This window comes from Streptococcus sp. STC1396 (assembly GCF_058933875.1).
The window spans coordinates 1-43303 of record NZ_JBZYCU010000018.1 but is presented as its reverse complement, the minus strand read 5'-3'; the positions used below and the strand labels follow the sequence as shown (position 1 = coordinate 43303).

46 protein-coding genes are annotated in these 43303 nt (G+C 42.4%); 16 read left to right on the top strand and 30 right to left on the bottom strand.

Annotated elements, in window-relative coordinates; translation table 11 throughout:
- The coding region (locus AC5FEC_RS07505; RefSeq protein WP_154388400.1) for an IS3 family transposase at positions 1-95 on the top strand (95 nt) is incomplete at its 5' end.
- Positions 96-101: 6 nt separating this feature from the next.
- Complete coding sequence (locus tag AC5FEC_RS07500; protein WP_493661796.1) at positions 102-521, top strand: hypothetical protein; 420 nt, start codon at positions 102-104, stop codon at positions 519-521.
- 456 nt (positions 522-977) lie between these two features.
- On the opposite strand, the gene AC5FEC_RS07495 is transcribed toward AC5FEC_RS07500, so the two are convergent.
- From AC5FEC_RS07495 to AC5FEC_RS07470, 6 genes are all read right to left on the bottom strand, one after another.
- Positions 978-1595 (bottom strand): SAP domain-containing protein, encoded by a 618-nt coding sequence (locus tag AC5FEC_RS07495; RefSeq protein ID WP_493661795.1) that lies wholly within the window; start codon positions 1593-1595, stop codon positions 978-980.
- A 106-nt stretch (positions 1596-1701) separates the two neighbouring features.
- Positions 1702-2223, bottom strand: a complete 522-nt coding sequence (locus AC5FEC_RS07490) for an AAA family ATPase (RefSeq protein ID WP_493661794.1) — start codon at positions 2221-2223, stop codon at positions 1702-1704.
- Between the two features lie 309 nt (positions 2224-2532).
- Positions 2533-2724: a hypothetical protein gene (locus AC5FEC_RS07485; protein ID WP_037618175.1), complete on the bottom strand. Its 192-nt coding sequence runs from the start codon at positions 2722-2724 to the stop codon at positions 2533-2535.
- Positions 2721-2948 carry a helix-turn-helix transcriptional regulator gene (locus tag AC5FEC_RS07480; RefSeq protein ID WP_037618178.1) on the bottom strand — a complete coding sequence of 76 codons (228 nt, stop codon included), beginning with the start codon at positions 2946-2948 and terminating at the stop codon, positions 2721-2723. Before AC5FEC_RS07480 ends, AC5FEC_RS07485 begins: the two co-directional genes overlap by 4 nt.
- Before the next feature lie 2 nt (positions 2949-2950).
- Positions 2951-3538: a DUF3796 domain-containing protein gene (locus AC5FEC_RS07475; protein WP_493661793.1), complete on the bottom strand. Its 588-nt coding sequence runs from the start codon at positions 3536-3538 to the stop codon at positions 2951-2953.
- A 245-nt stretch (positions 3539-3783) separates the two neighbouring features.
- Positions 3784-4644, bottom strand: coding sequence for a cation diffusion facilitator family transporter (locus tag AC5FEC_RS07470; RefSeq protein WP_037618181.1), 861 nt, complete (start codon positions 4642-4644; stop codon positions 3784-3786).
- Between the two features lie 169 nt (positions 4645-4813).
- Here AC5FEC_RS07470 and AC5FEC_RS07465 point away from each other — a divergent pair, with 169 nt between their 5' ends.
- On the top strand, positions 4814-5335 hold the full coding sequence (locus AC5FEC_RS07465; RefSeq protein WP_062201548.1) for a TetR/AcrR family transcriptional regulator: 522 nt from the start codon (positions 4814-4816) through the stop codon (positions 5333-5335).
- Positions 5336-5411: 76 nt separating this feature from the next.
- A complete protein-coding gene (locus AC5FEC_RS07460) occupies positions 5412-6584 on the top strand; it encodes a CynX/NimT family MFS transporter (protein WP_493661792.1) in 1173 nt (390 codons plus the stop codon).
- Here AC5FEC_RS07460 and AC5FEC_RS07455 read toward each other — a convergent pair.
- Positions 6579-7184, bottom strand: coding sequence for a DNA-3-methyladenine glycosylase (locus AC5FEC_RS07455; RefSeq protein ID WP_234549530.1), 606 nt, complete (start codon positions 7182-7184; stop codon positions 6579-6581). The two genes, AC5FEC_RS07460 and AC5FEC_RS07455, sit on opposite strands and share 6 nt — an antisense overlap.
- A 162-nt stretch (positions 7185-7346) precedes the next feature.
- Between AC5FEC_RS07455 and AC5FEC_RS07450 the strand changes: the two genes are divergently transcribed.
- On the top strand, positions 7347-8093 hold the full coding sequence (locus tag AC5FEC_RS07450) for a DeoR/GlpR family DNA-binding transcription regulator (protein ID WP_493661791.1): 747 nt from the start codon (positions 7347-7349) through the stop codon (positions 8091-8093).
- A 41-nt stretch (positions 8094-8134) separates the two neighbouring features.
- Positions 8135-8962: a Cof-type HAD-IIB family hydrolase gene (locus AC5FEC_RS07445; RefSeq protein WP_493661790.1), complete on the top strand. Its 828-nt coding sequence runs from the start codon at positions 8135-8137 to the stop codon at positions 8960-8962.
- 29 nt (positions 8963-8991) lie between these two features.
- Here AC5FEC_RS07445 and AC5FEC_RS07440 read toward each other — a convergent pair whose 3' ends face one another.
- The 6 genes from AC5FEC_RS07440 to AC5FEC_RS07415 are packed head-to-tail and all read right to left on the bottom strand — an operon-like array spanning position 8992 to position 13965.
- On the bottom strand, positions 8992-9471 hold the full coding sequence (locus tag AC5FEC_RS07440) for a GNAT family N-acetyltransferase (protein WP_037614970.1): 480 nt from the start codon (positions 9469-9471) through the stop codon (positions 8992-8994).
- A gap of 26 nt (positions 9472-9497) precedes the next feature.
- Complete coding sequence (gene dltD, locus AC5FEC_RS07435; RefSeq protein WP_493661789.1) at positions 9498-10769, bottom strand: D-alanyl-lipoteichoic acid biosynthesis protein DltD; 1272 nt, start codon at positions 10767-10769, stop codon at positions 9498-9500.
- On the bottom strand, positions 10762-11001 hold the full coding sequence (dltC, locus tag AC5FEC_RS07430) for a D-alanine--poly(phosphoribitol) ligase subunit DltC (RefSeq protein WP_062201561.1): 240 nt from the start codon (positions 10999-11001) through the stop codon (positions 10762-10764). The genes dltD and dltC overlap by 8 nt, the downstream gene beginning before the upstream one ends.
- A 22-nt stretch (positions 11002-11023) precedes the next feature.
- Entirely contained in the window at positions 11024-12268 is a 1245-nt protein-coding gene (gene dltB / locus AC5FEC_RS07425; protein WP_217473227.1) for a D-alanyl-lipoteichoic acid biosynthesis protein DltB, read from the bottom strand.
- The gene (dltA, locus tag AC5FEC_RS07420) at positions 12265-13815 is read right to left on the bottom strand and encodes a D-alanine--poly(phosphoribitol) ligase subunit DltA (RefSeq protein ID WP_493661788.1); all 1551 of its coding nucleotides are present in this window, start codon (positions 13813-13815) and stop codon (positions 12265-12267) included. Before dltA ends, dltB begins: the two co-directional genes overlap by 4 nt.
- An 18-nt stretch (positions 13816-13833) precedes the next feature.
- A complete protein-coding gene (locus AC5FEC_RS07415) occupies positions 13834-13965 on the bottom strand; it encodes a teichoic acid D-Ala incorporation-associated protein DltX (protein WP_005591428.1) in 132 nt (43 codons plus the stop codon).
- A 266-nt stretch (positions 13966-14231) separates the two neighbouring features.
- Here AC5FEC_RS07415 and AC5FEC_RS07410 point away from each other — a divergent pair, with 266 nt between their 5' ends.
- The 5 genes from AC5FEC_RS07410 (at position 14232) to AC5FEC_RS07390 (ending at position 17744) form a co-directional block, all read left to right on the top strand.
- Positions 14232-14558: a PadR family transcriptional regulator gene (locus AC5FEC_RS07410; protein WP_493661787.1), complete on the top strand. Its 327-nt coding sequence runs from the start codon at positions 14232-14234 to the stop codon at positions 14556-14558.
- Entirely contained in the window at positions 14545-15144 is a 600-nt protein-coding gene (locus AC5FEC_RS07405; protein ID WP_037614982.1) for a DUF1700 domain-containing protein, read from the top strand. The genes AC5FEC_RS07410 and AC5FEC_RS07405 overlap by 14 nt, the downstream gene beginning before the upstream one ends.
- Positions 15137-16036: a DUF4097 family beta strand repeat-containing protein gene (locus AC5FEC_RS07400; RefSeq protein WP_493661786.1), complete on the top strand. Its 900-nt coding sequence runs from the start codon at positions 15137-15139 to the stop codon at positions 16034-16036. Before AC5FEC_RS07405 ends, AC5FEC_RS07400 begins: the two co-directional genes overlap by 8 nt.
- Positions 16037-16108: 72 nt before the next feature.
- Positions 16109-16723 carry an HAD family hydrolase gene (locus AC5FEC_RS07395; RefSeq protein WP_015606044.1) on the top strand — a complete coding sequence of 205 codons (615 nt, stop codon included), beginning with the start codon at positions 16109-16111 and terminating at the stop codon, positions 16721-16723.
- A 67-nt stretch (positions 16724-16790) separates the two neighbouring features.
- Complete coding sequence (locus tag AC5FEC_RS07390) at positions 16791-17744, top strand: S66 family peptidase (RefSeq protein WP_493661785.1); 954 nt, start codon at positions 16791-16793, stop codon at positions 17742-17744.
- Positions 17745-17820: 76 nt separating this feature from the next.
- Here AC5FEC_RS07390 and AC5FEC_RS07385 read toward each other — a convergent pair whose 3' ends face one another.
- From AC5FEC_RS07385 to AC5FEC_RS07370, 4 genes are all read right to left on the bottom strand, one after another.
- Positions 17821-19077, bottom strand: a complete 1257-nt coding sequence (locus tag AC5FEC_RS07385) for a carbohydrate-binding domain-containing protein (protein ID WP_493661784.1) — start codon at positions 19075-19077, stop codon at positions 17821-17823.
- Positions 19078-19094: 17 nt separating this feature from the next.
- Positions 19095-19775, bottom strand: coding sequence for a DUF4956 domain-containing protein (locus AC5FEC_RS07380; protein WP_217473232.1), 681 nt, complete (start codon positions 19773-19775; stop codon positions 19095-19097).
- Entirely contained in the window at positions 19768-20493 is a 726-nt protein-coding gene (locus tag AC5FEC_RS07375; protein ID WP_493661783.1) for a polyphosphate polymerase domain-containing protein, read from the bottom strand. Before AC5FEC_RS07375 ends, AC5FEC_RS07380 begins: the two co-directional genes overlap by 8 nt.
- 253 nt (positions 20494-20746) lie before the next feature.
- On the bottom strand, positions 20747-23146 hold the full coding sequence (locus AC5FEC_RS07370; protein WP_493661782.1) for a YhgE/Pip family protein: 2400 nt from the start codon (positions 23144-23146) through the stop codon (positions 20747-20749).
- Between the two features lie 143 nt (positions 23147-23289).
- Between AC5FEC_RS07370 and AC5FEC_RS07365 the strand changes: the two genes are divergently transcribed.
- Positions 23290-23820, top strand: coding sequence for a TetR/AcrR family transcriptional regulator (locus AC5FEC_RS07365; RefSeq protein WP_037614996.1), 531 nt, complete (start codon positions 23290-23292; stop codon positions 23818-23820).
- Between the two features lie 312 nt (positions 23821-24132).
- Here AC5FEC_RS07365 and rpsD read toward each other — a convergent pair whose 3' ends face one another.
- On the bottom strand, positions 24133-24744 hold the full coding sequence (gene rpsD, locus AC5FEC_RS07360; protein ID WP_037614998.1) for a 30S ribosomal protein S4: 612 nt from the start codon (positions 24742-24744) through the stop codon (positions 24133-24135).
- Between the two features lie 422 nt (positions 24745-25166).
- Here rpsD and comA point away from each other — a divergent pair, with 422 nt between their 5' ends.
- Positions 25167-27320 (top strand): peptide cleavage/export ABC transporter ComA, encoded by a 2154-nt coding sequence (comA, locus tag AC5FEC_RS07355; RefSeq protein WP_493661781.1) that lies wholly within the window; start codon positions 25167-25169, stop codon positions 27318-27320.
- 13 nt (positions 27321-27333) lie between these two features.
- The gene (locus AC5FEC_RS07350) at positions 27334-28689 is read left to right on the top strand and encodes a bacteriocin secretion accessory protein (protein ID WP_493661780.1); all 1356 of its coding nucleotides are present in this window, start codon (positions 27334-27336) and stop codon (positions 28687-28689) included.
- Between the two features lie 48 nt (positions 28690-28737).
- On the opposite strand, the gene AC5FEC_RS07345 is transcribed toward AC5FEC_RS07350, so the two are convergent.
- From AC5FEC_RS07345 to apf, 12 genes are all read right to left on the bottom strand, one after another.
- Positions 28738-29466 carry an ABC transporter ATP-binding protein gene (locus AC5FEC_RS07345; protein ID WP_493661779.1) on the bottom strand — a complete coding sequence of 243 codons (729 nt, stop codon included), beginning with the start codon at positions 29464-29466 and terminating at the stop codon, positions 28738-28740.
- Positions 29466-30464 (bottom strand): ABC transporter substrate-binding protein, encoded by a 999-nt coding sequence (locus tag AC5FEC_RS07340; protein ID WP_493661778.1) that lies wholly within the window; start codon positions 30462-30464, stop codon positions 29466-29468. Before AC5FEC_RS07340 ends, AC5FEC_RS07345 begins: the two co-directional genes overlap by 1 nt.
- A 43-nt stretch (positions 30465-30507) precedes the next feature.
- Positions 30508-31260, bottom strand: coding sequence for an ABC transporter permease (locus AC5FEC_RS07335; RefSeq protein WP_493661777.1), 753 nt, complete (start codon positions 31258-31260; stop codon positions 30508-30510).
- A complete protein-coding gene (locus AC5FEC_RS07330; RefSeq protein WP_493661776.1) occupies positions 31223-31513 on the bottom strand; it encodes a thiamine-binding protein in 291 nt (96 codons plus the stop codon). The genes AC5FEC_RS07335 and AC5FEC_RS07330 overlap by 38 nt, the downstream gene beginning before the upstream one ends.
- A gap of 256 nt (positions 31514-31769) precedes the next feature.
- Complete coding sequence (locus AC5FEC_RS07325) at positions 31770-32393, bottom strand: HAD family hydrolase (RefSeq protein WP_493661775.1); 624 nt, start codon at positions 32391-32393, stop codon at positions 31770-31772.
- A gap of 269 nt (positions 32394-32662) precedes the next feature.
- Positions 32663-32941, bottom strand: a complete 279-nt coding sequence (locus AC5FEC_RS07320; RefSeq protein WP_062201599.1) for a Veg family protein — start codon at positions 32939-32941, stop codon at positions 32663-32665.
- A gap of 1 nt (position 32942) precedes the next feature.
- Positions 32943-34298 (bottom strand): replicative DNA helicase, encoded by a 1356-nt coding sequence (gene dnaB / locus AC5FEC_RS07315; RefSeq protein ID WP_037615013.1) that lies wholly within the window; start codon positions 34296-34298, stop codon positions 32943-32945.
- A gap of 26 nt (positions 34299-34324) precedes the next feature.
- Complete coding sequence (rplI, locus tag AC5FEC_RS07310; protein WP_268735479.1) at positions 34325-34777, bottom strand: 50S ribosomal protein L9; 453 nt, start codon at positions 34775-34777, stop codon at positions 34325-34327.
- Position 34778: 1 nt separating this feature from the next.
- Positions 34779-36764, bottom strand: coding sequence for a GGDEF domain-containing protein (locus AC5FEC_RS07305; RefSeq protein WP_459350097.1), 1986 nt, complete (start codon positions 36762-36764; stop codon positions 34779-34781).
- A 472-nt stretch (positions 36765-37236) separates the two neighbouring features.
- Positions 37237-39156, bottom strand: coding sequence for a tRNA uridine-5-carboxymethylaminomethyl(34) synthesis enzyme MnmG (mnmG, locus tag AC5FEC_RS07300; protein WP_234549496.1), 1920 nt, complete (start codon positions 39154-39156; stop codon positions 37237-37239).
- A gap of 138 nt (positions 39157-39294) precedes the next feature.
- Positions 39295-40440 carry a tRNA 2-thiouridine(34) synthase MnmA gene (mnmA, locus tag AC5FEC_RS07295; protein WP_493661797.1) on the bottom strand — a complete coding sequence of 382 codons (1146 nt, stop codon included), beginning with the start codon at positions 40438-40440 and terminating at the stop codon, positions 39295-39297.
- Positions 40441-40693: 253 nt separating this feature from the next.
- A complete protein-coding gene (apf, locus tag AC5FEC_RS07290) occupies positions 40694-41206 on the bottom strand; it encodes an aggregation-promoting factor (protein WP_244880070.1) in 513 nt (170 codons plus the stop codon).
- A 352-nt stretch (positions 41207-41558) separates the two neighbouring features.
- Between apf and sdaAB the strand changes: the two genes are divergently transcribed.
- Complete coding sequence (sdaAB, locus tag AC5FEC_RS07285) at positions 41559-42230, top strand: L-serine ammonia-lyase, iron-sulfur-dependent subunit beta (RefSeq protein WP_493661774.1); 672 nt, start codon at positions 41559-41561, stop codon at positions 42228-42230.
- A gap of 8 nt (positions 42231-42238) precedes the next feature.
- A complete protein-coding gene (sdaAA, locus tag AC5FEC_RS07280; protein WP_037615027.1) occupies positions 42239-43111 on the top strand; it encodes an L-serine ammonia-lyase, iron-sulfur-dependent, subunit alpha in 873 nt (290 codons plus the stop codon).
- The last annotated feature ends 192 nt before the right edge of the window (positions 43112-43303 follow it).

Here is a 43303-nt window from a genome sequence, read left to right as displayed (position 1 = left end):
TCACGGATTATATTTTTTACTACAACAACAAGCGTATTAAAGCAAAGCTAAAAGGACTCAGCCCTGTTCAGTACAGAACCAAATCCTTTCACTAATATTTTTTGTCCAACTTTTTGGGGTCAGTACAACCTTCGGTGGATTTAACAGTCTATACAATCTCTTCGAATGATACCGAAAGATGGGATAAGGTAAGGCAAGTAGAAACAGGAGATGCTGTCTATCTAATATCTGTCAAAGAAGTAGCATCTTCAGAAGAAGTATTTTCAAATATTATTGCAGATGGCACTGCTATGGGATTTGGAGTTAGTGAAGAAGAAGTTAAACAATTTAACAATAATTTAGGAACTACTGTAGAAGATGCTAAAAATAATAAATTGATTGGTATAGAATTCTTCACTTTTTCTGATGATGGTAAGGGATTTTCAGTAGCGAATTTTGATTACGGCAAAAAAGAGTTTAATGATCAGAAAAAAGAAAAGAAAGAGTTCTATAAAAAACTATACGAAGCGTTTAAAAAATAATTTATGATGACACGACAAACGCATAAAGAGAAAAGTTCCAATAAATTTTTGAAATACAAAAGATTTGAAAGATTAATTCCATATTTTTTCTGAAAGACGCTTTAAGCTGATCCCTTGTTTCCTTAGTTCATAGATTTGAACTTTAGCTTTATAACGCAATTTCATTATAAAACACCCCAATGTTAGATTTTTTCTGTCCAACTTTTGGGGTTCAGTTCATTTCAAGCGTTTTTTATTTTTCTTGAATTCAGTACATCGCAATATAAATCAACCGAATCACTACCTTTTTTTGAAATAAGAATATGGATTCGGACAATAAAAAGTTAGAGGAGCATCATTACGAGGCTCCTCTTTTTTCTATGCTTGCTCCAACATCTATTTTATTATTACGCTATAATAAAATAGTATATAAATTAATGGACTCAGCTTTATTCAGCTCGACAAGCTGGAATCTGTTTACTTACGGTATTCCTCTACTTTAGATGCATACTTTTTTAAAAGTTCCTGTGAGTAAACTTTTTCATGTATCGAGTTTCTAACTTCTTTCCAGAGAATAGCTGCAACTTTTAACTTATTAGAATAACAATCGCTCAATTCATCTAAACAAAAGTCTTTTAGAAACTGATTCCATTGGCAAGCCGAACTATCATACTTGGCATAATCTGACTCGCCATAATATATTTTAATCATATCTTGAATAGTGAATTTTATATCTTTATCCCTTTTTACTTTTCGCCAAGCCGTTGCCATATCAGCACTAAATTTAAACGAACTAATGCCTGTTACAGCTGAAAAATAATCTCGAAATTTTTGGTTAAAAGAAAAACCACAGTTAAGTAACGGAGTCTCCAAGGTTATCACTTCGACTTGACTTTTGTTTCCTTTACTCAAAAATTTTTCTACTTTATTTCCCCTAAAATATTGTTCGATAATATAATTCAATTCTTGCTTCGTACATCTATACTCTAATCCAAGGGACTTACAAATTTGTGAAAGTTCTTCTCGATACCAATAGTATCTATTAAATTCTTCAAATGATTTTATATCTCCAAAATCAGGTCTTTTTTCTTTCATATGCACACCTTAATAAATTCAAATTTGTCATACAATCAATCTACTTGCCAGCTTGTAAACCCGTCTTATCTCTTTACTTTCTAATTCCCAGCTATCAAGCTCAATTTTAATCAACTAAAAATCTGTCCGAAGTTTTTATGATATGTGCTGTTTCTTTGATGTCCAAATCATCTGTATACAGCAAATGATTTTCCTCAATATTTTTAGCTAAGAACTCATTTCTTGACTGGATAGATAAATCGCCTGTTCTTTCAATTTCTTCTCTAGAAGAATCTCGGTCTCTAAGTGTTTCTTCTTCTGCTAACAAGACGCAGTATTTTAAGTTTATCTGTCTTGCCTTTAAGAACTCCGCGATTTTCTTCAGTTGTTCCTCAAAGATGACATATTCTATAACGACTGTGATGTCTCTGTCGATGAAATTATTAGTCAGACTGATGATATTATCCCAGAATAAATCCATATAATAGCCATCATCTTCCCAGGGTGCTACTAATCCGCCTTTAATCATCAAATAAATCATATCACCTTCTATTACCGCACTTTTGTCAAAAGAGTAAGCTAATTCTTTACTGACCGTGCTTTTTCCAACACCTGGAGGTCCAGAAACAATATAAACACAATTTTCCAATGGAACACCTCTATAAATTTTATTCTCCGTAAATAGTCGCTCATATTATACCATTTTTAAGATATTTTTCTACTTACTTCAAGTCTCTCATAGAAATAGATAGGAAAAAGTGAAATCATTGACATCAAGAAAGCCCTTGAAATCAACGTTTCAAAGGCTTTTTTGTTTTCGATGAAATAAACTGAATGTTAACTGATTAAAATGAGTCTGGTTTCGGTGCAAGGTTATTTCACCTTGCACAGGAGTAACCAAATTTCTAGCACTTCATTTATATTCAATGTTCATTTATTTCAAGTGCCTGATTTCTCTTTAAGACAATTTCTCTACATCTTTCACATAGCTTCGCACTACAGTACCGCAGTGTTTGCAAATGTCGTGATAAAGGGTTTGTCCATTAAAAGTAATCTTTTTATCTACAGAAGTGATACCAGCATAACCTTTAGGCTGTTGGCAAGTGATAAATTCCTCTGAACCACAGTGAGGACAAATAAGTTGTTTCATGATCTTTCTCCTTTTTCTTTTAGTTGGAAAAGTTCTTCCACCTGCAAATTAAAAACCTGAGCAATTTTGAGGGCCATCTCCAACGAGGGATTGTAACGGTTATTTTCCAGATGCAGAATCGTCTCACGTCGTATGCCAATGCGATCAGCCAACTCCTGCTGGGTCATACCAATGGATTCGCGGACAGATTTGAGATTGGTGATAATCTTACTCTCTTTGGCCATGTCTATCCTCTCCTTTCAAAGATAAAATAGACAACTGCAAAGATGCAAATCAAGGCTGCTATAGCAATAAATACTGGGCCCATGGAAAGAGTGAGAGAACCTATGTAGCCACTGATAACTGCCAGCATCATCAGTGCAACGAGAATCAAGACAAACATCAAGCTTGCTGCCTTGGCTAGATTAGCATAGAAGCGTTCGTCTGGAGTTTCCTTGATATTTTTCAAAGAGAAAAAACCAAATACAATCGCTTCAATAGCTAAGCCGATTCCTAAAATCCATTCTTTAATGCCGGATCCTTCGCTTGGAGTCGAAACCCAAATCCCTACTGTATAAAAAATGCTTGCTGCTAACACAAGCAGCGAATACAGTTTTGCAGATAAGTCAAAATTTCTCTTCTCTTTATCTTTCTTCTGCCATGGTTTCATGTGCAGCCAACCCCAAATGGCTACAATCTGAGCTGAAACTGAAATACCGAGAATAATCAACTTAGGCCCCCAATTAAGATTGGAACCAAAGAAAACATTGAAATCAATAAATAGAGCCGTAGCAATCATCGCAATGAGGCCACCGGTTTTTTGACTTTTTTTCATGACAAACTCCTTTCATCAGCTAGAAAGCTGTAAAAAATAGAAAAGTAATAAATTTTTTGAGAGATGATTTATCTTCTGACATCCTTTTTTAGTCATTTCACTATTTGAGTGTTAGAAATATCTCACATCCTTTATGTTATAAATATATCACATTTGATAACAAAAGGCAAGAATTTATGTGCTATTTTGGAAAATTTTTTTAATTTCCGCAAACAAAAACCCCAGAATTTCTCTGGGGAGCTGGCTTATTCTTTACCAATACAATATTCTTGGTGTTCCTGCAAGCTTTCATCGGTCTGAATAGTCACTTTAGCAATGCCGTAAGTGTGTAGCTTCTGGCGCAGGGTATCCTGTGTCTCAGCCAGCAAATTTGGATTTTCCAGACAGATATGGAGCATGGCAAATTTTTCTAAACCATCTGTCGTCCAAACATTGAGCTGGGTAATGGCTCGCACATTTTCCAATGCTGCTATTTCCTGATAAAGCTGACTGAGATCAACATCGTTAGGCACATGGTCTAGGAAAATCTGGATATTTTCCCAGAATTTTGGCAGGGCCTGACTGAGAATAAAGCCTGCGATGAAGAGAGAAAGCAGAGGATCTAGGAAATACCAGTCGGTGAAGCGCAAGATGAGGGAAACTACGATAACTGCTATCCAGCCCAAAATATCCTCAAGGAAATGCAGACTGAGAATGGATTCATTGTGACTGTGTCCATGGCTGACAACTCTGCTGGCTGCTGTATTGACGACAATGGCGACAATCCCCAAAACTAACATGCCATCATAATTCACCTTCTCCGGAGCAAATAATTTAGGAATATTTTCCACGATAACCAGGGTCGAACCAACCAGCAAAATCACTGAGGTCAACATGGCTCCCAGCAGGCTGTATCGCTTATAACCCAAGGTATACTCTCGATCTTCTTTTTTTGTGGAAATTTTTTCAAAAAGAGTCGATAGGCCAATAGCTAGAGCATCTCCGGTATCATGAACCGCATCGGCTAAGACAGCGCTGGAATTAAAGAGAAGGCCAAAGATAAATTCAATAATGGCAAAAGAAAAGTTTAACAGAAAGGCAATTGTCATATTTCTACTGGATTTCATGTGAACCTCCTTATTTATTTTCCCAAATGAATAATACTTATGGTATAATGTAATCAATACCGAACACTCTGTTCAATTATATTATCTACTATTATTAGGAAGGAAACAAGAGGCAGTTCATATCCTTTGTCTGTTAGCAGACAAAAAGCTCTTTTTGTACGGAATTTCCATGGATAGACGAGTAAAAAAATCACGCGCAGCCATTTACCAAGCCTTTATCAGCCTGCTCAATCAGAAAAGCTACGAAAGCATCACCGTTCAGGAAATCATTGACCTGGCAGATGTGGGGCGCTCTACCTTCTATAGTCACTTCGAGACCAAGGAAGCTCTGCTAGAGGAACTCTGCCAAGAGCTCTTTCAGCACACCTTTATCGAGCGCTCGGAGGGTCGGGATTTGTTTGAAGCGACAGCCCATATTTTCCATCACTTTCGGAAAAATCAGGATCGGATAGCCACCCTCCTCCTCGCTAAAAATACTTATTTCATTAACCGCCTGAAAATTGAGCTGGAACACTATCTCTTTCCCATGATTCAGCAGAAATTATTGCAGGAAAAGAGCCATCTGCCAGAGCATTTTCTAAAAAATTATGTGACGTCAACTTTTGTGGATACGGTCAGCTGGTGGCTACAGCAAAGAAAGCAGGTGGACGAAGACACGATTTCCCACTATTTTCTGGACTTGATGAGCTAATCTGCAATTTACCTATCATTTTCAGGGAAGATGTGGTATAATCGTTCCTTGACGCACGAAAGGAGGTTGATAACTTATGAAAAAAGAACACTCACCATTTTTAATTCCAGGTATTATCATGATCGGAGTTGCCTTGCGGGCACCTTTTGCTGTTTTGCCTGTCGTTTTGACGGACATTGCAGATGGACTTCAGGTTCCAGTCAGTTCCCTAGGTCTCTTGACTAGTCTGCCTTTGATTATGTTTGCCCTCTGCTCAGTCTTTGCTCCGCGCTTGGCGCAAAAGATGAGCTTGGAAAAGCTGTTTGCACTTGTGCTAGTCGTCCTAACTCTAGGCTCGCTGATTCGCGTGTTTAATCTTCCCTTACTCTATACGGGAACTATTATTTTAGGAGCGGCTATTGCTGTCTTAAATGTCCTTCTTCCGAGCTTGATTCAGGCCAATCAGCCACATCGAATTGGATTTTTAACAACCCTTTACATCACATCTATGGGGCTGTCGATTACGATTCTTTCTGCTCTGGCTGTTCCCATCGTTCAAATGAGTTCCTGGCAAGGTCTCATCTGGGTATCGACCCTAATCTGCCTCATAATCCTCTTGGTTTGGCTGCCCAATATCAAGTACAGCCATCACTTGGCTAGTAAACATCAGAAAAAGCAACACCTAGGCGCTCTTCTGAAAAATCCAAGAGTCTGGGCCTTGATTTTATTTGGTGGTTTACAGTCACTACTCTTTTATACAAGTATGACTTGGTTGCCGACTTTAGGACAACAAGCCGGCCTTTCTACTGATACGACAGGCTTACTGGCAGCCGTCTTTTCTCTAATTAGCCTGCCCTTTTCGATGACAATTCCTAGTTTGACAGCCCGCTTGAAAGCTCGTCAACGTCTGGTCATGATTAGCCTGGTTTCCGCAGCAGGCCTGATTGGTATTGCCATGCTCTTGATTCGGACAGACTCCTTTGCTTACTGGTTGGTTCTTAATCTCCTCATTGGCATGTCTGTCAGTGCTCTCTTTCCCTATCTCATGGTGACCTTCTCCCTCAAGACCTCTACGCCTGCGCAAACGGCCCAACTATCCGGACTGGCCCAAGCCGGTGGTTATATCTTAGCTTCTTTGGGACCTAGCCTCTTTGGCTACAGCTTTGATTTGTTCCAGTCTTGGACACCAGCCATCCTCATCCTCCTCGGTCTGACAGTCATCATGACCATGAGCCTCTTTTACATAGAAAAATTTGACAAGATTTTATAAAGCTTCTGATTCTCCATCAGGAGTTTTTTGCTGCCAAGTTTCTTGGTCGGCTATTAGATTTTTCTTGGCAATTTTAGAAACATGGCGATTGCCCGCAACATAAAAACCTAAAGGCTCTTGCCGCCATGCGTCTGTGCAGGTGACACCAATCCGCGACCGACTTTCAATTTGAACCGGTTTACAATCCTCGTCTAGCTGCAAACTTCCTCCTAAGCTCTGACCGTCAAAACGCTTGTCAATTCCTGCATACCTAGTCAGCTTCCCCGGACCATTGGCCAAAAGACGCCCATCTGGCAATTCCAAAGCCCGAATCAGAACAGCCTCGGCGATATTTTCACTCTTGGTCACCAGATTCAGCATCTGATGGCCGTGAATCTGATAGACATACCAATGGCCGGCAGTCAGATACATGGATTCATTTTTAGGAGAGCGGCGCCCACCAGCAGAATGACAGGCACTGTCCTGCTGTCCCAGATAAGCTTCCGTTTCAACAATTCGTCCCAAAACTTGGCCATCCAAAATTAACTGCATACCTAAAAGAGCCTTGGCAGTTGCTACCGTGTCTTCTTCCATTAATTTCCGAAATTCACTTGAAATCATCTTTCCTCATCTTATCCGCTTGATTTTCATTTGATTATAACATAATTTCAAAAGAACTTTTCTTATTTTTGACAAAAATACTTAAAAACCATTAAAAAACCTTTTAAAAACTTAAAACATGTGTTATGATCATCTTAGAAATATGAAGAAAGGATAAAGAAGATGTATCAGGAGCAGCGGCTTTCAAAAATGCTGGAACTTCTGGAGGACAAAGGACAGCTGGCAGCCAAGGACATGGTGGACTATTTTCAGGTTTCCAAGGATACCATTCGCCGCGATTTCTTGATTTTGAGCAAGCGAAAACTGGTTCAGCGCACCCATGGCGGGATTATTCCTTTAGAAAATAGTCGGCAAATCCCTTCTTTCAACGACCGCGTCGGCCAACTAAACCAAGAAAAAAAGGCTATCGCTCAGAAGGCTCTGGACTTTCTTAAACCCAATCAGGTCAATTTCTTTGATGTGTCAACGGTGGTTCTTAAGCTGGCTCAGCAAGTTCAGCAACCAATGACGATTTTTTCTCATTCTTTAGATAATGCCATCATGCTGAGTGATCAGGAGCAGGTTGATTTCCATCTTTTAGGTGGGAAGTTTTATCCGAGAAATCGCTTTTACTACGCCCTCAATGAAGCCGAGCTGCTCAGAAGTATTTCTTTCGATCTGGCCTTCATCGGAGCTGCAGGGCTAAAAAATGGCCAAGTCAGCTTTGAAGACCAAGAAGATGCCTATCTGAAGAAGCTCGCCCTCAAGCAAGCCAAGACAAAGATTCTGCTGGCCGAGCAGGCCAAAGTTCAGAAGGAATCAACCTATATTTTAGGAAACATCAGTGATTTTGACTACTGGATTACGGATCAAAAACCCAGCCCTGAGGTAGAAGCTCTTCTGGCTGGGAAAGTCACCATCATTTACTAGCTCTACAAGATTTCATTTTATAGCTTACGGAGGAAGCGACCATGACCAAGCAACATATTCGTTTGATTATCAGCGACATTGACGGCACAATTCTTGATGACCAGCACCAAGTAGATTCGCAACTGAGGGAACAGATTCCCTTGCTGAAAAAAGAAAACATTCCCTTTGTCCTAGCTTCTGCCCGCTCTCCTCTGGGAATGGAGCCAATTGCGCGTGAGCTGGGACTGGGTGATAATCCTCTAGCCTGCTACAACGGTGCCCTGATTATCAAAGGCGATTCAAATCAGTACGAAACGATTATCGAGCATCCATTGGATAAAAAAGAAATCCACACTTTTCTGGAACTTGTCAAGGCCGAGTTTCCTAGTGTTTCCATCAATCTCTACTCTGGTAAAGATTGGATTACTGAACGTTTGGACAAATGGGTTCAGATCGAAGCCGACATTACAGGTGAGCAACCTCTTATTCAAAATGTTCTGCTACCCGTTCTGGATGCTCTCATTCCAGCCCATAAACTGCTTTTAATTGATGAAGCAGCTGTTATCCAGCAACTGCATGCTTACTTGCAAACGCTGGATTTCCCCAATACAGCCTTCTACCTGTCCAAGGACAATTATCTGGAAGTCACGCATAAACACGTGTCAAAAGAGCACGCCCTTCTGGAAGTGGCTAACCACTATCAGATTCCGCTGGAGCAGGTCATGACGATCGGGGACAACTTCAACGATCTTCCGATGCTGCGAATGGCCGGTCTGGGAGTCGCCATGGGCAATGCCCCTCAGGAAGTAAAAGAGGACGCTCGGACAGAGACCTATAGCAACAACCAGCACGGTGTCGCAAAAGCTATTGAAAAGTATGTTTTAATCTAACGAAAAAATCTGCCAATGAGCAGATTTTTTCATTGATGATAATCATAGGCAAGCCGAGGGCTGCCATCTGGCAAATAAATCGTACCACACTGGCTAAAACCGTAGCGGCGAATGGCTGCCTGCATAGGATGGTTATCCGCATGCGTATCGATGCGGAGATAGGAAATCTGCTGCAAGCAAAAGTCAAAACACTGATGAGCCAGACCCTTGACTTGTCCATTTGAAGCGATACGGTGAATCGTACCATAAGGCTCTGTGAAGTGCCAAGCGCCTTCAATCTGCTGGTAGGTAGGATCTGGTCCAATGATAAGGGCAAAGGTCCCGACAATTTGTCCAGCTTCTTCGCAGAGATAGCAGTTGTCAGCCTGGATATCTCTCTCCACCAGCTGACGATTCGGATAGGAAGCTGGCCACTGAGTTGGATTCCCATTTGCCCGCATAAAATCTCTAGCCTGATCAAAAATTGCTAAAATTGCTGGGACATCCTGCATTTCCGCCAAACGAATCATGTTTTCTCCTCCCAGCTACGCTTTTCTTATTTGATAAATTCCTCGTAGTTACCCGTATAGTTCGCCCACTCCTTGCTGAAGAATTTTTCATTAATCTCATAGTTTGGAGCCGGTTGAGGATTAGACACAAAAGGATCTACGGCCTTGTCGAAGGCCAGCCAGCCATTCCAGCCCATGTGGATCGTATCCTGCATAAAATATGGCTTGTCCCCATCTTTGGAAAAGTCGGCAATATGCGTAAAGCCCTGACTTTCCAGCTGGAATTTAATCTTATCGACTGTCCGCTGATACATGTCTGCACTCAGGCCAGTGTAGGCCATCCATTTGGCGTTGACCGGCGGGATAACAAAGATAACATTCGTATGAGATTTGGCAAACTGTTCCAAAACCAGCTGCAAATCATTGTACTCTGGAGATTTTTCATAAGACTGCTTGGATTGGAAACCTTTGAATTTCTTGATTTTGCTGGCCAAACGTTTCTTATAAAAACTATTGTCAATACCCAAATCATTATTGCCAGTTCGTTTAATAGCGTCCGCTGTAGCAACCTTCTCCAAGGCTTCATAGGAAAATTCGTCCGGAAGGCGCGAAAGCTGAGGCAGAATTTTAGTCTCATAGTTCTCATTATTGCCAGCCGCAAGAGCACTGAAAAGGGCATCCTCCCGCTGATAGAACTGGCACATAGTATAGATATACTGTTGCTCAAAAGAAGTCAGCTGACTACCATCCGACACTTTCTTAACAATGTCTCCCATGGCAATATTAGGATAGAGCTGCAGGAGCCGTTGGGCTGCATACTGAGAGCCTACTCCGCCGTCCTGCTGACTGAGAAAACCAGTCAGCTGATCGCTGTTGAAATACTGCTGAAAGGCTGAAGCATCGTAGCCTGTCTTGGTAAACCACTGGGGTGAAACGACATAGACCGCTGTCTTATTCTCCAGCTCAGAAGCCATCTGCTGCATCCCAAAATACTGATTGAGCGAAGCGGCCCCCCGCTGCCCCAGAAAATAAGGTCGGTAATTGCGGTCATACTTCTCAGCCAAAACAGCTGGATGCATACTGTCAAAGCGCAGCCATTCGCTGGAGCCAAAGAAGGGAACAAAGCGGGTGTCTTGATCTGTCAGGGCCGTCATTTTTTTGCTACGGCTCTTGAAAGTTTCTGCTGTCAGTGTCACAGCTGAACGCTTCTCTGTTTCCACATCATGCTTTTTCTCAAGCGGATAGAAGAAAAAGAGCAGGGCGACCATGACCAAGGCGCAGAAGACTGGCCCCAGAATCAGCCAGAGTCGTTTAAGCATTACGAAGCTCCATTACACCTTCAACGATTTTATTGGCTGTGTTCCAGTCATCGCGGCCAAACTCTGATACTGGCACGCGGATATCAAATCGGTTTTCCAGTTCAACAATCAGCTCGACCGTTCCCATACTGTCCAAAACGCCAGCATCAAACAAATCTTCGTCCATCATATCTGACACATCTTCCATAAATAATTCGTCAATAATTTCAATTACTTCTGCTTTTACATCCATTATAGTTTCCTCGTTTTACATTTTATTTTTTAAACCAAAGGTCATTCAAAAATCCTGAGAAGATCAAGAATGAGAACATGACAACATGGAAGGTGATAACAACCCCCAGTGCTTGGGTCCACTTGTTGTCAGGCAGGGTTGGTAACCCCTTGCTTTTGCGCTCTTTATTGATGGTCTTTTTCTTACGGAGCCAAGCATCATTGACCACCAAGCCCAGACCGTGGAAAAGACCATAGGCGATATAGTACCAAGTCACACCATGCCAGAAGCCCATAATCAGCATGTTGATCAGATAGGCCACACTAGAGGTCGTGTTGCGGTTTTTAAAGACCTTGTTACGCATCAGCACCATGACCAGCCGCATAAAGACAAAGTCCCGGAACCAAAAGGACAGGCTCATGTGCCAGCGATTCCAGAATTCTTTCAAATCACGAGAGAGAAAAGGCTTATCAAAGTTGATAGGGCTCTTGATGCCCATGAGATTGGAAATGGCCACCGCAAACATCGAATAACCGGCAAAGTCAAAGAAGAGATCCAGACCAAAGACATACATGACGCCTAGCGTTCCCAGATTGAAGAAACCGCCGATATAGAGGGCATAGGTCTTGACATGCCCTAAAATCATGTGGCCAAAGATATGAGCCAGGACAAACTTATAGAGAAAGCCCAGCATGATATATTTGACCGACTGCTCCAGCATATCCAAAAGCTCATCGCGCTCTGGTATTTGGAGATAATTTTCATTGAAACGCTTGAAACGATCAATGGGGCCACTAGAAAAAGTGGGCATAAAGAGCATAAAGCGGAGAAATTCCCAGAGACTGAAATCAGTCAGCACGCCATCCCTCAGCTCAATGATCATACCAACTGAGCGGAAGGTCAGGTAGGAAATTCCCAGAAAGCCAAAGAGTGATTGATGGCCACTGATAGCTGGCTCGACCTTGACCCAGAATAGGGGCAGGACCGCCAATGCTGTGTGCAAATAAAATATCCACTTGCTGTCCCGCTTTTTGCGGTAGAATTTATAAGAATAAACCCAGACCGTCTGCCAGACGACATAAAAGAGCAGGGCATAGAGCTGCGCCAGACTAGGGCCCGTCAGCATCAAGACAATAAAGGCCAAGCTGACCAAGGCTTCATAGACTGGGAAGCGTTTTTTAAAGAAAAGTCCGATAAAGATTGGCAAAACAGCCAAGATAAGATAAAGGAAATACTGTGGGTCTCCGTAAGGCTCCAGATGAGGAAGCTGTTTCAAGAAATCCATCATGACTTGTTGACCTCACTAATCAGCCCCTTGATATCAATCTTACCGTTTGGTGTTAGGGGCAGAGATTCCCGATAGAGGAACTTAGACGGCATCATATAAGACATCATGATATCCTGCAGGTCCTCCTTGATAGCCTTGGTAATATCGATTTCGCGGTCAAATTGCTCTGCGACACCGTCTTTCAAAATAACGTAGGCTAATAAGTTTTGAACCTTGTGGTCCTTATTGTAGCGTGGCACTGCTACTGCCGCCTCGATATACTTGGATTTGTTGAGGTTTTGAGATACGTCCTCCAGCTCGATGCGATAACCGTTAAACTTAATCTGGAAGTCCATCCGGCCGCCGTAGAGCAGCAGGCCTTCATCGGTCATCGTACCCACATCACCTGTATGATAGGCTGGTAGCCCTTCAAATTCAAAGAAGGCTTCAGCTGTCTTTTCAGGATTGTTGAGGTAGCCCTTGGATACGGCTGGTCCGCAGACAATGATTTCCCCCTGCTGACCATTCGGTAATTTTTGCCCATTCTCATCGATGACAAAGGTTGGTGAATCCGCCTTGGTATAGCCGATTGGCAGACTCTTGAGGATCGCTAGCATCTCATCTGTGATGGCAACTGCAGACAGAGCCACTGTTGCCTCAGTCGGACCATAGGCATTGATAATATGAGCCTCAGGGAAACGCTCCCGCAATTTCTGAGCTGTCTTGACCGTCAGCTCCTCTCCATCAAAGTAAAAATGCGTAATGCCTGGCATCTTCTGGCTGTTAAAATCTTCCGAAAGCATAGCCATATCCGCAAAGGATGGAGTAGAGGTCCAGATTGCTACAGGCAGGCTGAGAATCGCTTCAAATAGCTGCTTGAAGTCCTGAGTCAGACTAGAAGGCAAGGCATAGAGCGTCCCTCCTAGCGCCAAAGTCGGTGCCCAATACATAACTGACAAGTCAAAAGAATAAGGCGGTTGCGCCAGCATTTGCGGGCGGCTAGGTGTCGCAAATTCCTTGTCTGTAATCATCCAGTTGGTAAAGCTGAGCAGGTTATCATGAGAGATTTGCACACCTTTAGGTTTACCAGTCGTACCAGAAGTAAAGATGATGTAGTAATTATCATCGCCCTTGACTGGATGGCTAATCTCATAAGCAGTCTTCTCTGCGTAAGCTGCTCGAACCTGATCCAGACTGAGGATGGCTGCATCTGTATCAGTCAGCGGAAAATCCGCAATGGCAATAATCAAGCTTGGCTCAGCTACTTCCACAATAGCAGTCACGCGCTCCAAGGCTGAATGACTATCAATAGGAATATAGGCATGACCTGCCTTAGTCAGAGCCACAAAAGTAGCCAGCATTTCATACTCCTGACCACCGTAGACTACAACTGGTGACTTGGGAGCCAGCCCCAAGCTATCAATCTTCGCCGCTAGCGCATCTGAATCAGCCTTCAGGTCTCCATAAGTATAGACTTCTCCAAGGACATTGTAAACAGGAAAATCCGGCTGCGTCTGAGCAAAGTACTCAATCGCTTCAATCATATCTGTAATTGCTGTGTTCGACATCTATAGTACTCTCTTATATTAAAATTCATTGTAGATAAAGCCACCCTGACCTTGGCCAAGATAACTAAAGAAATAAAGCAGGGCGACAAAAATCACAAAGTATAGCAGTGTCTGCCCTACAAACTTATAAATCGTCTTATATTTCGTCATTTCATTCACTCTTATCTTCTTTTAGATAGACATAGATTATTTTACCATGTTATAGAGAAAGATTTCAATATAAAAGCTGTGGATTGTGTAAAGTTCTTGTAAGGAAATAAAGAGGAGAAAAGCTGATTCCCTTATTTTTCATGGATGAAATCCTTTTCAAAACATATATGTGAAATTTATATATATTGCTTGACTTTTGGTTTGAAAGGCATTATCCTATATGTAGAAAGTTTATATATAATATTTTTATATATAGGAGGTAGTGCATGTATTTCCCTACATCTTCTACCCTGATAGAATTTCTGATTTTAGCGATTTTAGATAAAGAGGATTCTTATGGCTACGAGATTAGCCAAACTATCAAACTCATTGCAGATATCAAGGAGTCCACGCTTTATCCTATCCTGAAAAAATTGGAAAAGAGTCAGTATTTAGAGACATACTCTCAGGAATATCAAGGTCGAAAACGAAAATATTACTCTCTGACCCCAACAGGTCAGAAACAACTGGTCAGCCTCAAAAACGAATGGGAGCTTTATACCAGCACGATTAAGGGCATCATAGAAGGGAGCATTCGCCATGACAAGAACTGAATATCTAGCCCAACTAGATCACTATTTGAAAAAGTTGCCAGCAAAAGACTATCAAGAAGCCATGGACTACTTTACTGAGTATTTTGACGAGGTCGGTCCAGAGGGCGAGGCAGCAGCTATGGCTGAGCTGGGCAGTCCCAAGGAAGCAGCTCACGAGATTATCATCAATCTTTTGGACAAGAAAATAGAAGAAGACAGCCAAGATGCTAGCTCTGTCAAAAACAGCAAGCAGATCGTCCAGATTGCCATTCTGTCCATCTTGGCAGCACCGCTGGCAATTCCTCTCTTAATCTTGGCTTTGACTTTGGTCTTTACTTTCTTCCTCCTCATCAGTGTCTTTGCTTTTGTCATGGCCACCTTTGCTTTTGCTATGTTTGCCATGGGGGCTAGTCTGATTTGGGACAGCCTGACTCTGGGCATGGGCACTTCTATTCCTGCTTTTGCCCTCAGTTTGGGAATGAGCCTCTTAGCCTTAGGCTTGGCTGGACTCTTCTATCTCAGCATTGGTCCTATCCTCCGCTTTATCAAACTGAGTTTTGTCAAACTCGCCCAAGCCTTGGCACGGAAAGGAGGCCGTCATGTCTAAAGTAAGAAAAACCATATTCAGCTTTGCTATTGCTGCCTGTCTGCTGGGTCTAGGCCTCATACTGGCAGGGCTAGCTAGTGGTGGTCTACAGGATCTGGTGAAGAGCTCAGCCGCTAGCACCAAGATGGCCAAGCAAGAAGAAACCTATGACAATATCCATTCCTTAAATCTAGAGTTGAGCAACCGCTCGGTTATTATCGAAGAATCGCCCGATGATAAGGTTCATTTGACCTATTATCAAGGAGATGGCAAGACATCTGAAAAAATCAGTACCAAGGCCGAAAACGGTAGTTTATACATTAAGGAATCCAGCTTTTTTATCAACATTAGCAGCAGTCTGCGCTCTTTACTGGGCTTGATAAATGGAGATTTGGAAAGGACTCAACAAGTTATCCTATCCCTGCCTAAGAGAAGGAACTTGGAGCAGGTCAAGGCCAGTTTAGCTAATGGCAGCCTATCAATCAATGACCTGACAATCAAAAAATTAAAAGCCGATCTCAGCAATGGCTCTATTGAACTCAGTCACAGCCAGATTCAGACCGGCAGCATTGAAAGTGCTAATGGCAGCATCGAGCTAGTCCAAACCAACCTGACCGATACTCAAATCAGTCTCGCCAACGGGAGTATCACTAGTGATAAACTAACCCTCAAGGGCAATATCAACATGTCCAGTGGCAATGGCTCCATCGATCTCCATCTCACCGAAGAGACCTACAAAGCCATCTCACTAGACCTGCATACAGATATAGGTGACATTGAAGTGCCCAAGGACATGCAGACGAGCCACGACCAAGAGGACTTCATAGGCGATCGAGTCATCCACACCAATGAACAGGCCCAAGCCAAGCTGACAGCCCGCACCAGCACCGGCAGCATTGAGATTAATCATTAAAAATAGAGCGGAGCCTGATTGGTTCCGTTTTTTATGGTCCAAATGGTAAAATAAGATAAAGAGGTGTTTCGAATGACAAACTATAAATGGCTATTTTTTGATATTGGTTCTACTTTAATCAATGAAGAGAAAGCTTATCAGGATAGGATTGAACAAGCAATCGCAGAAACAAATATCACTTATGATACATTTTATCAAAGAATGCTAGTCTTATTTCAAGAGGGGCTAAAGGGGGATTTAATAGCGCTACAAGAGTATAGTTTAGAACGACCAAAGTGGAAATCTGAGCTAGAAATACTTTATCCAGATGCAAAAATAGTTTTAGAAACTTTGCATAATCGCTATAAAATAGGTGTTATTGCTAATCAGCTACCTAACTTAGAAAAGCGGTTAGAAAACTTTGGTATCAGACAATGGATTGACCTGATTATCTCATCAGCTGATTGTGGATTTTCTAAACCTAGTTCTAAAATTTTTCAACTAGCCCTTCAACAAGCTTCATGCTCTGCTTCATCTGCTACTATGATTGGTGACAGACTTGATAATGATATTGCGCCAGCTAAGGCATTGGGCATGAAAACTATTTGGATAAAACAAGGATTTAGTGCATATAGTCCAATCCAATCACCATCAGAAGAACCTGATTTTACTGTAAATTCCTTATCGGACCTGCTAAAAATTCTCTAACCCCACCTTTACTTCCTATAGCCTTTATGTTATGATACTCTATAAAATTTATCACAAGGAGGTTCCTATGAAAAAACTCACACCTGGCATGCACATTCGGGTCGTCAGCCCCTCGTCGTCAATCGAACGCATCGGTGGCTTTGAGGCCAATCTAGTCGCCAAGGAGCGCTTGGAAAAGCTAGGATTTACCGTGTCTTTTTCGGAGCATTATCTGGAAAATGATATGTTAGACTCTGCCTCCATCGAAAGCCGGGTGGCAGACATCCATGCCGCCTTTGCAGATGACTCCGTTGATGCCATCCTGGCCACCATCGGCGGTTTCAACTGCAATGAGCTCCTGCCCTATCTGGACTTTGAATTGATTGCTAGAAATCCTAAGATTTTCTGCGGCTACTCGGACACAACAGCCTTGCTCAGCGCAATTTATAGTAAGACTGGCATGAAAACCTACATGGGACCATCCTACTCCAGCTTTAAGATGGATGCCCTGCAGGACTACCAGACTGAGAGCTGGCTCAAGGCCGTCAGCCAGACTTCTTATGAATTGACTCCTAGTGAAAAATGGGGCAACAACGCCTGGTACCTGCCCGATGCGCCACTGACCTTCCATGAGACAGAGTGGAAAGTCTACAACCATGGAAAAGCCCAAGCCACTGCTATCGGCGGCAATCTTTCCACCTTCTCACTCCTACGCGGTACCCCCTATGCCCCGACAGACGAAAACTATGTCCTTTTTGTTGAAGAGGCAGAGGAAGATGACTATGTGGAGTTTGACCGCAATCTAGCTGCCCTCCTTCAGGCCTATCCTAACCCGCAGGCCCTCCTCATCGGTCGCTTTCCAAAAGAATGTCAGATGACAGAAGAGCTACTCCTTTATATCTTAGACAAGCATCCGATTTTAAAGACTATCCCTGTCCTCTATGACTTGGACTTTGCCCATACTCAGCCACTCTTTACCATTACCATCGGTGCTCAGATGACGGTTGATACGGAAAAGATGGCCATCAGAATTGATGAATAAACAAGAATCCCTCGTTCCAGCTGGAATGAGGGAGATTTCTTTTTGGTTCTATTCAATTAAACTTTCATGATTGGGCTTAATGTCCACCGGGACCGGGACCGCCACCTTGGCCGTCTGGGGCACCGCCACCACCAGGACCATCGGATGTGATTTCGGTTCGGGTTTGCCCATTAACCGTGATAGTCCCGCCCGTATAGGTAGCCTTGCCATCAAAGTCAAAGGCAGATACCGTGGATGTGATAGCTAGGTTTCCTCCTGTCATGATGATATCGCCATTGGAATCAAGAGCATCTGTGTCGCCTTGGCCGACTTCAACCTTGATATCACCACCAGTAATCTTGATGAAAATTTCAGCCCCAGTCGCTGTACTAGCTGCATTGATCCCATCATCCGTCGCATAAAGATCAAGTGTACCGCCATTAATCGTGACATTTGTTCCCTCTAGAGCCTCGACACTCTTGGAAACTGTGATCGTTCCACCATCAATCACTGCTGCATTGCTGGCATGAAGACCATCATCACCGACACTAATCGTAATGGTACCGGACTGAATATAGAGATTTCCGAGCGAAGTGTCCTCGTCATTATCTGCGTGGATCGCATCTTCCGTCGCGGTAATATCCAGACTGGCTTCCTTGATGTTGATGGCATCATTGGCTGATAAGCCATTCTTATAGCCCTTGATCGTATAAGTTCCGCCTGTGATACGTAGGTCATCATTAGACTCGACCGCGTTACCATAATTTCCTTCGATGGTCAGACTGCCTGAGCCGTTGAAGGTCAAGTCGTCCTTACTGTAAATAGCTGCATCGTAGTCAGTATTGGTGTGATTGGCTGAGTCAGAAATGCTATTCTTGCTGCCTTCAGCTAGGGTAATGAAGGTTCTATCCGCATTTTCTACCACAATCGCTGCATCCGTCCCTGTCATAGTCACGCCATCCAAGACGATCTGAACCTTGTCTTGATCGCCAGCCTTGACAACAATCTGCACATTTTCACTGCTGCCAGAGAGGACATAGGTTCCGGCTGCCGTAATGGTCACTGTGGATCTAGAAACGCTCGCTCCGTCACCAGTTGTCTTGGCTGTAGAGCCGCTCAAGCTAATCTTGGTCGCTGTCGACTCATCATAAGAAGCATCCTGATCACGATCTGTGAAATGGCTAGATGTGTCTGTCTTTGTCGTACTGGTAGCCGTTTGAGTGGTCGTGGTACTAGCACTCGTAGGAGTGCTGGACTGGCTGGTCAAGCTGCAAGCTCCCAAGGTAACACTCATTAGCGCTAGAGGCACCATTAGTTTTATTTTCTGAAATATTTTTTTCTTGCCTGTTTTCATGATTGGCCTCTTTCTAGTTATAATTCATTTTCTTTCGTGATGTAGCGGCTGATAGCAATCTCTAGATTGCCATTGCGCGTGCGTAGGGCATCGATGAGTTCTTTTTCGGTCATCCGACCATTCAGCTGAAGGATGTATTTAAGCTTGAACAAACTTCCCATATCAGAGGTTTTGACATTAGCCAGTTCAACATGATTGGTAGCTTTGCTGAAAATATCATCAAAAATACTTTCATAGTCCAGACTTTCTGGTATGACGACAGTCAGCTGGCGCATGGAATGCTTCATCTGTCCAAAATTGACCACCTCAAGCAGCAGCATGACGAGCGACATGATGAGGGTAAAGACGGTCGCAAAGACCAGGTAGCCCATTCCGATGGCAATCCCGATTGTCATGACTAGGAAAATGGACACCAACTCCTTGGCTCCTCCAGGTGCGGAACGAAAACGAATCAAGCTGAAGGCCCCCATGACAGCAACCCCTGCTCCCAGACTTCCATTGACCAAGAAGATGACAATTGCAATCAAGGTCGGCAAAAGCGCCAAACTCATCACAAAGGATTTGCTGTAAACCGTCTTAAACTGGTAAACCTTGGCAACGACCAAGCCCAAAAGCAAGGACACTCCGATTGCCAGCATCATCATGGCCGGATCTACGGCCGTATCGGTAAAAATATCATAAAATAAGTGATTAAGCATGATTTACAACTCCTTTATAGTCTGTCGTTTTCTTGTAAGCAACCCCGTATTTGGAAAAGGAGCTTGGGAAGACCTGATGGCAATCCAAAATCTCACTCAGCCAGAGCGGATAGGCTCCTGGCACCTTGACTTCCATAATCACATAATGATCCGGCAGAAGATTTTCCCCGTAATGACCATGCAAGAGGCTCAAATCATAGTTGCGGTAGGTCAAATCGTGGTCAATGGTAATCCGAACATTGGGATCCTCAATCCCCTTCATAGAATAACGATTGTAGTAGATATACATCATGGGTTGCAGGCCACCGTAGCGCTGACTCAGCCAGTCGATTTCCTCACGAATCTGACAATCCTCAATCTTACTGTGATCGCCCTCCAAGTAAGCCTCTGCAGCCACTAGATCTGTCGAAATACGGCGTTTGTAGACAATCTTGCGCACTTTTTTCTTGATTTCCAAAAAGACTTGGCTGTCTTCACTAGGGTTTTCGTCGTAGGTGCGCACGCGCAATTTTTCTTTAAAATAAGGCTTTTCTAAGGACTCACGAATCATTTGATAGGTTGGGGTGTCGTAGTAAAGATTGTTAATGGTCGAATAAGCATGCTCATCCTCTACCAGATGGCCTTCAAACTCGGTCAATAAATCGGCCAAAGTTTCTTTGGAAATAATGTATTTGGTTTCAAATCGTTGAAATTTATCTTTAAATGTTTTTTTAGCCATGGATTCTCCCCCTGTCTTTCTTGTAACTAGAGCCATTTTACGGATGAAAACTTAAAGGAAGGCTAAAGAAAACTTAAAGAAAACAAAACATTCTGATTTTCATAACAAATAAAATAGACTTGTGGAGAAAATCTACAAAACTGATTATTCTGCTATTTAGCAACCGTTTCACGTGAAACTAAAAAAACTTGGTTCTGTTCACAAAACCAAGTTGTTCCTTTCGAAGAGAAAATAATCTGCATTCTTCTCTATATTAAATGATTTCTTTCTTATCAGGACGATAGGCTATTGTGCCTAAGAACATGAAAATCAGTAAAGTCGCGGTCAAGAAGGCTAGTTGGCTACCGATTTGACCATTCATCGAGATCGTTTCCCGCAGTCCTGACACTGCATAGCTCATCGGTAAGATTGGATTGAGCATTTGAAAGATTTTCGCTGTTAGGGGCAGCGGATAAGTACCAGCGCTGGAAGCCAACTGCAGGAGCAAGAGAACCAGAGATACAAAGGCTCCAATCTTACTATCCCAAGTGACCAGAGTCGTCACAACCGCCATAAAGGCCATGCTGGCTAAAACAGTCAAGGCCAGCGTCGTCCATTCATAGTTTGCCTCAAGACCAATCAAATGAACCGCTCCATAGACCAAGATTCCTGCCAAAACAGAAATCAAGCCATTGACTTCCAGACGAGCCTTAAGCCAAGCTTTACGGGAAGCTGGAACCTGACCAGAAGGCAGCGTACCGAAAATGACATTCGTCGAAATCGCCGCTACAAAAAGAGCAACAGAAATCATGTACGGAGCCATACCAACACCATTTTTACCAACCTGATCTTTGTCTGTTTTTTTCAGCTCAACAGGACCAGCCAAAGCAGCAGCATTGTCCTCTGTCACAGAAAGCTCGGATAATTGTCCCTTGGCATCCGTCAAGCCTGTATTTAGAGTCTGAGCACCGATTGACAAGTCTCCCAGTCCAGCGCTCAAGGTTAAACCGCCAGCTGCTAACTGCTGAGAACCATCTGCCATTTGATTGGCACCTGTAGTTAATCTTTGCATACCTGTGACCAAAGTTGGCGATTTGTCATTTAGCTGAGCGAAGCCTGAGCTGATTTGACCGATACCAGAAGTCACTTGCTCATTATGACTAGCTAGATTAGCCGATCCTTGAGAAAGCTGATCGACCCCCGCTGTATAAGCCGTTACTCCCTGTGCAACCTGAGAAAGTCCGCCTGCATAGGCTATCATTCCTTGAGAAAGGGTCGCTGAACCAGTGCTGGCAGAGGATAGAACTTCATTTACCTGACCCAGACCACTGTAGAGACCACTAATCATAGCTGAGGCGCCCGGCAGGACTTGGCTCGCTGCGGCTGACAGCTGACTTGCTTGGCCGCTGGCTGTTTGCAAACCTTGCAAATTCGTCTGAATGGCCTGAACTTCCTGTACAATGGCTGCCGCCGCACTGCTGCTAGAATCAGCTCCACCTGCTAGAGCTGCTTTTAGTTCTTCTTGCTCACTGGTAGAAAGTTTCTGGTAAGCAGCTGTGCCTTCCAAAGCCGCCACGGCTGCCGCCCGATCACTTTGCGCACTACTTGCCAAAGACTGGGCATTGGCCGCAATCGTCGTGAGAGAAGCCGCAATTGTTTCCGTTGGCAGGCTCGTTCCCGATGTCGCATTCTGAATAGCTGTATTGAGCTGATCTAGACCCGCCGTCAACTGAGCAACCTTTTCTTGATTAGCAGTAACACTGCTATTAACGGACGATTGCAGTTCTGACAAACCACTATTTAGACGCTCCACACCAGCGACTAATTCCTGTGAATTGCCAGTCAGTTGGTTGGTTCCATTCAGTAATGTTTCTGACTGAGCGGTTAATTGACTGGCACCAGCTGAAAGCTGCCCAACTCCATCTGTATATTCCGTCATCTTGCTAGTAAAAGTCGGCAAGCCGGCATTGATCTGAGCCACTCCATTTGTATATGCTACCAGACCAGTCGATAGCGCTGTAGCTCCATCTGAGAAGGTTAGGCTGGACTGGGCTAAGCTTTCCAAATTAGTAGTCAGTTTTTGGCTACCGTTTGCTAATTTCTGACTTCCTTCGGCCAATTTAGCTGTGCCATCTGCGGCTGTTCCAAGTCCACCTTTTAGCTTATCCATGCTCGCAAAAAGGCTTATCACATAGCTTTTCGTGATCTTCTGACTGATCGACTGCTTCATCGAAGTCATGGCAGAATCACTCATTTTACTAGCGATAAAACTATGGCCACTGGATGTTTGATAGTGAATCGTGACTTGCTTAGGCTGATTGCTCAAGATACTAGCCGCATTGGCTGATAGATCCTTGGGAAGAGTCACTACCATGTAATAGTCTCCCTTTTCCAGCCCCTTCTCTGCCTGATCCTCATCCACAAAATGAAAATCCAGCGCTGCATTTTTCTTCATATCTTGGACCATATCTGAACCAATGGACAGATCTTGTCCATATAGGCTCGCCTTTTGATCCTGATTGACCACCGCTACTGGTAAATCAGAAAGTTTGCCATAAGGATCCCACATGGAGCTCAAAAAAATCACATTATACAAAGCCGGAATCAAGGAAATTCCCAGCATCACCACAATAACCTTCGGTTTTTTGAAGATGGCTTTCCATTCTTTAAACATTTTTTCTCCCCTTTTTATACACCTTGTCTAAAAATTTGATATAATAGATTATACACAATAAAAAAATTAAGGCAAGCAGAAAATTCATTTTTTTGAACACATTGTCTAATTTTGTATAATTCACCAGCAAAGGAAAAATACGGATGATAGAAAGTAATAAACGTAAAAAAACCAAGGCTATCATTGAGAAGGCCATGGTTGAATTGTTGCATAAGGAATCATTTGACCACATCACAACGGTCGAATTGGCCAGAGCTGCTGGCATCAGCCGCAGTAGCTTTTATACCCACTACAAAGATAAATATGATATGATTGAACGCTATCAGCAAGGCCTCTTTCATCAACTAGAACACATCTTTGAAAATAATCAAGAAGATATCGCGGTAGCTATCACGGAAGTCTTTCAATTCCTGACCCAAGAGCCCCTTCTGGCTGCCCTCTTGACAGAAAATGGCACCAGGGAAATCCAAAATTTCCTGCGTCATAAACTTCAAATCATGCTATCTGAAAGCTTGCAAGAGCGTTTTAGCAAAAAAGTCTATAGTCAAATTGAAAAAGAATATAGCACCGTCTACCTCTCCAATGCCTTCTTTGGAGTCTGCCAGATGTGGATTTCTCGGGGAAAAAAAGAAAATCCCGAACAAATGGCTCATCTTCTTTTAAAGATGCTATAAAATTCAACAACTAAATAAAGGCTGGGACAATTTTTTCTCAGTCTCTTTTTGTTAATCGAGTCAGGAGGCTGGGACAAAAGTCCGACCTCAAATATAAAAAGCGAACAAAACTAGTTTTCTGGTAATCAGAATTCTGCTTTGTTCGCTTTTTGCATTTAATTATAGATTTGAAGGGCTTAATAATTAAGATTTTTAAAAATTGAAATCTTTTTGTCCCAGCCTCTTTTTCTAGTTTTTCTCTGCGAGAAAAACTAGCTTGAAGCCATAATAAAAGAAGCCGAAATCGGCTTCTGAATAAATTTTCAATAGAAATTAAAGTTTTTGGTTGTAGAATTCGACGATGAGCGCTTCGTTGATTTCTGGGTTGATTTCATCGCGTTCTGGCAAGCGAGTCAATGAACCTTCCAATTTTTCAGCGTCGAATGATACGAATGCTGGACGTCCAAGAGTTGCTTCAACTGCTTCAAGGATAGCTGGAACTTTCAATGATTTTTCACGAACTGAGATCACTTGACCTGGAGTTACGCGGTATGATGGGATATCAACACGTTTGCCGTCAACAAGGATGTGACCGTGGTTTACGAATTGACGAGCTTGACGACGAGTAGTCGCAAGACCAAGACGGTAAACAACGTTATCCAAACGACGTTCCAAAAGAAGCATGAAGTTGAAACCAAGGATTCCGCCTTTGATTTTTGTAGCTTGTACGAACAAGTTACGGAATTGTTTTTCACCTACACCGTAAGTGAAACGAAGTTTTTGTTTTTCAGCCAATTGCAAACCGTATTCTGACAATTTTGAACGGTTGTTTGGTCCGTGTTGTCCTGGTACGTAGTTACGACGTGCCAATTCTTTACCTGTACCTGTAAGTGAAAGGCCAAGGCGACGAGCTTGTTTCCAAGATGGTCCTGTATAACGTGACATATGTATGTCCTCCTGATATAAATAATATTTCGGTGGAAATAGTCACTTAGAAAGCCCTGATTCGTGCAGAACATTTTCGCCCAAACAGCTAAGGCTACTTTTATAGCTGATGTTCTGTTGACGAGCTTCATGCTTTCCTGCTGCTATTTCACACAAAGGCTATTGTACCATGAAATATGAAGAATGTAAAGAGGTAAAATCAGAAAACAGCTGAAAGAAGGTCTATATCAGTCCACTTTGTCATTGGCATTCAACTACCATTCAGGCACACTTTTTAACTTTTGGGATTCAGTTGTTTTTGTGATAACAGTTTACATTATAATAGACTTATTCATTATATGAGGCTTCAATATACGATGCAAATTGTTAAAATACAACAGAGCCTATATAATTACAGAAAATATTTTCAAAAGGAGACTTCTATGAAATTTCGCCGTCGACACTACCGTCCTCAGGTGGACCAAATGGATTGCGGCGTGACATCTTTGGCCATGGTTTTTGGTTACTACGGCTCCCATTACTCACTAGCGCATCTACGAGAGTTAGCCAAAACTACCATGGAGGGCACGACAGCTTTTGGTTTGGTTAGGGTCGCTGATAAGCTAAACTTTGAGACGCGAACCATAAGAGCAGATATGTCCCTCTTTGAGCACAATGACTTAACTTACCCTTTCGTAGCGCATGTAGTCAAAAATGGCAAATTGCTACACTACTATGTAGTGACTGGGCAAGATAAGAAATTTATCCATATTGCTGACCCTGACCCTACGGTCAAGATGACCAAGCTACCTAGGGAACATTTTGAGTCAGAATGGACAGGAGTGGCAATATTCATAGCACCGACGCCTGACTACAAACCGCACAAAGAGCAAAAGCAAGGACTTCTTTCTTTCCTTCCTATTTTGATTAGACAAAAGAGCTTGATGACCAATATCGTTCTTGCAACCTTTCTGGTGACCATTATCAACATTATTGGTTCCTACTATCTCCAGTCTATTATCGACACCTATGTACCTGACCAGATGCGGAGTACGCTAGGGATCATCTCGCTGGGCTTGGTCTTGGTGTATATTTTACAGCAAGTTTTGAGTTACGCTCAGGATTATTTACTTTTGGTTTTGGGACAACGTTTGTCTATTGATGTCATTTTGTCCTATATCAAGCATGTTTTTCACCTTCCAATGTCTTTCTTTGCAACACGGCGAACAGGAGAAATCGTTTCTCGTTTTACTGATGCCAATAGTATCATTGATGCTCTTGCAAGTACCATCTTATCTATATTTCTCGATGTTTCAATCGTACTAATCATCTCAGTAGTCCTGTTCTCACAAAATACCAACCTCTTTTTTATTAGTCTCTTGGCCCTACCTATCTACACACTCCTTATCTTTGCCTTTATGAAACCCTTTGAAAAGATGAACCGTGACACTATGGAGGCCAATGCTGTGCTATCCTCTTCCATTATTGAGGATATTAACGGCATGGAGACTATTAAGTCTCTTACCAGTGAAAAACTTCGCTATCAGAAGATTGATAGAGAATTTGTAGATTATTTAAAAAAATCCTTTGTCTATAGTAGAGCAGAAAGTCAGCAAAAAGCGCTAAAAAAAGTAGCTCAGTTACTTCTGAATGTTGCTATCCTCTGCATGGGGGCGGGGCTGGTCATGAATAAGCAGATGACTCTGGGACAGCTCATCACCTACAACACCCTCTTGATCTATTTCACAAATCCGCTGGAAAACATCATCAATCTCCAAACCAAACTCCAAACAGCTCAGGTAGCTAATAATCGACTCAACGAGGTCTATTTAGTAGAATCTGAGTTTGAGGAGAAAAAGATCATATCTGATCTTAGTTTGATGACAGGCGACATTGAGTTTAAAAATGTTAGCTACAAATATGGGTATAGACGAGATGTTCTAGCCAATATCAACCTAACCATCAAGCAGAAATCAAAGGTTGCTTTTGTTGGGATTTCCGGCTCAGGTAAAACTACGCTTGCTAAAATGATTGTCAATTTTTACGACCCTAGTGCTGGGCAGATTAGTCTAGGTGGGGTTAATCTTAACCAGATTGACAAACATGCTCTCCGCCAGCATATCAACTATCTTCCACAACAGCCCTATGTCTTTAACGGCACGATCATGGACAACCTGCTTTTGGGCGCCAAAGAAGGTACTACGCAAGAAGATGTTTTGCGTGCTGTCGAACTAGCAGAGATTCGTGCAGACATTGAAAACATGCCTCTAAGTTACCAGACTGAGCTAACCTCTGATGGAGCTGGGATTTCGGGCGGTCAACGTCAACGAATCGCCTTAGCAAGGGCTCTATTGACGGATGCTCCTATTTTGATTTTAGATGAGGCTACTAGCAGCTTGGATATTTTAACAGAAAAACGAATTGTTGATAATCTGCTAGCTTTGGATAAAACCTTGATTTTTATCGCCCATCGTCTGACAATTGCCGAGCGAACCGAGCATGTCGTAGTGATGGATCACGGCCGCATTGTAGAGCAGGGTAGCCATACAGATCTGCTGGATCAGGGCGGCTTCTATGCCAATCTGGTCAATAGCTAGAAAGGAGAACCTAGTGGCCCAAGATTTTTTAGAAAGCGCTGAGTTTTACAACCGTCGCTATCACAATTTCTCTAGTAGGGTTATTATTCCTATTACTTTGCTCTTTCTTTTTACCCTACTCTTCGGACTCTTTGCTCAAAAAGAGATTACTGTCTCATCAAGTGCCAGTCTGGAGCCTAGTCGTATCATTTCTAACATCCAGTCCACGAGTAATAATACAATCATTATGAATCATCTCGCAGAAAACAAGTGTGTCAAACAAGGTGACCTGCTCATTCAATATCAAAATGGAGCGGAAGAGCTACAGAAAGCTAGCTACTCTAACCAGCTAGATATGCTCCAAGATCAGAAAAAACAATTGGAGTATTTACAAGCTAGTCTCCAAACTGGGAATGATCAGTTCCCAGAAGCCGATAATTTTGGCTACCGGCAATCTTTTCGAGATTATCAAAGTCAGGCCGTCAGTCTCCGTAGTAATACAGACCAGCAAAATGCAGCCATTGCTTCACAAAACGCTGCTGCTAGCAGTGCACAGACAGAGATTGCAAAACTCATTTCTGAGACCCAAGCTAAAATTTCAGACTATAGATCAGTCAAGATAGCTATTCAAAATGACTCAGTAGTAGATGGTAGTAACGCAGGCTATTCCCTCTACCAAACCTATCAAGCACAAGTAAACATGGACACGCAAGACCAGCTAAAAAGTCAAATACTGGCACAAGCAGATACACAGATTGCTCAATTAGAAGGAACACTGGCAAGCTACCGCATCCAATATGCAGGTTCAGGTGCTCGGCAAGCCTACTCGACTGGGTTAAACAGTCAGCTAGAATCACTCAAAGCTCAGCAACTAACTAAGGTTGCTCAAGAATTAACTGATTTAGAGCAAAAAATTCTTGAAACAGAAACTGGAAGAAAGGTGCAAGATGGGATGATTCAAAAAACTGTCATTACAGCACCTGAAAATGGGATACTTCACCTCAATCCTGAGACTAGCCATTCCACCTTAGTACCTGAGGGAAGTCTCCTTGCCCAACTCTATCCTGTCCTGACCACGGAAAAGAAAATTAAGATTACCGCTTATATTTCTTCCAAGGATATCGCTCATCTTAAAGTCGGTAACCCTATTCGCTTCACAACCATAAACGATATTAACAAGCAAGAAACTCTGACTTCCAAGATTAGCAACATCGATACTACTGCAAGCAAGACAGAAAAAGGAAATTTTTTCAAATTAGAAGCAGAGACTACATTGACAGACCAAGAAGCTAAGCAACTCCGCTATGGTTTAGAAGGAAGAATTGTAATGATCACAGGTAAGAAAACTTACTTCCAATATTATAGAGATAAATTTTTGAAAAAAGATTAGTTAAAAAAGCTAAAAATCCATAACTCTTATGAGAAACGGATTTTTTGCCTACTTTTCTACTCCCAAAAGCTTCAAAATCTCCTGCTTGTATCGCAGCTTCTGCAGTTCCTTATCCTCGCTGTCTGACCAAGTCAATTGGAGATCTGCCACAATTTGCCCAGGCCGATTTTTCAGAATATAGATACGGTCGCTGAGAGCCAGAGCTTCCTCGATGCTATGAGTGATAAGGAGAGTCGTCAGACCCAGCCTACGATGAATATCCAGATACCAAGTGTGTAGCTCCATCTTGGTCAGCTCATCCAAGGCACTAAAGGCCTCGTCTAGAAGAAATAGCTTGTGACCGAACATATAGGTCCGCAGCAGAGCCACGCGCTGCCGCATCCCTCCACTCAGCTCATGTGGATACTTGCCTGCCACATCAAAGAGCCCGAACTCCTTCAAAATCTGACTTGCCTGCTCCGTCGCTTCTTTTTTTGATACCTTGCGGATTAGCAGGGGCAAGATAACATTGCCCAGCACCGTCTTGTGCTCAAGTAGCAAGTCCTTCTGTAGCATATAACTCACTCGGCCCTTGGGATTTTCCTGCCCGTCTAGGACAATCCTGCCCGACTGCACCTCCAAAATCCCAGCAATCAGATTAAAGAGGGTCGTTTTCCCGACTCCACTAGGTCCCAAAATCGCTACGACCTGGCCTGCTTCTACCTCTAGGCTGATATCTTTCAAAATCTGCTGCTCATCATAAGCATAACTTATATTTTCAAGTTTAATTTCTGTCATTATTTTATATAATTGTTGCTAAATCCCTTGTCACTCAAGTCATTGTCCACGATACCCTTATCCTTGGCCCATTTGTAAAAGGCATTCCAACGACTAGCCTCAAACTGACCCCACTTGTCCTTATCCGATGCATATTGCTCAGACAGATATTTTTGAGAAGCCAAGACAAAGTCACATTTGCTTTTCAGCTCTGGCGCATGCTTGATTAAAATATCCGCTGCTTCTTCAGGATGTTCCATGGCATATTGATAGCCTTTTTTGATGGCCTGGAGGACTTTTTTCGCCTCTTCCGGATTCTTCTTCAGATAGTCATTATTGGCAATAATGACTGGTGAATAGTAGTCAAACTCTTTGACATAGTCTTTCATGTAAAAGAAATTAGTATCCATGCCCTGAGTCTGAGCCATGATGCCGTCCCAGCCATGATAAATCCACGCTGCATCAAACAAGCCATTTTCAATCGGCGTAATAGAGTTGGAATCGTTATTGGGAACCTTCTCTACCTCATCAAACTGACCGCCTTGGCTTTCAACCAAGGTTTTGAGCATGCCTATCTCCACAGGGTCATTCCAGGTGCCGTATTTCTTCCCAGCCAGATCTTTAGGGCTTGTAATACCAGCTGACTTCTTAGAAATAATACCCGAAGTATTATGCTCTACAATAGCCGCAACGGCTGTAATTTCCGCACCCTTATCTAGTTTTTTAGCCATGGAGTCCTGGAAATAAATACCAAAAGGTGCCTTGCCATTGATAATCAGATCCGAGCTGCTGTCTTCTGGCGGCAACTTGATATCCACATCCACGCCTGCTTCCTTGAAGTAGCCCTTTTCCTGAGCTACGTAAAGTCCGGTATGATTGGTGTTGGGTGACCAGTCTAGGATAAAATCAATCTTTTTATCCTTGCTTTCAGACGTAGATTTCGACTGACCGCAGGCCACTAGGCCGATGATTGACACAGCAGCCAAGCCTGCCAGCAACATTTTATAAGTTTTTTTCATTATAATCCTCTTTTCTTTTTTGGAAAATAGCAGAGCTGAGCTCCTATTTCCACTTAATGACATATTTTTCACTGACAGCCACCAACTTCATCCCCAGAAGACTGATAACCGAAACCAATATGATAATAGCAAACATGGTGTCGTACTGGAAAAGTTTTTTCGACTGAATCATGTAAACACCCAAGCCTTCGAAACCGCCCAGCCATTCGGAAACCACGGTCGTGATAAAGGCATAAGAAACACTGACGCGCAAGCCCGCATAGAAATAGGGCAGACTGACTGGAATCTTAAAATGCCAGAGAATCTGCCAGCGATTGGCCTGCATAAGCTCAAAGAGAGTCAGAGTATCCCGGTCACAATGCCGAAAACCGTCCAGAATACTGACGATAATCGGAAAAGTCGTCGTCAGAATAATGAGCACAATCTTGGGCAAAATCCCATAACCCAGCCAGAGAACCAGAATTGGCGCCAAAGCAATGGTCGGAATCGTCTGTACCACGACCATCATAGGATAGATCAGATCATTGAGCCAGCTCATGCTGTCCATGAGTACAGCTAGTATACAGGCCAAGATGACACCCAAGACTAAACCCAGCAAGGCTACTTTTAAGGTCGCCCAACTATGGCTTGCTAGAAATCCAGCATCTCTGATAAAGGCCTGGCCGATTTCCAGAGGTGTCGGCAGGATAAACTTGGGCAAGAGCTTGAGCCAGCCCATAACCTGCCAGATGACAAGGATTCCCAGCATACCCAAAAGGCTAATCTGCTGCCGCAGGATATTTTTCAAGTTTTTCATCAATACTTAAAATCTTTCCATAGTTTATTTTCACATTAGCAAAGACATTGTCTGCCTGAGTGCCTGCAAGCTCAATCGCCTGCTGCAGAATAGGAAATAAGGTCTCCCATTCCCCTTCTAGAACGGTCTCAAAAGGCGTCACGACCATCTTCATTGGCTGTTTTTGCAAAAACTCAATCACTTCCTCTATGACTGTCAAACGATTCACATCATTTGACAAAGGAAGGATCTGTAAAGCGATGCTGGCCTGCATTCTCCTATCTCCTTTTCTACTAATAACAAAAAACTTTTCCATATATGGAAAAGTGCGCAAAAATACCTCTGATTTCTCATGCATAATTCCCTACGCTGGCATTACCCAGATCAGGTGCGGTCGAAGCTTACACTTCCTCTCAGACTGTACACAGACTCCCATATATAGGACTATGATAGCGCAATCATCAGCAATTGTCAAGGTTGGAGCTTGGTTTCACCACTTCCAATTGCAGATGAATATGAAATCTCATAGTTTAGTCAAACTTTCCTTTCGCAGCTAGCAAAGCCTCCAAAGCCCTTATATTGTCTGTCTCGCTTGTGGATAAGATGGTTTCAAAGCCCAATTCAGCTGCCGTATCTAAGTTAGCCTGAATATCATCAATGAAGACGGATTCCACTGGATCCAGATTGTACTTTTTCAGCAGTTTTTGATAAATCTCTGACTCTGGCTTGACAACCCCGACCTCTGATGAGAGGATATAGCCCGAAAGCAGTGGATAGATTGGTAACAAACCAGCCTTTTCAATATGGTAAAAAATTTCGCAAGTGGTTGACAAGATGTAAATGCGATAGCCCTGATTAGCCCATATCCGAATCTTCTCCTGTAAACCACTGTAAACTTGCACGACCTCATACCAATGGTAAAAGGTGTTCTTAATTGTAGAATGATAGGAAGCATCTAGCTGAGCCAGTACTTCCTCACAGGCTTCTTTCAAACTCAGCTCTCCCTTGTCTGTTTGATGCCAGATACCCGACTCAAAAATGGCCTGCTTAAGAGCCTGACGCCGCTCATTTTCAGGTTCAAAATACGTTAAGATTTTCTCAGAATTCCATTCAATCAGAACATTTCCTAAATCAAAAACCAAATTTTTAATCATTTCTTTTACCAACCTTTTTCTTTACAAAAGCCATTCTCGGTTCTCTTAAAACTTGTTTCTATGATTGATACTAAGCACTGGATTCCGACAAAGAATCCTCCCCTTGCTGAAATATAATTATTGTCAGCCAATCAGCCAGTCCAGCCCTCATTTGCTATCTTTAGCAAAACATGTTCAGGCTAAGAAAAAATCCCAGAAATGAACTGTTCCTTAAAGTTGGGGCTTTTTAACCAACTCTAGAAAGCAATACAAAATTCTGGAATTACATGTTATTCTTGGTCAAAATAACGAATTAAATTTTTCTCTGTCAAAATATCTGAATAAGTGTAAGATTCCACATAGGTGTTCGTAATTTCACCTGGTTGTCCCCCTTCATTTGCATATTCAACGATAAATAAAGAAGGGTAAACTTCAATCAAGCGGCCCTGTTTACTTTTTTGGCGCTTGCGACCATTTTCCAGAGTCATTTCTACTATCTGCCCCTCATGTGCCTTGATGTCCTCCTTGATTTTCTTCATTTTTGCTACATCCGTAAATGCATCACTCATACTATACATCCTCTCTTTTAGAAATACTTGAAAACTTATTATATTCTTTTTGGAAAATCAGCTCAACTGTTCCACGCGCCCCGCTCCGGTTTTTCTCAATAATAACTTCGACTTTATTATTTGGAATGCCTTCCTCTTCCTCACCGGCCCGTTCATAATAGTCATCCCGATAAAGGAAGGCTACGATATCCGCATCCTGCTCAATAGATCCAGACTCCCGAATATCAGACAGCACTGGTCGCTTATCCTGCCGCTGCTCCACGCCACGCGAGAGCTGACTCAGCGCAATAACCGGAACCTTGAGCTCCTTAGCTAAAATCTTAAGCTGGCGGGAAATTTCCGAAACTTCCTGTTGGCGGTTTTCACGACCCGTTCCTGTAATCAATTGCAGGTAGTCAATCAAAATCAGCCCAAGATTCCCTGTCTCCTGAGACAACTTGCGCGCTCGCGAACGAATCTCTGTAATCCGAATCCCCGGCGTATCATCAATATAAATACTCGCATTAGCCAGATTCGCTGTCGCAATGGTATATTTCTGCCACTCTTCATCTGTCAGTTGCCCAGTACGAATGGAGTGAGAATTAATCACTCCTTCTGAGGCCAGCATCCGGTCCACCAGACTCTCTGCCCCCATTTCTAGGGAGAAGATAGCCACTGTCTTATCCAGCTTGGTCCCGATATTCTGGGCGATATTGAGGGCAAAGGCCGTCTTTCCGACCGCAGGACGAGCAGCTAGGATGATTAACTCTTCTTCGTGCAAGCCCGTCGTCATCTTATCCAACTCACGGTAACCCGTCGCAATTCCTGTAATATCAGTAGTTTGCTGAGAACGTGCTTCTAGATTAGCAAAGTTAAGATTGAGAATATCTTGGATGTTTTTAAAACCGCTGCGATTGGCTGTTTCGCTGACATCAATCAAGGCTTTTTCTGCACCCGCAATGATTTCCTCTGACAGTTTCTCGCCATCATAGGCTTGGTTGATGGATTCCGTCAAACGCGAAATCAGCCGGCGCAAAATTGCTTTCTCGGAGACGATTTTAGCATAATACTCTGCATTGGCAGAGGTCGGCACAGAATTAACGACCTCCACCAGATAGCTCAATCCGCCAATATTCTGCAAATCGCCTTGGCTGTCCAAAATATTGCGCACAGTGGTCGCATCGATGGCATCCCCTCGATCCGCCAAGTCAATCATCGCCTTAAAAATCAAACGATTGGCATATTTAAAGAAATCTCCAGGCTCAATATATTCACGGACAAAGACCAGTTTGCTCTCATCGATGAAAATGGCCCCTAGTACAGACTGCTCTGCTAAAATATCTTGAGGCTGAGCTCGCAACTCATCAATCTCTGCCATAGGTGAATCCTTCCTTTATTCCCTTTCTACCCTTCCGTAACCCGCAGGCGAATTACGCTCGTCACATCTTGGTAAATTTTTACAGGAACATCAATCAAACCAATTGAACGAATTGGAGAGTCAACCTTGATATTCCGTTTGTCAATTTTCAGACCAAATTGCTTTTGTAGTTCATCAGCAATTTTTTTGTTGGTAATAGAACCGAAAGTCCGTCCGTCTGGCCCGACCTTCTCAGTAAAAGCGACAACAGTTGCTTCCTCTTCCAGCTTGGCTCTAATCGCCTGAGCCTCTGCCACCATCTCTGCATGAGCCTTTTCTTGAGATTTTTGCTTTCCTCTCAACTCCCCAATAGCTTGTGCAGTTGCTTCCTTAGCCAAGTTTTTCTTGATTAAGAAATTTTGAGCGTAGCCCGTAGGCATTTCCTTAATCTCACCCTTTTTCCCTTTTCCCTTCACATCTGCTAAAAAAATAACTTTCATTTCAATTCCCCTTTTCAATTATTTCTTCATTTTTTATAACTTGATCCATGATCTCTTGGTTTAAGCGTTGGGTCACTTCAGAAATAGACTGATCACTAACTTGCGCAGCTGCAAGATTAAAGTGCCCACCACCGCCCATTTTCTCCATAATCCGCTGAACATTAATTTTGCTGCGACTACGAGCTGAAATGGATACATAACCTTCGGTATTTTTACTCACTACAAACGTTGCCTCAATTCCCGACATGGCTAGCATCGTATCAGCCGCCTTACTAATCACAACTGTATCATAGCTAGTATTATCAGGCCCAGCTGCTACAATCACATTTGGCAAAATCTTCTTACCGTTGAGAATCAGCTCATTGACTGCTCGATATTCTTCAAAATTTGTCGCAGAAATATCCTGAATGACGACACTATCACTACCACGATTTCGCAAATAGCTAGCCACATCAAAGGTTCGACTCGTCACTCTCGAAGTGAATTTCTTGGTGTCCAGCATTATGCCAGCCATAAGAATGCTAGCCTGAATCTTATTCAAGCGGTTCTTCTTGGAATTTTGAAACTGAATCAGCTCCGTCACCAACTCGCTGGCACTACTAGCACCACTTTCAATATAAGCAATAACTGCATTCTCAGGAAAATCCTCATCCCGACGGTGATGGTCCACCACGATTGTTTGGCTAAATCGGTCAAAAAACTCTTTGGAGAGAGTTAGAGCCAACTTAGAATGGTCTACCATAATCAAGAGCGAGCGACTAGTCACCCTATTCATAGCTTCGGAGAGCGTCAACAGATAATCCGCACCTTCCAGACTCAATTTTTTGATTGCCCGCTGAATATCTGACGCCATCTGCTGGTCGTCGTAGACAACGTAAGCTTGGTCAATAATATTACTAGCAAAGAGCTGCATCCCAAGCGAAGAACCCAAGGCATCCATATCAAGATTTCTATGACCAACTACAAAAACCTGATCCACACTTTTTATTTTATCTGAGATAGCTGTCATCATGGCTCTGGTTCGGGTGCGAGTACGTTTCACTGACGCAGCCGTTCCACCACCAAAATAGACTGGATTCTTCGTTTCATTATTTTCTTTGACAACCGCCTGATCTCCCCCCCGTACCTCAGCTAGGTTAAGATTAAGGAGAGCGGTCTTACCGATCTCATCATGCTTGCCATCCCCATAAGAAAAGCCCATACTAAGTGTCAAGGGAAGTTGCCGATTCTTGGCCTCTGCACGAAATTGATCAATAATCGAAAATTTATTATCCATCAGCTGCTCCAAAACCGTATAATCCGTAAATAAATAATAACGGTCCATCCCAACCCGACGATAAAACATATGAAATTGCTCTGAAAATTCCGCAACAAAGTTAGCAACAAAACTATTGATATGACTAATATCTGAATCTGAAACAACATCTTCTAAGTCATCATAATTGTCGACCGAGACAATCCCAATAACCGGACGAGTTGTCACTAAACCAACAGTTGCTTCATACTCATTAGAAGCATCAAAAAAATAAATTACATTAGAAGCCGAATCTAAATAAACAGAGTATTTCTTATCACCTACTGTTGCGTAGTGTCCTGTACCTGAATAAGCTGCTTGTAAAATAGTTTGCAGCAGTGCTGTATCAAAATTCCCGTCTTCTTTTATAAAAATTAATTCAGCATAAGGATTAAACCATTCAACATCCTCATTCTCTTCGTTAAACTTGATAACTCCCACAGGCATCTTATCTAGTAATGCAGTCAAACTAGCTTCTGCCTGATGATTGACAAAATGAATCTGTTCAATTTCATCCAATTTAGAGATTCTCTGTTGTTGAATAAAAAGGATAGTTAAGGCTGATAATACAGCAAAAAGCGCAACAATCATTGAAAAACTGTCACCAAACAAACGTAAACAGATAGTTAATATTATAAAAGAAATGATTCCTGCTATCGCTAGATTCACAGGGGTAAAACGATTTTTTTCCATCACAGACCTCTTATTCCGCCATTTTACCATAAATCCAAGAAAAAAGCGAGTTTACATCATACTTTCATTATAGAAATCAACTAAAATTGAGATAGTCAGATAAAGAAAATAAACTTTCAAAAAAGATATTCGACATGATTATGATTGTAAAAACTTTAAAATGCTAAACTAGACACTGCTTGTTTACTTTTTTGTTGTCAAAATTGTAAACTTAATTGACAAAAGAGTGAGATTTTAAAAGAAAATTCTGATTCTTTTTGCATCATCTGTATACTATTTTTTATCATTTCAAGCATTGATAATAACCTTCATTTATTAAGTGTTGAGACCAGATTGTTATATCCTATTTTTTTATCATTTGAGCACATAGCGTTTTAATTTATTGCACCTTCATTTACAAACCAAAATATAAATTGACGCTTTATTTACAACGGTGTCAATCTTTCCATGACAAGAAATCACGTTTGAACTTTCAAACGTGATTTTGTTTTTCTTTATTTTTTGAAATACTCCTAGACTTACCTTCTAAGTAGACCATCAAAATAGAAATATCTGCTGGATTGACACCAGAAATCCGACTAGCCTGACCAATCGTTTCTGGATTGATTTTCTTAAACTTCTGCCGTGCTTCTGTCGCAATCGAGTCAATATCATCCCAGTCAATATTTGCTGGAATCCGCTTTTCTTCCATACGCTTCATCTTTTCAACCTGATCAAGAGCTTTGGAAATATAGCCTTCGTACTTAATCTCTGTCTCAAGCAGCTCTATAATCTTCTCATCAAGCTCTTCTGCCGCTGGACCAATGAATTGAACCACATCTTGATAAGACACTTCCGGCCGCCGCATAAATTCTTTGGCAGTTACCGCGTCTGTCAGAGCTTTAAAACCAAGCTCTTCTACCTTGGCATTGGTTTCCTTGACAGGCTTCAGTTTAATAGATTCCAACCGTTTCATCTCGTTGTCGAATTGATTCTTTTTAACCTTAAAACGCGCCCAACGCTCGTCATCTACCAGACCGATTTCTCGTCCCATCTCTGTCAAGCGCATATCTGCATTGTCATGGCGGAGAATCAGACGGTACTCCGCTCGGCTAGTCAAGAGTCGATATGGTTCTACGGTTCCCTTGGTCACCAAATCATCAATCATGACTCCAATGTAACCATCACTGCGCTTCAGGATCAACTCTGGCTTACCTTGGATTTTCAAAGCAGCATTAATCCCAGCGATAATTCCTTGACCTGCTGCTTCTTCATATCCGGATGTTCCATTGGTCTGACCTGCTGTAAAGAGGCCTGAAATTTTCTTGGTTTCCAAAGTTGCTCGCAACTGGTGGGGCATAATCATATCATACTCAATGGCATAACCTGTCCGCATCATCTCAGCGTTTTCTAGACCTTTGATAGAGTGAACCAAGTCTTTCTGTACATCTTCTGGCAAACTAGTTGACAGCCCCTGCACATAAACTTCTTCTGTATCACGGCCCTCAGGCTCTAAGAAAAGCTGATGACGTTCCTTGTCTGCAAAGCGGACGATTTTATCCTCAATCGATGGGCAATAACGAGGCCCCACTCCTTTAACTACACCTGAAAACATAGGAGCACGATGCAGGTTATTTTGGATAATTTCATGACTTTCTGCATTGGTATAAGTCAGCCAGCAAGGAACTTGGTCTTTCACATAGTCCTCATCGCGAGACGTATAAGAAAAATGATTAGCCTTTTCATCACCTGGCTGAATCTCGGTCACATCATAATTGATAGATGATGCCTTGACACGCGGTGGCGTTCCAGTCTTAAAACGGCCAATTTCAAAACCTAAGTCACGCAGGTTATCAGCCAAAGGAATGGCTGCCAGACTGTGGTTAGGACCAGATGAATATTTGAGATCACCGATGATAATTTCTCCCCGCAAGGCTGTTCCAGTCGTAACAATAACAGCTTTAGCTGCATACTCCTGATGGGTCGCTGTCTTAACCCCAATTACCTTACCATCTTCTACCAAGATTTCATTAATCATGGTTTGCCGCAAGGTCAGATTTTCTTGATTTTCGACAGTCTTCCGCATTTCTTTGGAGTAGACTTCCTTATCCGCCTGCGCCCGAAGAGCCCGAACTGCAGGTCCCTTACCCGTGTTGAGCATCTTCATCTGAATATAGCTCTTATCAATATTCTTGGCCATCTCACCGCCCAAAGCATCTACCTCACGGACAACAATCCCTTTAGCAGATCCTCCGATAGATGGATTGCAGGGCATAAAAGCCAGCATCTCAATATTAAGGGTTGCCAGCAGAACTTTACAGCCCATTCGACTGGCAGCCAGCGATGCCTCAACTCCGGCGTGGCCTGCCCCAATCACGACAATATCATAACTTTCAGTAAAATTGTGTGTCATTTTCTTTTTCCCTCATTTTTTCACCAAAAAAGGCCAAGTCTCTAGAAGTGCAGGACAAAAAAGCCTGCAACATCCATGAGCTTTGACCATCATAGGTATTGCTTATCTTATTGTAGCAGATTGATCGAAATTGTCAATCTAAATGTACTGTAAAACTTGACCATTCTTATAAGCTCTGTCAATCAAACCACCACCTAAGCACTCATCTCCATCATAGAAGACGACTGCTTGACCTGGAGTAACAGCCCTTTGCGGTTGATCAAAGTTGACAACAGCCTTGTCACCCTTTACAGTAACTGTCACCTTGGAATCCGGCTGACGATAACGGAACTTAGCTGTACACTCCATAGTAAATTCTTCTGGCATTTCTTTTGTGAAATGAACCTGACTAGCGTCAAGGCTAGTTGACATCAAATTATCATGATAAAATCCTTGACCGACATAAAGAATATTTTGGCTAAGGTCTTTTCCGACCACAAACCAAGGCTCATTGTCACCGCCTTGCTGACCACCAATTCCAAGACCACCCCGCTGGCCAATGGTATAATACATCAACCCAGCATGCTGACCCATATCTCGGCCTTCCAAGGTCATCATGCGACCAGGCTGGGCCGGTAAATACTGACTTAAGAATTCTTTAAAATTCTTTTCACCAATAAAGCAAATACCAGTTGAGTCTTTCTTCTTAGCAGTTGCCAGACCTGCCCTTTCAGCAATCGCTCGAACTTCTAGCTTTTCTAAATGCCCCAGAGGAAACATGGTCTTTTGCAATTGTTCCTGCGATAGCTGGCTCAAGAAATAAGTCTGATCCTTATTGTTGTCCTTGCCACGCAACATATGAACTAGGCCATCTTGGTCTCTCTTCACCTGAGCATAATGACCAGTTGCAACATAATCTGCACCTAGTGTCAAGGCATAGTCAAGGAAGGCTTTAAACTTAATTTCCTTATTACACATGACATCTGGATTCGGAGTCCTACCAGCTCGATATTCCGCCAAGAAGTATTCAAAAACGCGATCCCAATACTCTTTTTCAAAGTTGACAGAGTAGTAAGGAATACCAATTTGATCTGCAACAGCTGCTACATCCTTGTAGTCTTCTGTGGCTGTGCAGACCCCAAATTCATCTGTGTCGTCCCAGTTTTTCATGAAGATGCCAATTACATCATAACCTTGCTCTTTCAAGAGTAAAGCAGTTACTGATGAATCGACACCTCCGCTCATACCAACGACGACACGAGTCTTAGAGTTATCACTCATTGTGTTCTCCCATCTTTTCGTTATTTCACGATTGAAGGTCGTGCTGTGCTTTCAACGATTGAAGGTCGTTTGAGCAACGTCTATTATATCACGATTTAACAAGTAGGACAACGGATAGAATTTCCTCAAATTTTAAGATTTCCCACGATGTAAATTACGTTGACAATCTTGTAAACCAACAACTTGATCATCTTTTTTTAGTTGCAAAAGAGAAGCTTGTAAAACAAAAGGCTAGGAGAAATGTCCTAGTCTAACTCCAGTCTAAAGATTAACCTTTTTAATACCAGCCATTGGCTAACCAGAAATTTTTAGCAGCTGACCATGAACCATAGCGATTGGTTACATATTCATTCGCCACTTTCTCTTGGTTTTCTGGTGATAAATCTCCATTTAGATAGGTAATGGTTAATTGATATCGACCATAATATTGACCATTCTGAGCGGTATAACTACCGCTAGATTCCTTCTGGGCAATCCATTCCTTGGCTTCAGCGTCCTCATTACTCAAACTAGAATTTGAATTTACTGACGTTTCTTCAGTCTTAGCTGATGTCTCAGCAGTTACTTGCTCAGATGCAGATTCGTCCAATTCTAAAATCTGCCCAACACTAATTAAATTAATATTGCTAATCTTATTTTTTTCAGCAATCTTCTCAACGGTCGTCTGATGTGAAGCAGCAATTGATGACAAGGTATCGCCTGATTTGACCGTATAGCTTTCTGCATTGGCCACAACTGGAAGAAAAACAGCAGCACCTGCAATTACACCGAGAAAACCTGCCTTTAGCATTTTATTTTGTTTTTTAAAATATAAATTCATAGATAGAATTCTCCTTTTTAATGATATTTCTATCTTATCTTTTCTTTGTTACGGGTATTTATTGCTTGAGTTAAATTTATTACAGCCATATTGACAAACGAATAAAAACACCTTATTTATATTTGTTTGAATAGATTATAAAAAAATGATGAGAAATCAATAAAAATAGAAGTTCATTTATATTTTTTATACGACTCACTTAATTATTTGACTATTCCCAGAAACATTTGAAGATTTCTTCTGAAAACACATTCAAAAATCCGAGCTAAATCGCTATTACTTTGGTATAATGAAAAAGAATAGATGAAACAAGGAGAAAAGGATGAAATCATTAAAATTTCAGTCTGTTTTTGATATTATCGGACCTGTGATGATTGGCCCTTCAAGCAGTCATACAGCAGGCGCAGTCCGTATCGGAAAAATCGTCTCCTCCATTTTTAACGATGAACCAACGGAAGTAGAGTTCCAGCTCTTTAACTCTTTTGCCAAAACTTACCGAGGTCACGGAACTGACTTGGCTCTTGTAGCAGGGATTCTAGGCATGGAGACAGATGACCCTGATATCCCTAACAGCCTTGAAATTGCCCATAAACATGGCATCAAGATTGTCTGGACGATTCAAAAGGATAGCAATGCTCCCCACCCCAATACGACAAAGATTACAGTCAAAAATGACCGTAAAACAATCAGTGTGACTGGAATCTCTATCGGTGGCGGAAACATTCAAGTAACTGAGCTGAATGGCTTTTCAGTATCCCTAAGCATGAATACTCCGACCATCATCATTGTCCATCAGGATGTACCAGGTATGATAGCGCATGTCACAGAAGCCTTGTCACGCTACAATATCAACATTGCTCAGATGAATGTCACCCGTGAGAAGGCTGGGGAAAAAGCGATTATGATTATCGAAGTTGACAGCCGTAGCTGTGAGGAAGCCATTGAAGAAATTCGCAACATTCCTCATCTACACAATGTGAATTTCTTTAAATAGGAGAAAATATGTTTTATTCCATCAAAGAATTGGTAGAGCAAGCTGACTTGGATTACCAAGGAAACGTTGCTGAATTGATGATTGCTACCGAGTATGAATTAACTGGTCGTGAAAGAGAGGAAGTCCTGCGACTGATGGGCCGCAATCTGGAAGTCATGAAAGCCTCCGTCCTTCTTGGACTTGACGAGAGCAAGTCTCGCAGTGGATTGACTGGCGGAGACGCAGCTAAACTCCACCATTATATCCAGTCAGGAAAAGCTTTGTCAGACCAGACTGTTCTGACTGCTGCAAAAAATGCTATTGCTGTTAATGAACACAATGCTAAAATGGGACTGGTTTGTGCCACACCAACGGCCGGCAGTGCTGGTTGTCTGCCAGCCGTTCTGACATCCGCTATTGAAAAATTAGGCCTCACAGAAGAAGAACAGCTAAACTTTCTATTAGCTGCAGGCGCTTTTGGCCTAGTTATTGCCAATAACGCCTCAATTTCGGGTGCTGAAGGGGGCTGTCAAGCTGAGGTTGGCTCCGCTTCTGCTATGAGTGCAGCTGCTTTAGTTCTAGCTGCTGGAGGTTCTCCTTTTCAGGCTAGCCAAGCTATCTGTTTCGTCATCAAAAACATGCTGGGCTTGATTTGCGATCCTGTGGCTGGTTTAGTAGAAGTTCCCTGTGTCAAGCGAAATGCAATGGGAGCCAGTTACGCCTTTATTGCAGCCGATATGGCTCTTGCGGGAATCGAATCCAAAATTCCTGTTGACGAAGTCGTTGACGCTATGTATCAAGTTGGCTCAAGTCTGCCTACTGCTTTCAGAGAAACAGCCGAAGGCGGTTTAGCTACAACTCCTACAGGCCGTAAACTTTCAAAAGAGATTTTTGGCCAATAAAGGCTCTATAATTTCTGTAGTGGGTAAATCCACCGCAGGGATTATGGAGCCTATTTTGTTGTAGAAAACATACTAAGATTAGTAGTGAAGAAATCTCCGACGGGAGAGAGTACTCACTACTTTTTCTTTATGTTAAAGTAGTGGTGTCTTGTAAAGTCGTAGGGCTCTATGGCGCTAGACGTCGCTTGACAA

Coding starts and splice junctions, on each gene's coding strand:
- AC5FEC_RS07405 (WP_037614982.1), top strand. CDS start 14,545: ATGACAAGAACTGAATATCTAGCCCAACTAGATCACTATTTGAAAAAG.
- AC5FEC_RS07475 (WP_493661793.1), bottom strand. CDS start 3,538: ATGAAAAAAAGTCAAAAAACCGGTGGCCTCATTGCGATGATTGCTACG.
- AC5FEC_RS07410 (WP_493661787.1), top strand. CDS start 14,232: ATGTATTTCCCTACATCTTCTACCCTGATAGAATTTCTGATTTTAGCG.
- AC5FEC_RS07390 (WP_493661785.1), top strand. CDS start 16,791: ATGAAAAAACTCACACCTGGCATGCACATTCGGGTCGTCAGCCCCTCG.
- AC5FEC_RS07450 (WP_493661791.1), top strand. CDS start 7,347: ATGTATCAGGAGCAGCGGCTTTCAAAAATGCTGGAACTTCTGGAGGAC.
- AC5FEC_RS07370 (WP_493661782.1), bottom strand. CDS start 23,146: ATGTTTAAAGAATGGAAAGCCATCTTCAAAAAACCGAAGGTTATTGTG.
- AC5FEC_RS07325 (WP_493661775.1), bottom strand. CDS start 32,393: ATGATTAAAAATTTGGTTTTTGATTTAGGAAATGTTCTGATTGAATGG.
- dltA (WP_493661788.1), bottom strand. CDS start 13,815: ATGTCGAACACAGCAATTACAGATATGATTGAAGCGATTGAGTACTTT.
- AC5FEC_RS07485 (WP_037618175.1), bottom strand. CDS start 2,724: ATGAAACAACTTATTTGTCCTCACTGTGGTTCAGAGGAATTTATCACT.
- AC5FEC_RS07335 (WP_493661777.1), bottom strand. CDS start 31,260: ATGAAAAACTTGAAAAATATCCTGCGGCAGCAGATTAGCCTTTTGGGT.
- AC5FEC_RS07305 (WP_459350097.1), bottom strand. CDS start 36,764: ATGGAAAAAAATCGTTTTACCCCTGTGAATCTAGCGATAGCAGGAATC.
- AC5FEC_RS07320 (WP_062201599.1), bottom strand. CDS start 32,941: ATGAGTGATGCATTTACGGATGTAGCAAAAATGAAGAAAATCAAGGAG.
- AC5FEC_RS07365 (WP_037614996.1), top strand. CDS start 23,290: ATGATAGAAAGTAATAAACGTAAAAAAACCAAGGCTATCATTGAGAAG.
- comA (WP_493661781.1), top strand. CDS start 25,167: ATGAAATTTCGCCGTCGACACTACCGTCCTCAGGTGGACCAAATGGAT.
- rplI (WP_268735479.1), bottom strand. CDS start 34,777: ATGAAAGTTATTTTTTTAGCAGATGTGAAGGGAAAAGGGAAAAAGGGT.
- AC5FEC_RS07415 (WP_005591428.1), bottom strand. CDS start 13,965: ATGACGAAATATAAGACGATTTATAAGTTTGTAGGGCAGACACTGCTA.
- AC5FEC_RS07470 (WP_037618181.1), bottom strand. CDS start 4,644: ATGAAATCCAGTAGAAATATGACAATTGCCTTTCTGTTAAACTTTTCT.
- AC5FEC_RS07460 (WP_493661792.1), top strand. CDS start 5,412: ATGAAAAAAGAACACTCACCATTTTTAATTCCAGGTATTATCATGATC.
- AC5FEC_RS07465 (WP_062201548.1), top strand. CDS start 4,814: ATGGATAGACGAGTAAAAAAATCACGCGCAGCCATTTACCAAGCCTTT.
- AC5FEC_RS07455 (WP_234549530.1), bottom strand. CDS start 7,184: ATGATTTCAAGTGAATTTCGGAAATTAATGGAAGAAGACACGGTAGCA.
- AC5FEC_RS07340 (WP_493661778.1), bottom strand. CDS start 30,464: ATGAAAAAAACTTATAAAATGTTGCTGGCAGGCTTGGCTGCTGTGTCA.
- AC5FEC_RS07395 (WP_015606044.1), top strand. CDS start 16,109: ATGACAAACTATAAATGGCTATTTTTTGATATTGGTTCTACTTTAATC.
- rpsD (WP_037614998.1), bottom strand. CDS start 24,744: ATGTCACGTTATACAGGACCATCTTGGAAACAAGCTCGTCGCCTTGGC.
- AC5FEC_RS07385 (WP_493661784.1), bottom strand. CDS start 19,077: ATGAAAACAGGCAAGAAAAAAATATTTCAGAAAATAAAACTAATGGTG.
- dnaB (WP_037615013.1), bottom strand. CDS start 34,298: ATGGCAGAGATTGATGAGTTGCGAGCTCAGCCTCAAGATATTTTAGCA.
- mnmG (WP_234549496.1), bottom strand. CDS start 39,156: ATGACACACAATTTTACTGAAAGTTATGATATTGTCGTGATTGGGGCA.
- AC5FEC_RS07400 (WP_493661786.1), top strand. CDS start 15,137: ATGTCTAAAGTAAGAAAAACCATATTCAGCTTTGCTATTGCTGCCTGT.
- AC5FEC_RS07480 (WP_037618178.1), bottom strand. CDS start 2,948: ATGGCCAAAGAGAGTAAGATTATCACCAATCTCAAATCTGTCCGCGAA.
- dltC (WP_062201561.1), bottom strand. CDS start 11,001: ATGGATGTAAAAGCAGAAGTAATTGAAATTATTGACGAATTATTTATG.
- dltD (WP_493661789.1), bottom strand. CDS start 10,769: ATGCTTAAACGACTCTGGCTGATTCTGGGGCCAGTCTTCTGCGCCTTG.
- AC5FEC_RS07330 (WP_493661776.1), bottom strand. CDS start 31,513: ATGCAGGCCAGCATCGCTTTACAGATCCTTCCTTTGTCAAATGATGTG.
- sdaAB (WP_493661774.1), top strand. CDS start 41,559: ATGAAATCATTAAAATTTCAGTCTGTTTTTGATATTATCGGACCTGTG.
- AC5FEC_RS07345 (WP_493661779.1), bottom strand. CDS start 29,466: ATGACAGAAATTAAACTTGAAAATATAAGTTATGCTTATGATGAGCAG.
- AC5FEC_RS07375 (WP_493661783.1), bottom strand. CDS start 20,493: ATGGCTAAAAAAACATTTAAAGATAAATTTCAACGATTTGAAACCAAA.
- AC5FEC_RS07495 (WP_493661795.1), bottom strand. CDS start 1,595: ATGAAAGAAAAAAGACCTGATTTTGGAGATATAAAATCATTTGAAGAA.
- dltB (WP_217473227.1), bottom strand. CDS start 12,268: ATGATGGATTTCTTGAAACAGCTTCCTCATCTGGAGCCTTACGGAGAC.
- AC5FEC_RS07380 (WP_217473232.1), bottom strand. CDS start 19,775: ATGCTTAATCACTTATTTTATGATATTTTTACCGATACGGCCGTAGAT.
- apf (WP_244880070.1), bottom strand. CDS start 41,206: ATGCTAAAGGCAGGTTTTCTCGGTGTAATTGCAGGTGCTGCTGTTTTT.
- AC5FEC_RS07445 (WP_493661790.1), top strand. CDS start 8,135: ATGACCAAGCAACATATTCGTTTGATTATCAGCGACATTGACGGCACA.
- sdaAA (WP_037615027.1), top strand. CDS start 42,239: ATGTTTTATTCCATCAAAGAATTGGTAGAGCAAGCTGACTTGGATTAC.
- AC5FEC_RS07440 (WP_037614970.1), bottom strand. CDS start 9,471: ATGATTCGTTTGGCGGAAATGCAGGATGTCCCAGCAATTTTAGCAATT.